This window comes from Azospirillum sp. A26 (assembly GCF_042604635.1).
GTDB lineage: Bacteria > Pseudomonadota > Alphaproteobacteria > Azospirillales > Azospirillaceae > Azospirillum > Azospirillum palustre.
Genome location: NZ_CP170474.1, coordinates 953358 through 1010095, shown reverse-complemented (window position 1 = coordinate 1010095; position 56738 = coordinate 953358). Strand labels below are relative to the sequence as shown.

The 56738-nt window shown below is 67.6% G+C and carries 50 protein-coding genes (1 of these 50 only partly in view); 23 read left to right on the top strand and 27 right to left on the bottom strand.

Annotated elements, in window-relative coordinates; all coding sequences use genetic code 11:
- Positions 1 to 524: 524 nt before the first annotated feature.
- Genes ABNQ39_RS28175 through ABNQ39_RS28160 form a run of 4 tightly spaced genes read left to right on the top strand, consistent with a single transcriptional unit; the run spans position 525 to position 3578 of the window.
- A complete protein-coding gene (locus ABNQ39_RS28175) occupies positions 525 to 917 on the top strand; it encodes a c-type cytochrome (RefSeq protein ID WP_376964751.1) in 393 nt (130 codons plus the stop codon).
- A gap of 33 nt (positions 918 to 950) precedes the next feature.
- Positions 951 to 1346 (top strand): VOC family protein, encoded by a 396-nt coding sequence (locus ABNQ39_RS28170; protein WP_222528308.1) that lies wholly within the window; start codon positions 951 to 953, stop codon positions 1344 to 1346.
- Positions 1347 to 1397: 51 nt separating this feature from the next.
- The gene (locus ABNQ39_RS28165; RefSeq protein WP_376964749.1) at positions 1398 to 1952 is read left to right on the top strand and encodes a twin-arginine translocation signal domain-containing protein; all 555 of its coding nucleotides are present in this window, start codon (positions 1398 to 1400) and stop codon (positions 1950 to 1952) included.
- 54 nt (positions 1953 to 2006) lie between these two features.
- Positions 2007 to 3578, top strand: coding sequence for a GMC family oxidoreductase (locus ABNQ39_RS28160; protein ID WP_376964747.1), 1572 nt, complete (start codon positions 2007 to 2009; stop codon positions 3576 to 3578).
- Between the two features lie 63 nt (positions 3579 to 3641).
- Here ABNQ39_RS28160 and ABNQ39_RS28155 read toward each other — a convergent pair whose 3' ends face one another.
- On the bottom strand, positions 3642 to 4277 hold the full coding sequence (locus ABNQ39_RS28155) for an SH3 domain-containing protein (RefSeq protein ID WP_376964745.1): 636 nt from the start codon (positions 4275 to 4277) through the stop codon (positions 3642 to 3644).
- Between the two features lie 241 nt (positions 4278 to 4518).
- On the opposite strand from ABNQ39_RS28155, the gene ABNQ39_RS28150 reads away from it, so the two are divergent.
- Entirely contained in the window at positions 4519 to 5451 is a 933-nt protein-coding gene (locus ABNQ39_RS28150) for a PDR/VanB family oxidoreductase (RefSeq protein WP_376964743.1), read from the top strand.
- A 34-nt stretch (positions 5452 to 5485) separates the two neighbouring features.
- Positions 5486 to 5911 (top strand): PAS domain-containing protein, encoded by a 426-nt coding sequence (locus ABNQ39_RS28145; RefSeq protein WP_376964741.1) that lies wholly within the window; start codon positions 5486 to 5488, stop codon positions 5909 to 5911.
- A gap of 22 nt (positions 5912 to 5933) precedes the next feature.
- Here the strand turns inward: ABNQ39_RS28145 and ABNQ39_RS28140 are convergent, their stop codons facing one another.
- Positions 5934 to 7451 (bottom strand): AMP-binding protein, encoded by a 1518-nt coding sequence (locus tag ABNQ39_RS28140; RefSeq protein WP_376964739.1) that lies wholly within the window; start codon positions 7449 to 7451, stop codon positions 5934 to 5936.
- 25 nt (positions 7452 to 7476) lie between these two features.
- A complete protein-coding gene (locus ABNQ39_RS28135) occupies positions 7477 to 8334 on the bottom strand; it encodes a helix-turn-helix transcriptional regulator (RefSeq protein WP_376964737.1) in 858 nt (285 codons plus the stop codon).
- A 103-nt stretch (positions 8335 to 8437) separates the two neighbouring features.
- Here ABNQ39_RS28135 and ABNQ39_RS28130 point away from each other — a divergent pair, with 103 nt between their 5' ends.
- On the top strand, positions 8438 to 9325 hold the full coding sequence (locus ABNQ39_RS28130) for an SDR family oxidoreductase (protein WP_376964735.1): 888 nt from the start codon (positions 8438 to 8440) through the stop codon (positions 9323 to 9325).
- 16 nt (positions 9326 to 9341) lie between these two features.
- On the opposite strand, the gene ABNQ39_RS28125 is transcribed toward ABNQ39_RS28130, so the two are convergent.
- Positions 9342 to 10118: an AraC family transcriptional regulator gene (locus ABNQ39_RS28125; RefSeq protein WP_376964733.1), complete on the bottom strand. Its 777-nt coding sequence runs from the start codon at positions 10116 to 10118 to the stop codon at positions 9342 to 9344.
- 154 nt (positions 10119 to 10272) lie between these two features.
- Here ABNQ39_RS28125 and ABNQ39_RS28120 point away from each other — a divergent pair, with 154 nt between their 5' ends.
- Positions 10273 to 11469, top strand: a complete 1197-nt coding sequence (locus ABNQ39_RS28120; protein ID WP_376964731.1) for an MFS transporter — start codon at positions 10273 to 10275, stop codon at positions 11467 to 11469.
- 64 nt (positions 11470 to 11533) lie between these two features.
- On the opposite strand, the gene ABNQ39_RS28115 is transcribed toward ABNQ39_RS28120, so the two are convergent.
- On the bottom strand, positions 11534 to 12424 hold the full coding sequence (locus ABNQ39_RS28115; RefSeq protein ID WP_376964729.1) for an aldo/keto reductase family oxidoreductase: 891 nt from the start codon (positions 12422 to 12424) through the stop codon (positions 11534 to 11536).
- A gap of 92 nt (positions 12425 to 12516) precedes the next feature.
- On the opposite strand from ABNQ39_RS28115, the gene ABNQ39_RS28110 reads away from it, so the two are divergent.
- A complete protein-coding gene (locus ABNQ39_RS28110) occupies positions 12517 to 13422 on the top strand; it encodes a LysR substrate-binding domain-containing protein (RefSeq protein ID WP_376964727.1) in 906 nt (301 codons plus the stop codon).
- Between the two features lie 7 nt (positions 13423 to 13429).
- Here the strand turns inward: ABNQ39_RS28110 and ABNQ39_RS28105 are convergent, their stop codons facing one another.
- From ABNQ39_RS28105 to ABNQ39_RS28080, 6 genes are all read right to left on the bottom strand, one after another.
- Complete coding sequence (locus ABNQ39_RS28105; protein WP_376964725.1) at positions 13430 to 15061, bottom strand: response regulator; 1632 nt, start codon at positions 15059 to 15061, stop codon at positions 13430 to 13432.
- Between the two features lie 9 nt (positions 15062 to 15070).
- Positions 15071 to 16564: an ATPase domain-containing protein gene (locus ABNQ39_RS28100; RefSeq protein WP_376964723.1), complete on the bottom strand. Its 1494-nt coding sequence runs from the start codon at positions 16562 to 16564 to the stop codon at positions 15071 to 15073.
- 92 nt (positions 16565 to 16656) lie between these two features.
- Positions 16657 to 19290, bottom strand: a complete 2634-nt coding sequence (locus ABNQ39_RS28095) for a hybrid sensor histidine kinase/response regulator (RefSeq protein WP_376964721.1) — start codon at positions 19288 to 19290, stop codon at positions 16657 to 16659.
- 138 nt (positions 19291 to 19428) lie between these two features.
- Entirely contained in the window at positions 19429 to 19803 is a 375-nt protein-coding gene (locus tag ABNQ39_RS28090) for a response regulator transcription factor (protein ID WP_161958098.1), read from the bottom strand.
- 157 nt (positions 19804 to 19960) lie between these two features.
- Positions 19961 to 20608 (bottom strand): response regulator transcription factor, encoded by a 648-nt coding sequence (locus ABNQ39_RS28085; protein ID WP_376964719.1) that lies wholly within the window; start codon positions 20606 to 20608, stop codon positions 19961 to 19963.
- Between the two features lie 5 nt (positions 20609 to 20613).
- A complete protein-coding gene (locus ABNQ39_RS28080) occupies positions 20614 to 22188 on the bottom strand; it encodes a sensor histidine kinase (RefSeq protein WP_376964717.1) in 1575 nt (524 codons plus the stop codon).
- A 283-nt stretch (positions 22189 to 22471) separates the two neighbouring features.
- Between ABNQ39_RS28080 and ABNQ39_RS28075 the strand changes: the two genes are divergently transcribed.
- The 3 genes from ABNQ39_RS28075 to ABNQ39_RS28065 all read left to right on the top strand — a co-directional run bounded on the left by ABNQ39_RS28075 (position 22472) and on the right by ABNQ39_RS28065 (position 25961).
- On the top strand, positions 22472 to 23842 hold the full coding sequence (locus ABNQ39_RS28075) for an FAD-containing oxidoreductase (protein ID WP_376964715.1): 1371 nt from the start codon (positions 22472 to 22474) through the stop codon (positions 23840 to 23842).
- Between the two features lie 177 nt (positions 23843 to 24019).
- Entirely contained in the window at positions 24020 to 24622 is a 603-nt protein-coding gene (locus ABNQ39_RS28070; RefSeq protein WP_376964713.1) for a TetR/AcrR family transcriptional regulator, read from the top strand.
- 85 nt (positions 24623 to 24707) lie between these two features.
- Positions 24708 to 25961, top strand: a complete 1254-nt coding sequence (locus ABNQ39_RS28065; RefSeq protein ID WP_376964711.1) for a YbfB/YjiJ family MFS transporter — start codon at positions 24708 to 24710, stop codon at positions 25959 to 25961.
- On the opposite strand, the gene ABNQ39_RS28060 is transcribed toward ABNQ39_RS28065, so the two are convergent.
- On the bottom strand, positions 25910 to 26860 hold the full coding sequence (locus tag ABNQ39_RS28060; RefSeq protein WP_376964709.1) for a LysR family transcriptional regulator: 951 nt from the start codon (positions 26858 to 26860) through the stop codon (positions 25910 to 25912). The genes ABNQ39_RS28065 and ABNQ39_RS28060 overlap by 52 nt on opposite strands.
- A gap of 90 nt (positions 26861 to 26950) precedes the next feature.
- Between ABNQ39_RS28060 and ABNQ39_RS28055 the strand changes: the two genes are divergently transcribed.
- Positions 26951 to 27970: an NADP-dependent oxidoreductase gene (locus tag ABNQ39_RS28055; protein ID WP_376964707.1), complete on the top strand. Its 1020-nt coding sequence runs from the start codon at positions 26951 to 26953 to the stop codon at positions 27968 to 27970.
- A gap of 176 nt (positions 27971 to 28146) precedes the next feature.
- Positions 28147 to 28587, top strand: a complete 441-nt coding sequence (locus ABNQ39_RS28050; RefSeq protein ID WP_376964705.1) for a GNAT family N-acetyltransferase — start codon at positions 28147 to 28149, stop codon at positions 28585 to 28587.
- 13 nt (positions 28588 to 28600) lie between these two features.
- Here ABNQ39_RS28050 and otnI read toward each other — a convergent pair whose 3' ends face one another.
- The gene (otnI, locus tag ABNQ39_RS28045; RefSeq protein WP_428846419.1) at positions 28601 to 29434 is read right to left on the bottom strand and encodes a 2-oxo-tetronate isomerase; all 834 of its coding nucleotides are present in this window, start codon (positions 29432 to 29434) and stop codon (positions 28601 to 28603) included.
- A gap of 44 nt (positions 29435 to 29478) precedes the next feature.
- A complete protein-coding gene (locus tag ABNQ39_RS28040; RefSeq protein WP_376964703.1) occupies positions 29479 to 31521 on the bottom strand; it encodes a HAMP domain-containing methyl-accepting chemotaxis protein in 2043 nt (680 codons plus the stop codon).
- 582 nt (positions 31522 to 32103) lie between these two features.
- Between ABNQ39_RS28040 and ABNQ39_RS28035 the strand changes: the two genes are divergently transcribed.
- The 5 genes from ABNQ39_RS28035 to ABNQ39_RS28015 all read left to right on the top strand — a co-directional run bounded on the left by ABNQ39_RS28035 (position 32104) and on the right by ABNQ39_RS28015 (position 39134).
- Positions 32104 to 32793 (top strand): MOSC domain-containing protein, encoded by a 690-nt coding sequence (locus ABNQ39_RS28035; RefSeq protein WP_376964701.1) that lies wholly within the window; start codon positions 32104 to 32106, stop codon positions 32791 to 32793.
- Positions 32794 to 33016: 223 nt separating this feature from the next.
- Positions 33017 to 34432, top strand: a complete 1416-nt coding sequence (gene aspA, locus ABNQ39_RS28030) for an aspartate ammonia-lyase (RefSeq protein ID WP_376964699.1) — start codon at positions 33017 to 33019, stop codon at positions 34430 to 34432.
- Between the two features lie 131 nt (positions 34433 to 34563).
- Positions 34564 to 35841 (top strand): dicarboxylate/amino acid:cation symporter, encoded by a 1278-nt coding sequence (locus ABNQ39_RS28025; RefSeq protein WP_376964697.1) that lies wholly within the window; start codon positions 34564 to 34566, stop codon positions 35839 to 35841.
- A 114-nt stretch (positions 35842 to 35955) separates the two neighbouring features.
- Positions 35956 to 37806 carry a sensor histidine kinase gene (locus tag ABNQ39_RS28020; RefSeq protein ID WP_376964695.1) on the top strand — a complete coding sequence of 617 codons (1851 nt, stop codon included), beginning with the start codon at positions 35956 to 35958 and terminating at the stop codon, positions 37804 to 37806.
- Positions 37779 to 39134, top strand: coding sequence for a sigma-54-dependent transcriptional regulator (locus ABNQ39_RS28015; protein WP_376964693.1), 1356 nt, complete (start codon positions 37779 to 37781; stop codon positions 39132 to 39134). Before ABNQ39_RS28020 ends, ABNQ39_RS28015 begins: the two co-directional genes overlap by 28 nt.
- Positions 39135 to 39154: 20 nt before the next feature.
- Here the strand turns inward: ABNQ39_RS28015 and ABNQ39_RS28010 are convergent, their stop codons facing one another.
- From ABNQ39_RS28010 to ABNQ39_RS27995, 4 genes are all read right to left on the bottom strand, one after another.
- On the bottom strand, positions 39155 to 39748 hold the full coding sequence (locus tag ABNQ39_RS28010) for a zeta toxin family protein (protein WP_376964691.1): 594 nt from the start codon (positions 39746 to 39748) through the stop codon (positions 39155 to 39157).
- Positions 39745 to 39987, bottom strand: a complete 243-nt coding sequence (locus ABNQ39_RS28005; protein ID WP_376964689.1) for a hypothetical protein — start codon at positions 39985 to 39987, stop codon at positions 39745 to 39747. Before ABNQ39_RS28005 ends, ABNQ39_RS28010 begins: the two co-directional genes overlap by 4 nt.
- Before the next feature lie 118 nt (positions 39988 to 40105).
- Positions 40106 to 41029, bottom strand: coding sequence for a hypothetical protein (locus tag ABNQ39_RS28000; RefSeq protein ID WP_376964687.1), 924 nt, complete (start codon positions 41027 to 41029; stop codon positions 40106 to 40108).
- 367 nt (positions 41030 to 41396) lie between these two features.
- Positions 41397 to 42719 (bottom strand): amidase, encoded by a 1323-nt coding sequence (locus ABNQ39_RS27995; RefSeq protein WP_376964685.1) that lies wholly within the window; start codon positions 42717 to 42719, stop codon positions 41397 to 41399.
- A gap of 327 nt (positions 42720 to 43046) precedes the next feature.
- Here ABNQ39_RS27995 and ABNQ39_RS27990 point away from each other — a divergent pair, with 327 nt between their 5' ends.
- Positions 43047 to 44594 (top strand): FAD/NAD(P)-binding protein, encoded by a 1548-nt coding sequence (locus ABNQ39_RS27990; RefSeq protein ID WP_376964683.1) that lies wholly within the window; start codon positions 43047 to 43049, stop codon positions 44592 to 44594.
- A 17-nt stretch (positions 44595 to 44611) separates the two neighbouring features.
- Here the strand turns inward: ABNQ39_RS27990 and ABNQ39_RS27985 are convergent, their stop codons facing one another.
- The 5 genes from ABNQ39_RS27985 to ABNQ39_RS27965 form a co-directional block, all read right to left on the bottom strand.
- Positions 44612 to 45316, bottom strand: coding sequence for an aspartate/glutamate racemase family protein (locus ABNQ39_RS27985; RefSeq protein WP_376964681.1), 705 nt, complete (start codon positions 45314 to 45316; stop codon positions 44612 to 44614).
- Between the two features lie 14 nt (positions 45317 to 45330).
- Positions 45331 to 46158 (bottom strand): ABC transporter permease, encoded by an 828-nt coding sequence (locus ABNQ39_RS27980; protein ID WP_376964679.1) that lies wholly within the window; start codon positions 46156 to 46158, stop codon positions 45331 to 45333.
- Between the two features lie 3 nt (positions 46159 to 46161).
- The gene (locus ABNQ39_RS27975) at positions 46162 to 47079 is read right to left on the bottom strand and encodes an ABC transporter permease (protein WP_376964676.1); all 918 of its coding nucleotides are present in this window, start codon (positions 47077 to 47079) and stop codon (positions 46162 to 46164) included.
- Between the two features lie 185 nt (positions 47080 to 47264).
- Positions 47265 to 48569 carry an ABC transporter substrate-binding protein gene (locus ABNQ39_RS27970; RefSeq protein WP_376964674.1) on the bottom strand — a complete coding sequence of 435 codons (1305 nt, stop codon included), beginning with the start codon at positions 48567 to 48569 and terminating at the stop codon, positions 47265 to 47267.
- A gap of 57 nt (positions 48570 to 48626) precedes the next feature.
- On the bottom strand, positions 48627 to 49631 hold the full coding sequence (locus ABNQ39_RS27965) for an ABC transporter ATP-binding protein (RefSeq protein ID WP_376964672.1): 1005 nt from the start codon (positions 49629 to 49631) through the stop codon (positions 48627 to 48629).
- A 291-nt stretch (positions 49632 to 49922) separates the two neighbouring features.
- Between ABNQ39_RS27965 and ABNQ39_RS27960 the strand changes: the two genes are divergently transcribed.
- A complete protein-coding gene (locus ABNQ39_RS27960) occupies positions 49923 to 50678 on the top strand; it encodes a GntR family transcriptional regulator (RefSeq protein ID WP_376964670.1) in 756 nt (251 codons plus the stop codon).
- Positions 50679 to 50761: 83 nt separating this feature from the next.
- On the opposite strand, the gene nagE is transcribed toward ABNQ39_RS27960, so the two are convergent.
- Complete coding sequence (nagE, locus tag ABNQ39_RS27955; RefSeq protein ID WP_376964668.1) at positions 50762 to 52237, bottom strand: N-acetylglucosamine-specific PTS transporter subunit IIBC; 1476 nt, start codon at positions 52235 to 52237, stop codon at positions 50762 to 50764.
- Between the two features lie 59 nt (positions 52238 to 52296).
- The gene (locus ABNQ39_RS27950; RefSeq protein ID WP_376964666.1) at positions 52297 to 53205 is read right to left on the bottom strand and encodes an N-acetylmuramic acid 6-phosphate etherase; all 909 of its coding nucleotides are present in this window, start codon (positions 53203 to 53205) and stop codon (positions 52297 to 52299) included.
- A 220-nt stretch (positions 53206 to 53425) separates the two neighbouring features.
- On the opposite strand from ABNQ39_RS27950, the gene ABNQ39_RS27945 reads away from it, so the two are divergent.
- Both ABNQ39_RS27945 and ABNQ39_RS27940 read left to right on the top strand, forming a co-directional pair.
- Positions 53426 to 54184, top strand: coding sequence for a GntR family transcriptional regulator (locus ABNQ39_RS27945; protein ID WP_376964664.1), 759 nt, complete (start codon positions 53426 to 53428; stop codon positions 54182 to 54184).
- A 50-nt stretch (positions 54185 to 54234) separates the two neighbouring features.
- Positions 54235 to 54903, top strand: a complete 669-nt coding sequence (locus ABNQ39_RS27940) for an HAD-IA family hydrolase (RefSeq protein ID WP_376964662.1) — start codon at positions 54235 to 54237, stop codon at positions 54901 to 54903.
- A 22-nt stretch (positions 54904 to 54925) separates the two neighbouring features.
- Here the strand turns inward: ABNQ39_RS27940 and nagA are convergent, their stop codons facing one another.
- Together nagA and ABNQ39_RS27930 are read right to left on the bottom strand one after the other, a co-directional pair.
- Complete coding sequence (nagA, locus tag ABNQ39_RS27935) at positions 54926 to 56086, bottom strand: N-acetylglucosamine-6-phosphate deacetylase (protein WP_376964660.1); 1161 nt, start codon at positions 56084 to 56086, stop codon at positions 54926 to 54928.
- Positions 56086 to 56738, bottom strand: partial view of an SIS domain-containing protein gene (locus tag ABNQ39_RS27930; RefSeq protein ID WP_376964658.1) — the 3' portion only. The gene runs 421 nt beyond the window's last position; 653 of the gene's 1074 nt are visible here — the last part of the coding sequence; the start codon falls outside the window, past its right edge; it ends in the stop codon at positions 56086 to 56088. Before ABNQ39_RS27930 ends, nagA begins: the two co-directional genes overlap by 1 nt.

Sequence of the window (56738 nt, the reverse complement as noted above, 5' to 3'; positions counted from 1 at the left end):
CGTCTCTCCCCATGATTTTGATGATGTTGATCCGGGCCTGAAGGATCGCGTCGGCCGCTTATGCCGGATGACGGGACACCGGCAGGTTCAAGGGCGGGATCATCGGCCGGACCGGGGCCGCACAGCAGCGCGGCGAAGATGGTCCGCAGCTTCAGGCTTTTTGCGACCGCCGAAGCGGGGCGGCTGCAACGCCCACCCCACAAAGCAATCGACGTGCCAGAACGCCGGAGGCAGCCGGACAAGTGATTTTAAAGAAGGTTCGCATAACGCATTGTCCCATCATGGGACGATCTGTCGCACCGGGGTTGTCCCATAATGAAACAGTTGGGACAGCGATCTCCCGCAACGCCTCACAAAACCCGCCTTTCCCCTTAAGGAGAGCGGTTTCGCGTCGCATGGCACGCCCCTTGCTCCATCCACATCGACGGTGCCGCACCGGCTGGTCCGAAGTCGCGGCGCCCAAAGGTTTCGGCCGAGATTTCGGACCAAGAATTCGGGAGGATTTTCAAACGATGAGGCATGCGATGCACGCGAGGATGTCGCCGCACCGCTGGGTGATGTTGCTGCTCCTTCTCTCCATTCCCTTTTCGCCCTTCACGAAAAAATCCGCGGCGGCGGATGGCGAGACGCTGTTCCGCCAGCAATGCGGGACCTGCCATTCGGTGAAGAAGGACGACGGGCCGCGCGCCGGACCGCCGCTGTACGGCGTCATCGGCCGCAAGGCCGGCACGGCTGACGGCTTCGAGTATTCGGACGCGCTGCGCAGCGCCGGCTTCGCCTGGGACGCCGGCCACCTGGAGAACTGGCTGGCCAACTCCAACCAGTTCGTTCCCGGCAGCTACATGAATTACCGGCAGGACGACGACAGCGTCCGCAAGAGCATCGTCCAGTTCCTGGAAGCCAATGCCAAACGCTAACGCCCTCCCCCCAACGACCTCATGGGAAGCAGCATGGCCAAGATCATCCACATGATGGTGCGCGTCCTCGACGAACAGCGGTCGCTGGACTTCTACGCCAAGGCTTTCGGGCTGGAACCGGCCGAGCGGCTGGGCTTCGACGGTTTCACGCTGATCTACCTGCGCAACGCCGAAAACGACATGGAGTTGGAGCTGACCGTCAACCATGACCGGACGGCGCCCTACACCCATGGCGATGGCTACGGCCACATGGCGGTGGCGGTGGACGATCTGGACGGCGAGCACGCCCGGCTGTCGGCCCTGGGCTTCCCGGTGACGCCGGTGAAGGAGTTCGCCCCCGGCGGCACGCTGCTGGCCCGCTTCTTCTTCGTCACCGATCCGGACGGCTACAAGACCGAGGTCCTGCAACGCCACGGCCGCTACCGATAAGTCCAAACCTCGACCCAACAACAACCGAACCATGGGAAGGAGACGTCGATCATGCGCGTTCTCGACAAACGGACACGGTTCAACCGGCGGAATTTTCTGAAGACCTCCGCCGCGTCGGTTGCGGCGGCCGGTGCGGTTTCCGGCGGGATGGTGTCGATCACGGCGATGCCGGCCTGGGCCGAAGGGCTGACCGCCATCAAGCCCGACGCGGCCAAGACCCTGCTGACGATGGTGCGCGACCTCTATCCGCACGACCGGCTGGGCGACGCCTATTACGAGAAGGCGCTGGCCTCGATGGACCAGGAGGCGGCGAAGGACGCCACCCTGGCGGGCCAGCTCAACGAGGGTGCGAAGGCACTCGACGACGCCGCGCGCAAGCTGCGCAACACTCCCTACACCGCGATCAAGGCGGAGGCGGACCGCGTCGCGGTGCTGAAATCCATCGAGACCACGCCCTTCTTTCGCAAGGTCCGCGGCGACATGGTGGTCGCCCTCTACAACCAGCCGGAGGTGTGGGCGAAGCTCGGCTACGAAGGGGCGTCGGCCGAATATGGCGGCTACATCCACCGCGGCTTCGACGATCTGGACTGGATCAAGGACGCCTGACGGCGCCGTCCGTCTGCCGCACTGAACGCCCGAAAAAATGGGGAGGATCGAGACATGGTTGCGAAATTCGCGATGGATGACGACAACGTCGTGGTGGTGATCGGATCGGGGGCCGGCGGCGGCACCCTGGCGAACGAGCTGGCCCAGAAGGGCGTCAAGGTCGTCTGCCTGGAAGCCGGCGGGCGTCACGAAATCCAGGATTTCGTGAACGACGAGTGGAAGAGCTTCTCGCAGATCTCCTGGCTGGACAAGCGCACGACCTCGGGAAGCTGGCGGGTGGCGAAGGACTTCCCCAATCTGCCGGCCTGGATCGTCAAGGCGGTCGGCGGCTCCACCGTCCATTGGGCCGGCGCCTCGCTCCGCTTTCAGGAGCATGAGTTCAAGACGCGCACGACCTACGGCGCGGTGGAGGGCGCCAACCTGCTCGACTGGCCGGTGACGCTGGCGGAGATGGAGCCCTATTACGACAAGGCCGAGTTCAAGATGGGGACGACCGGCACCAACGGCATCCCGCGCCTGCCCGGCAACAACAATTACAAGGTGCTGGCGGCCGGCGCCAAGAAGCTGGGCTACAGCGAGTTCCACACCGGCAATATGTCGATCAACAGCAAGCCGCGCGACGGCCGCGGCGCCTGCCAGCAGATCGGCTTCTGTTTCCAGGGCTGCAAGTCGGGGGCGAAATGGTCGACCCTCTACACCGAGATCCCCAAGGGCGAGGCCACCGGCAATCTGGAAGTCCGGCCGAACTCACAGGTCCTGAAGATCGAGCATGACGCGAAGGGCAAGGTCAACGCCGTGCTCTATGCCGACGCCACCGGGGCCATGCACCGGCAGAAGGCCCGCATCGTCGCGGTCGCCGGCAACTCGATCGAAAGCCCGCGCCTGCTGCTGAACTCAGCATCGGCGATGTTTCCGGACGGGCTGGCGAACTCGTCCGGTCAGGTCGGGCGCAACTACATGCGGCACATGACCGGGTCGGTCTATGGGATGTTCGACCGGCCGGTGCACATGTACCGCGGCACCACCATGGCCGGGATCATCCGCGACGAATCCCGCTTCGACCCGCGGCGCGGCTTCGTCGGCGGCTACGAGATGGAAACGCTGTCGCTCGGCGTGCCCTTCATGGCGGCCTTCCTCGACCCCGGCGCCTGGGGCCGCGACTTCAGCTCGGCGCTGGACGCCTACGACCACATCGCCGGCATGTGGCTGGTCGGCGAGGACATGGCGCGCGAGACCAACCGCGTCACCCTGCACGCGACGGAGAAGGACAAGTTCGGCCTGCCCATCCCGAACGTCAATTTCGACGACCATCCCAACGACATCGCCATGCGCACCCACGCCTATGGCCGCGGGTCGGCCGTCTATGACGCGGTGGGCGCGGTCAGGACCATCCACACCCCGCCCTACCCGTCCACCCACAATCTCGGCACCAACCGGATGAGCGCCAACGCCCGCGACGGCGTCGTCAACAAGTGGGGACAGGCGCATGACGTAAAGAACCTGTTCGTGTCGGACGGCAGCCAGTTCACCAGCGGCGCGTCGGAGAATCCGACCCTGACCATCGTCGCGCTGGCGATCCGGCAGGCCGACTACATCGCCGACCAGATGAGCAAACGGGAAATCTGACGATCCGCGAGGACCGCAAGCCTCCCGGCGTGAACGCGCCGGAGGCTTGCGGTTTTTCCCCTGTCAGCGTGCCGGGTTGAAAACCGGTCCGCTAAGTTCCGGCCCCTTCGCAGCGTCGGCGATGGTGATGACGGCCGGCCCCTGCGCGCCCAGCGTGACCGTCACCGGCTTGCCGTTGTTGTAGTTCTTCCACATCTGGTAGAGCGCCAGCGCAGCGAACATCTTGGCGTCGCGGCCGGTGTTGTACAGCCATTCCTGGGTCGGAATGACCCTCAGCGTGCCGTTGGCGCCCTGCTCCACCTTGTCGGCGAAGCGGTAGCCGAGCTGCTCGCCGATGCCGGCGACCAGACCGTCGAAGCCCGGCGAAAGCTTGCCGAAGCCGGCCGGCGCCGGCGCGCTTTCGCCGCTGCCCAGCGTGCTGGCGCTCTGCCGCTTGACGAGGTCGGAGAACAGCCAGCCCTCCTCCCCGGTGCGCAGGACGCGGACGCCCATCCAGCTGCCCTCTCGCCGCAGTTCGACCACGTCCTCGCCGCGTATGATCGTGGAACGGACCGCCGCGTCGTCGGACGGACCGGCACGCAGATTGACCTTCTCACCCGTCACCGCATGGATGTCGCCCGATGCCGCCAGCGCCGGCACCGACGCGGTTCCCGCCAACCCAAGCGCTGCAACCAGGACCATGATCGTCGACCGTGACATGACAGTTCCTCCCGTTGGGGGTGCCCGCGCACCGTTTCGCGAACAACGCACGGCGGCCGCCGGATGATCCGCCGAACCGGAATTCCACATTTCCACTTGACCTGAAGTTAGCTTGAGGTTTTAGGCTGCCTGCATTGGATCTGGCATACCAGACCCGCCGATGACACTCGCAGGCAGGATGATGAGCAGTACGCAGCCTGAAACGCCGCAGCCCTCAGCCAAGGCACCATGGACGTTGCGCGTGCACCGCCTGGACCGGATCACACCGCAGGTCCGGCTGGTCGAACTGCGCGATCCGGACGGGCGGGGGCTGCCGCCGGCCGAGCCCGGCGCCCATATCAACCTCCATCTGCCGGACGGGGCGGTGCGCTCCTATTCGCTGTGCGGCGATCCGGCGGACCGCAAGGCCTATCGCATCGCCGTCCTGAACGTGCCGGGCGGGCGGGGATCGGGCTTCGTCCATGGCGAACTGGCGCTTGGCGCCGACCTGACCATCTCCCCACCCCGCAACAATTTCCGCTTCGACGACGCGGCGCGCTACCTGTTCATCGCCGGCGGCATCGGCATCACGCCGCTGTTGCCGATGATCCGCAGGGCAGCGGAGCGGGGCGCCGACTGGGTCCTGCATTATTGCGTGCGCAACGCCACTGCTGCGCCTTTTCTCGACGACCTCCGCGCCCTGCTCCATGGCCGCCCCCATGGCCGCATCGACCTGCATGCCGCCGATGACGGCCGACGGCTGGCGGTCGACGCGTTGCTGGCATCCACCCCCGTCGATGTCCCGGTCTATTGCTGCGGTCCACAGCGGCTGATGGAGGCGGTGGCAGCCGCCGCCCGGCCGGACCAGGATGTCCGCTTCGAGTGGTTCACCCCGCGTCCGGAGCTGGTCCGCCGGGACGCCGCAGACGACAGCTTCGAGGTGGTCTGCGCGCGGTCGGGCGTCACCGTCACGGTTCCGGCGGGAACCAGCATTCTGGACGCGCTCTACGCCGCGGGCGTCGAAGTCGACTCGTCCTGCGAACAGGGCATCTGCGGCACCTGCGAGACGACGGTGCTGGAGGGGGAGCCCGACCACCGCGACAGCGTCCTGTCCGACGCGGAGCGCGCTGCCGGCAAGACGATGATGCTGTGCGTCTCGCGGGCGCGCAGCGCAAGATTGGTCTTGGATGTCTGACACTTCATCACGAAACGATCATTGGGAGGAATAGATGACCGAGGAAGATCTGCGCCAACTTGGGGTGGCGCTTTTAAACAGCCCGGCGGAGGCCATCGTCTATTCCGACCGGGAGGGTCTCATCCGGTTCTGGAATGCGGGGGCGGAACGCCTGTTCGGCTTCACCGCCGAAGAGGCGCTGGGCCAGTCGCTGGACATCATCATCCCCGAACGGCAGCGCCAGCGCCATTGGGAAGGCTATGACGAGGTGATGAAAACGGGGGTGAGCCGCTATGGCAGCGGCGACCTGCTGTCGGTTCCGGCATTGCGCAAGGACGGCAGCCGCATCTCGGTGGAGTTCACCATCGTGCCCCTGAAGGACGCGGACGGCGCCATGCTCGGGATGGCCTCCGTCATGCGCGACGTGTCCGCCCGCTTCGAGGAGTTGAAGACCCTGCGCCGTCAACTAGCCGGACGCTGATACCTCCCTTTCCCGTCTGGCCCTACCCGTCGGCCAGACGGGCGCGCAACTCACGCTTCACCACCTTGCCATAGTTATTCTTCGGCAGGTCCTCGACGAACAGGTAACGCTTGGGCCGCTTGAATCGGGCGATGCTGGCGTTGCAATGCGCGTCGAGGTCGCCGGGAGAGATTTCGCGTCCCGGTTCGGCGACGATGAAGGCGACGACGATCTCGCCCCATTCCGGATCGGGCTGCCCGGTGACACAGACCTCGGCGACGTCGGGGTGGCGCAGCAGCACCTCCTCCACCTCGCGCGGATAGATGTTGCTGCCGCCGCTGATGATGACGTCCTTCGACCGGTCGCGCAGCGTCAGGTAGCCTTGCCCGTCGAAGGACCCCATGTCGCCGGTGAACAACCAGCCGTCGCGCAGCGCTTCGGCCGTCGCCTTGGCATTGTTCCAGTATCCGGCCATCACCACGTCGCCGCGGCAGACGATCTCCCCCACCTCGCCGGTGGGCAGCGGCCGGTCGTCGGCATCCACCACCGCCACCTCGACGCCGCTGCGGGCGAAACCGACCGACCCCAGCACCGCATCGTCGTCGCTTGCATGGTCGCGGCGCCGCAGAGACGCGATGGTCATCGGCGCCTCGCCCTGGCCGTAGATCTGGGCAAAGACCGGCCCGAAAACCGCCAACGAGCGGCGCAGTTCCTCCACATACATCGGACCGCCGCCATAGACGATGGAGCGCAGATGGGCCGGCCGCCGGCCGCCGCGTTCCGCCTCCAGCCGCAGCCTCTGCACCATCGTCGGGGCCAGGAAGGCGCCGCAGCCGGGGTGACGGTCGCAGAGGTCGAGGAACTCCGCCGGCTCGAACGCGGAGGAGGCCGGGACCACCTGCCGGGCACCGCGGGCGACATAGGCCGCCATGTAGAGGCCGGAGCCGTGCGACATCGGCGCCGCGTGCAACAGGCTGCACTCCTCGTCCACCGCCTCGACATCGGCCAGATGGGCGATGGTCATCGCCAACAGATTGCGGTGGGACAGCATCGCGCCCTTCGACTGCCCGGTGGTGCCGCTGGTGTAGAACAGCCAGCCCAGCGCCTGCGGATCGGGATCGATCGGCCCGGCCAATTCGTCCCCCGCCGTCAGCGCCGCATAGCCCTCCCCGCCGATGACGATCCGGCGGCAGGACGCCGCTGGCGACCCGTCCAGCGCCTGTTCCAGCCTGGCGGCCAGTTTGGGCGAGAGGAAGACGGCGGACGCTCCGGAATCCTCCAGGATCTGCACCAATTCGCGCGGATGCAGCTTGGCGTTCACCGGCGTCGCCGCCATGCCGGCGGCCCAGATGGCGAAGAACAGCTCGACATATTCGGGCACATTTTCCGTCGCGATGGCGATGCGGTCGCCCGGCCGTCCAGACGCGCGCAGGCCGGCGGCGATCCGCAGCGCGCGGGAGCGAAGCTCGGCAAAGCTGTGAAGCTGCTCGGTGCCGCGGAACACCGCTCCGCGGCCAGGGAAACGGGCCGCCGCCTGATCGAGAAGGGAGAAGAGATTCACCGGCGCTGTTCCTTCCTGCCACCGCTCATCCGCCAGGTGCCACCGAGGTCTTTCGACCGGCCAGGGCGCGGATGCGTTCTTTAACCTGTTCGTCCAGCGGATTGTAGACCAGAAGACCGAGATCGGGGCGTCCATCGACGGCGAAGGCCGAATATTCCATCTCGACGCTGCCGAGGTCCGGGTGCTGGAGCCGTTTGAACCCCTCGCTCGGCGCGTACACGTCATTCTCGTTCCAGAACCGGGCGAAGTCGGCGCTCGTCCGGCACAGTTCGTCGACAAGATCGGCGATCTCCTTCACCGCTCCGGCCCGCGCCGCATCGACGCGGAAGGCGCCGACGAGGTGCCGCGCCATGCCCTCCCAATCCGTCTGCTTGGCCCGGATCGCCGGATTGCCGAACACCAGCCGCAGGATGTTCCGCTGGTCGGGCGGCAGCGTGCCGTAATCGGTCAGCACCACGGCGGCGGCGCGATTCCAGGCCAGCACGTCCCAGGTCGCGGTCTTGATGAAGGCCGGACAGGCATCGAAGGACTCCAGCAGCCGTTGCAGACGCGGGCTGACGCCCTGCGCCGGCCTGTAGCGCATCTCCGGCGGCCGGCCGAGCGCCAGGATGAACAGATGCTCCCGCTCCAGATCGGTCAGCATCAGGCTGCCGGCGATCCGGTCCAACACGTCGGCCGACGGCGCCCCGCCCCGTCCCTGCTCCAGCCACGTGTACCAAGTCGGGCTGATGTTGGCGCGCTGCGCCACCTCCTCCCGGCGCAGGCCCGGCGTGCGGCGGCGTCCCGCGAACCCGAAGGCCGCCGGGTCCAGCCGCGTCCGGCGGTCGCGCAGGAAGGCGGCGAGCGTGCCGGCTGGACCGGTCTGTCTAGTATCGGTCTGCATTGGCTGATCCTGGTAGCCGCTATACTAGGAAAACGTCACTACTTTAACAGGATATCACGGCGGGACAGAGTGGGGGCGACGGAATTGGAAAGGTGATAGTCCCATGCGTATTTTCCTCACCGGCGCCACCGGCTTCATCGGCCGGGCCGTGCTGTCCGAACTGCTCCAGGCTGGCCACCAAGTCATCGGCATGACCCGCTCCGAGAACGGCGCCCACGCGCTGGAGTCCGCTGGTGCCGAGCCGCATCTCGGCACGCTGGAGGATTTGGCGAGCATCCGCAGCGGTGCCGAAAAGGCCGATGCGGTGATCCACACCGCCTTCGACCATGACTTTTCGCGCTTCGTCGAGAATTGCGCAAAGGACGGCCGGGTGATCGGTGCCTTGGGCGCGGTGCTGAAAGGCTCGGACCGGCCGCTGCTGATCACTTCCGGCGTCGGCATGGGGGGTGCCGGCCATGGCCGGCTTGCCCGCGAAGATGTCTTCGACGACGGTCACCCCAACCCGCGCATCGCGTCGGAACGAGCAGGCAACGAGCTGTTGGACGCCGGCGTCACCGTCGCGGTGATGCGGTTGCCGCAGGTCCACAACACGGAGAAGCAGGGGCTGATCGCCCCGCTGATCGAAATCTTCCGCGCGAAGGGCGTCGCCGCCTACATCGGCGAGGGACAGAACCGTTGGTCCGCCGGCCATCTCGGCGATGTCGCACGCCTCTACCGTCTGGCCATCGAGAAGGCGGAGGCCGGCGCCCGCTACCATGCGGTTGGGGAGGAAGGCGTCGGGACCCGCGAGATCGTCGAAACGCTGGCCCGCGGCCTGAAGATTCCGGCGGTCTCCATCCCGCAGGACAAGGCGGCCGAGCATTTCGGCTGGATGGCGATGTTCGCGGGCATCGACATGGCGGCGTCCAGCGCCCTGACCCAGCAGACACTCGGCTGGCATCCCGAAGGCCCCGGCCTCGTCGCCGACCTGGAGGCGATGCGCTACGCCTGACCGGGCCGGCCGGAGGTCATTCGGCACCCTTCAGATAAGCGCGCGGCGAGGAACCGAGCACGCGCTTGAACATCGCGGTGAAGGCGGCGGGGTTGTCATAGCCAAGGTCGATGGCGACGGCGGTGACGGCTTCGCCCGCCACCAGCCGCGGCAGGGCGGCGGCAAGGCAGGCCTGCTGGCGCCATTCCAGAAAGCTCAGTCCGGTCTCGCGCCGGAACAGCCGTGTGAAGGCGCGCCGGCTGACGCCCAGCTCGTCGCACCAGTGCTCGATGGTCTCATGCACCGCCGGCTGCCGCAGAAAGCGCCGGCAGCGCTCGGCCAACGCCGGACTGGTCGGGAACGGCACGCTCAGCGGCTGAGCCGGCAGATGCAGCATCTCGTAGCGGACCAGCGCCATCACCGCGCCGTCGTGGCTGTCCGGATCATAGTCCGCCGGCACATCCACGGCGCGGGCGATCAGGCTGCGGATGAAGGGCGACAGCCCGACGACCTGACAGCGGTCCGGCATTCCGCCGGTCAGGTCCGGGTCCAGAAAAAGGCTGTGGGTGGTCACCGCCCCGAGCATGCGCACCTCATGCATGACGCCGGGCGGGATCCACAGGCCGAAATCGGGCGGCACCACCCAGCGGCCCTGCGGCGTCGACATGATCAGCACCCCGGTGATGCCGGAAATCAGCTGCCCCCGCCGGTGCCAGTGCAGCGGCAGCGTGCCGCCGTCTGGATAATCGTGGGTGGTGGCGAGCAAGGGCCGCTCGACGGCATCGATTTCATCGACACGGACATTCCTGACCATGGCCCGGACTCGTAGAAAACTGGCCTGACCGCGGTGGCGGGCCTTCTCAGTCGACCGTAAGCTTACGATGCAGTCAACGCAACAGTGCCGGGCCAACCGGGCCGCCGATACGCGGCCCGGACGCCCCAAGGCAGAGAGAAGAGGGCATGCCCCCGTGACCGACACCACCATGAGCCGGCCCAGCGCCAGCTCGACGGCCTTTTCCATCCTGGCCGCGATCAGCGCCTGCCACCTGCTCAACGACATGATCCAGTCGCTGCTGCCGGCGGTCTACCCGATCCTGAAGGACGAGTTCGGGCTCAGCTTCGCCCAGCTCGGCCTGCTGACCTTCGTCTATCAGCTGACCGCATCGCTTCTTCAGCCTCTGGTCGGACTTTTCACCGACCGCAAGCCGATGCCCTACTCGCTGGTCTTCGGCATGGGCTCCACCCTGTTCGGTCTTCTCACCCTGGCCTGGGCGCCCGGTTTCCCGGCGCTGCTGGCCGGCGGGATGCTGCTGGGCTTCGGCTCGTCCATCTTCCATCCGGAAGCGTCGCGCATCGCCCGTCAGGCGTCCGGCGGCGCCCATGGGCTGGCCCAGTCGCTGTTCCAGGTCGGCGGCAATCTCGGTTCCGCGCTCGGCCCGCTGCTGGCGGCCTTCATCATCCTGCCGCGCGGGCAGGGCAGCCTCAGCTGGTTCGCCTTCGTCGCTCTGGCCGGCATGGTGGTGATGGTGCGGCTGGGAAGCTGGCAGCGCCGGAACGCCAAGCCGCGCAAGGCCGGCGGCCCGGCGGCTGCGCGCCATGCCGATCTGCCGGCGGGTCAAGTCACCCGCGCCGTCGCCATCCTGATCGCGCTGATCGTGTCGAAATACGTCTATCTCGCCAGCATCACCAGCTACTACATCTTCTACCTGATCGACCGCTTCGGCCTGTCCACCGGCGACGCGCAGCTCTGCCTGTTCGTCTTCCTGGCGGCCGTCGCGGCCGGTACGGTGATCGGCGGCCCGGTGGGCGACCGCATCGGCCGCAAGACGGTGATCTGGGTCTCGATCCTCGGCATCCTGCCCTTCACCCTGGCCCTGCCCTATGTCGGTCTGACGACGACGGTGATCCTCAGCGCCGTGATCGGGCTGGCCCTGGCATCGGCCTTCCCGGCCATCGTGGTCTATGCACAGGAACTGCTGCCCGGCCGGGTCGGCATGGTGTCGGGCCTGTTCTTCGGACTGGCCTTCGGCGTCGCCGGCATCGGCGCGGCGGGGCTGGGCATCGTGGCGGACTGGAAAGGCATCGGCTTCGTCTACACCGCCTGCTCCTTCCTGCCGCTTCTCGGCTTGCTGACAATCTTCCTGCCGAATGTGGAACGCCGGTAACCGGTACCGGGACGCGGCACCGGCACGAGGGGGAGCGCAAGCTCCCCTTTGTCCATCCCGACCCTCAGGCGTCTTTCCCCAGCTTGTCCAACGCCTCCAGCGCATCGGCGGGCAGAACCAGATCCGCCGCCAACAGATTTTCCTGCAGATGCTTGACCGACGAGGTTCCCGGGATCGGCAGGATGTTGGGCGACCGGTTTAACAGCCAGGCGAGCGCCACCTGCATCGGCGTCGCCCCGAGCCGGCTGGCGACATCGGACAGCAGGCCGGACTGGATCGGCGAGAAGCCGCCGAGCGGGAAGAAGGGCACATAGGCGATCCCCTTGGCGGCGAGATCGTCGATCAGCGCATCGTCCGCCCGATGCACCAGATTGTAGTGGTTCTGCACGCAGACGATCTCGCAGACGCGGCGGCCTTCCTCGACCTGCCGCGCCGTGGCATTGCTGAGCCCGATATAGCGGATAAGCCCCTGCTGCCGGAGTTCGGCAAGGACGCTGAGTTCCCGCTCGACCGGCCCTTCCGCCGGGGCGTGTCCATGGTCGCCCCACAGACGCATGTTGACGACGTCGAGCACGTCGAGTCCAAGATTACGCAGATTGTCATGCACCGCCTGCCGCAACTCTTCCGGCGAGGATGCCTGAAGCCAGGAGGCGTCCGCGCCGCGCCGGGCGCCGACCTTGGTCACGATCAGCAGATCGTCCGGATAGGGCGCCAGCGCCTCGCGGATCAGCTGGTTGGTGACATGCGGACCGTAGAAGTCGCTGGTGTCGATGTGATTGACGCCGGCCTCGACGGCATGGCGCAGCACGGCGATGGCCGCATCGCGGTCCTTCGGCGGACCGAAGACACCGGGACCGGCCAACTGCATGGCGCCATAGCCGAGCCGGCGGACTGTCTTGCCGCCGAGGGTGAAGCTGCCGGATTTATCGATTTTGGTCTGGGCGGGGTTTGACACGATGATCTCCTTGATGGCTTGACCACTCTAGCCATCGCCCGCCTGTCCGATTAGTCTGCACAATCAGGACAGCCCGTGCGGAATTCCGAACAATGCAGCATGATTTGGGGGATCTGAACGCCTTCGTCGCGGTGGCCCGCGCCCGTGGTTTCCGCGAAGCGGCGAAGGCAGGCAACGTCAGCGCCTCATCCCTCAGCGAAGCCGTGCGGCGGCTGGAAGGACAGCTCGGCGTCAGGTTGTTCAACCGAACCACCCGCAGCGTGGTCCCGACGGAAGCCGGCGAACGCCTGCTGGCCCGGCTGGAGCCCGCCCTGCGCGAGGTCGATGCCGCCCTCGATGTGGTGAACGGCTTCCGCGACCGGGTGGCGGGCACTCTCAGGCTCAATGTGCCGGTCAGCGCGGCAAGGCTGGTCCTGCCATCGATCCTGCCGGCCTTCCACGCCGCCTATCCCGATATCCGGGTGGAGGTGATGGGCGAGGACAGCTTCGTCGATGTCCTCGCCGCCGGATGCGACGCCGGCATCCGCTACGACGACCGGCTGGAACAGGACATGATCGCCGTTCCCATCGGTCCCCGCCGCCAGCGCTTCGCGACCGCGGCCTCCCCCGCCTACCTCGATGCACACGGCCGGCCGGAGCATCCCCGCGACCTGATGGCCCACAGCTGCGTGCGCGGACGTTTCGCCAGCGGTGCGATGCCGCTCTGGGAATTCGAACGCGACGGCGAAGCGATCCGCCTCGACCCGACCGGACCGCTGGTCGCCGGACCGGGCGGCATCATGGACCTCGCCATCGATGCGGCGGTTGCGGGCGTCGGGGTCTTTCAACTGTTCGAGCAGTGGCTACGCCCGCATCTGGACAGCGGCGCGCTTGAACCCGTCCTGGAATCCTGGTGGCCGTCCTTTTCCGGACCGTTCCTCTATTACCCCGGCCGGCGTTTGGTGCCGGCCCCGCTCCGGGCCTTCCTGGATTTCATCAGGACCGCCCCCATCGCCTGACAAGCCGTCACTCCGCCAGCATGGCCGCCAGCTGCTCGGCGATCTGGTTCGGCGAGAAGGGCTTGCGCAGCAGGCGCACGGCCTCGCCCAGATCAGGCGTGTCCGCATAGCCGGTGACGATCAGCGCCGGCAATCCGGGGCGCAGGGTCCGCACAGTGCGCACCACCTCGGCCCCGTTCATGCCGGGCATGGCAAAGTCGGTGACCAGGGCGTCGATCTCCGCACCCTCTTGCAGCAGGGCCAGGGCAGTTTCCCCGCTGTCCGCCTCGATAACGTGATGGCCCTGGCTTTCCAGCAGCGCCATCGTCCCCATCCGCACGATGGCGTCGTCCTCCACCAGCAGGACGGTGCGGCCTTCGCCGCGCTCGACTTCGGCAGCCGTCCGTGCCGGCCAGTCGGCGACGGCTCGCACGCTCGGCAAATAGAGGGTGATCGCGGTTCCGCCGCCGAGGCTGCTGTCGATGTGGACGCCGCCGCCGGACTGGGTCGCCATGCCCTGGACCATCGACAGCCCCAGCCCCGACCCCTTGTCGAGCGGCTTGGTGGTGAAGAAGGGTTCGAACACATGCGGCAACACCGACGGGTCGATGCCGGTGCCGGTATCCGCCACCCGGATCGCCACATAGGTCCCGGGCCGCAATTCCGCCGGCCCGGCCACGGAACTGCCCGTTTCTCCATCGCCGATTTCAGCAACGGAAGCGGTCAGCGACAGCCGCCCGCCGCCTGGCATGGCATCGCGGGCGTTGATCGCAAGATTCAGGATGGCGGATTCGAGCTGTGCCCGGTCGATCAGCGCCGCCGGAAGTCCGGGCGGCACCTCGATCGTGACGCTGATCTGCCCGCCCAGGGAGCGCTCCAGCAGGGAACTCATGCCGGTGAGCAGGTCGCCGAGATCGGTCGGCTCCGGCATCAACGTCTGGCGCCGTGCGAAGGACAGCAGCGACTGGGTCAGCCGCGCACCGCGCTCGATGGAGCGGTTGGCCGCCTCGAAGAGCTCGCGCGGGGTGCCGTCGGGCACGGTGGGGGCCAGAACGGCAAGGCAGCTGACGATGCCCTGGAGCAGATTGTTGAAGTCATGCGCCACGCCGCCGGTCAACTGCCCCAGCGCCTCCATCTTCTGCGCCTGATGCAGCTGCTCCTCCGCCCGCCGGCGGTCGGCCATTTCGGCTTGCAGGGCCTGCGTCCGCTCGGCGACACGCTCCTCCAACCGGCTCGACGCCTGGGTGATCTCCTGAAGATGGCTGCGGGTCCGGTACTGGCGTTCCCTGCTGCGCAGCGCCGCCTGGGCCGCACTTTGCAACGCCTCGCGGTGCAGCGGCCGGTCCAGCAGCGTGACATTGCCGAGCGACTGGAAGAACGCCTGCCTGCCCCGCCCGGCCTGCCGGCTGCGCCGCGACGTCAGGATCACGATGGGCAGGTCCGACCAGCGCGGCTGCGCCTCCAGCCATGCGGTCAGCGGGTCGATGTCGGTCAGCACACCTTCGGAAAGCATCAACGCCCCGACATCGTCGCCAAGGCTGCGGCAAAGCTCGGGCAAATCGGTACAGGGCTGCGTCGCCAGACCGATTTCCGCCAGGACCGAACCGATCACTTCGGCATCCCGCCCTTCAGGGGCCAGGACAAGGATGGACCCGCGCATCGGCATCGATCACCCGGTCTCGGACGAGGTGCGGAGCAGAGGTTCCGCCGAACCGTCATATTCCGGCACGCCCGTCAGCACGCCACGGAAATCCATCAGCTGCGGCCCGACCTGCATCCCATCCGGGAACAGCCGGAATTCGCGGATCGACAGTTCATGGACACCGGTGCGCTTCTTCACCACCGAAATTGCCTTGCGCACCTCTCCCCCGGCCTCGAAGAAGCGCAGCAGGACAACGGTGTCGCTCATGAAGGACAGATCGATGGGGTTCTGCACGTCGCCGATGATGCCCTGCTGGGCCAGGATCAGGATGGTCACCACGCCCTTGTTGTTCAGGTACGTCAGCAGCTCATGCATCTGAAGCGAGAGCGCCTTCTCTTCCGGCATGGTGCTGAGATAGGAGTTCAGGCTGTCGATCACCACGATGCCGGCGTTGCGGTCCTCAACCTCGCGACGCACCTGCCAAACGAACTGGCCGGGCGACAAGCGCGACGGATTGGCCCGGTGCCAGCCGACACGGTTCTTTTCCACTGCCTCTTCGATGTCGATGCCGAGTGCGATGCTGCGCAGTTGCAGCGTCTTGAAAGTCTCGTCGAACGAAAAATATGCCGCATGCTCGCCACGCTTGACCGCGGCGGTGACGTACTGGAGCGCAATCGAGGATTTGCCGACCCCCGATGGCCCCACCAGCATCGTCGTGGTGCCGTGCGTCAGTCCGCCGCCCATCAATTCGTCCAGGGTGGGCAGGCCGCTTTCCATCCCGGTCTGTTCGAAATCGCTTTTGTGCTCTTCGGCGATCAGGCTGGGGAAGACCAGGACATTGGTCTTCGTAATGGCGAAATCATGCCAGCCGCTCTGGTACTCCGCCGCCCGCATCTTGGCGATGCGCAGCCGCCGCCGCGCGGCACCATAGGTGCGCTCGATCTGCTCCAGCACGATCACGCTGTGAGCGAGGCTGTGCAGATCGCTGGCGCCGTCCTGATGGGTCAGGTCGTCGAGGATCAGGGTGGTGCAGCGGCGCCCTTGCAGAAACTGCTTCAGGGCCAGGATCTGACGGCGGTAGCCGAGCTGGTCCTGGGCAAGCAGCCGCAGTTCCGACACCGTGTCGATCACCAGCACTTCCGGATTTTCCTGCTCGATCCGCTCGATGATCAGACGCACGGTCTCGCCAAGCTCCACCTCCGACGGGTAGAGGACGCTCTGCTGGCGATCCAGCTGCGCCTCGATGGGCACGATGTCGAAGACCGCAAAGCCGTCGAGCGACCAGCCATGACTGGTGGCGGTCGCTTCCAGCTCCTTGGCGCTCTCCGACAGGGTGATGTACAGCCCCTTCCTGCCGTCGTCGCGCGTCTGGATCAGAAGCTGCAAGGCAATGGTGGTCTTGCCGGTGCCGGGGGCGCCCTCCAGAAGATGTATTCGACCGCGCGGCAGCCCGCCGCGCAAAACCAAATCGAATTCGGGAATTCCGGTCTGAAGTTTCTCGGTCGGGATGGGCGTGGGCACCAACTGCTCCTTAAGGTCCATGTCTTCAGACAAACACGGTGCAGCGGAAATGTTCCGCCGGAGCTTGGGCGCGGCTTAAAAATTGGTGTGGGTCACAGGGTGGCCGAAGGCGGTTCGGCGGTATCGGCGACCGGGATGCGGACGTCCCCTTCCGCCGCCGCCAGACGGCGGCCGAGTGCCGCGGCGAGGCTGCGGGGAGTGACCGGCTTGTGCAGCAGGTCGAAGCCATGGGTGAGCGCGTCGTTCTGCGGCTCCGTGCCGATTTCCCCGGTGACGATCAGGCCGGGGATGTCCGCATCGTGCATGTCCCAGATGCGGAGGATCGCCTCCGTTCCGATGCGCTTGTCCCGCAGGCGGTAATCGACGACGAGGATGTCCGGCCGGCGGCCGTCCAGCGTCAAGCGCTCCACCGCGATGTCGGTCGAATCCGCAGTGATCACATCGAATTTCCATGCGTGCAGCAGGCTTTCCATCCCGGCCAGCACGATGGGGTCGTCGTCCACCACCACCGCCAGCCGCCGCCCCTCCCGCTCCGGCGGTGCCGGTGCCATTTCCACAGGGACCGTCTCCCCGGATAACGGGGCAGGGGCAGAAGCTTCTGCCGCCAGCGGCACCGCGATGCTGAACAGCGAGCCCTGGCCGGGATCCGAACTTACGGTGACGGGATGGTCCAGCAGGTCGGACAGGCGGCGGACGATGGCGAGCCCAAGGCCCAGGCCCTGGTTGCGGTCGCGTTCAGGGTTTTCGACCTGATAGAGTTCCTCGAACACCCGGTCGATCTGGTCGGCCGGGATGCCGCGGCCGGTGTCGTGGACACCGATCAGCAGATGGTCGGCCGCCACATTGCAGTCGACCGAAATGCCGCCGCTGTCGGTGTAGCGGATGGCGTTCTCCACCAGATTGCGCAGCATGCGGCCGAGCAGGACCCGATCGCTGCGGATGGCGGCATGGCAGGGCTGAACCCGCCAGTCCAGGCCCTTTTCCTGTGCGACCGGGGCATAGGCGTCGTCCAGGCTCCTCAACAGGTCCGAGATACGGAACTCCTCGAACTGCGGCGCCACGATGCCGGCGTCGAGCCGGGAGATGTCGAGCAGGCCGTCCAGCAGCCCTTTGAGGATTTCGAGCCCGTGCTGGAGGCGCCCGAGTGCATCGAGACCGGGGCCGTCGCCCAGATGCGGGCGGAGCACCTCGGCGAACAGCAGGATCGACTGCATCGGCTGGCGCAGATCGTGGCTGGCGGCGGCAAGGAAGCGGCTTTTGGACCGTCCGGCCTCCTCCGCCGCGTCGCGGGCGCGATGGATGTCGTGGATGTCGACGGCCCCGCCGAACCACGCGACGATGCGTCCGCCATGGTGGATCGGGTGGGTCCGGCTGAGGTGCCATCTGTAGGCTCCGTCGGCCCGGCGCAGGCGCAGTTCGTACGCATGCGCCGCACCGGCGGCGATGGCCGCTCTCCGAACCGCCTGGATGCGCTCGACGTCCTCCGGATGCAGATCCCCCATCCGGTTCTCTTCGTTCGTCATTCGGCCGGTGTAGGCCCGGAACGCGGCATTGACATATTCCAGCGTGCCATCGGGCCGGTTCACCCACATCATGTGCGGGGCGTTCTCCACCAGCGCACGCGAGCGCTCCTCGCTGGCCCGCAGCGCGGTGGACGCTTCCTCCTTGGCCTGCATCTGCCGGCCGAGATCCTCGACCAGCCCATCGAAGGCCAGCCCCAGCCGGCTCATCTCCGGCCCGTCCACCGCACCAACGTGAGCGGAGCGGTCGCCGGCACGCCAGCGCTCGGTCGCCGAGATCAGTGCCGCGACCGGCCGATAGATGTGCCGCCTGGCGATCAGGAACGCCGCCAGCAGGCCGAGCAGCAGCGTAGCGGCAATCCACACCAGCGACCGCGTCAGCGCGGCGTCGATGCCGCTCATCGCCGCGTCATGGTCGATGCCGACCGCGACGAAGATGTGCCGGACCCCGGCCGACAGCGGAACATAGGCGAACACCCGCTCCACCCCGTCGATCCCCATCAACTGGGCGGTCCCGACCGCATCGGCATCAAGCAGAGGACGGAAGCGCGGCGGCAGCGCAGTGCCGACGGCCCCCGGCCTCGCAGGGGCATGGGCCAGTACGATGCCGTTGCCGTCGGCGATCATCAGCGCGGCATTGTCGGGAAGCGGGTGTTCGGAGAGGTAGCGTTCAAGCCAGCCAAGATCGATCAGCGCCGTGACCACGCCGATGGTCCGGCCGTCCTCACCGGTGCGGCGGATCGGCAGGCCGAACGGCATCGCCGGCTTGCCGCTGTGCCGCTGCCGGATGAACTCGCCGACGGTAAAGCCGCCGCTTTCCAGGGCGGAGCGGACATGCATCCGGTCGGCAATGGCCCGCCCGCGCAGAAGCGGGTCGGTGGAACAGAGAATGACCCCGTCCTCGCCGGTCAGGTTGATCGTCAGGTAATCCGGGATCCGCATGGCCGTGCGCGTCAGAAGCGCCTGGCATCCCGTCGCGTCGAGGGTCTGCGCCGACGTGGTTTCCGCCAGCAGTTCCAGCATCTGCCGCACGCCTTCGACCAGCCGCTGCTGCTCGCCGCCCAGCAGGCTGAGCAGTTGCTGCGCATGCTCGTGGATCTCATCGGAGCGCTGGCGGCGCAGGTCGATCTGGTTCCAGACCTCCAGCGCGCAGATCGGCACCAGGGCCAGCGTCACGAGCAGCAGCAGGCGGGTCAGGAAGCTCATGGCGTCCTCGTTCCGATTGCGGCCCACGTCCTGAGCCCGACCACAATTCTGTGGGATGCGACCGCCATGCCCCGTCTCCCGACCGGCCCTGCTGCATACATAACCGTTCGGGAGGCCGAATGCTGCCGCTCTCTGGCGTTACCCTGCGGCGATGGCGCGGTTCAGGGAGGCGATCAGGACATGGGCGTCGACCGGCTTGCCGAGCACGTCGCAGGCACCGCCGCCCAGCGCGCGCAGCCGGGTGGTCTCGTCGGCATAGGAGGTCATGAACAGGATCGGCGGATGCCCGCCGCCCTCTTTGTTCAGCCGCTCCTGCAACTCCAGCCCGGACAGGCCGGGCATGCGCACGTCCAGGATGATGCAGGCAATCCCCGTCCGGTCGGCCAGCGCTAGGAAATCCTCGGCGGAGACGAAGGGCCGGCAGCGGAAACCGACCGACCGCAGCAGGTCGTCCAGCGCCTCGCGGATCGCCTCGTCGTCATCGACCACCGCTATCAGGGGTGCGTTGGACACGTCGTGATGCCTTGATCGGATCGGGAACTGAATGAAAACGCCAGTCACTGGCGTCACACGCATCCTATCCGGATGGGGCAGGTAGCAGATACCACACCTAGGTCTAGAGGCGGACAGCCGGGCCGGACGCAGGACCGGCGCGCCCGAACCGTAGCCGTCACTCCTCGTGGTCGAGCACCTCCACCTTGCGGACGAGGTCGGCGACGGAGCGCACCTGCATCTTCCGCATCACCTTGCCGCGGTGGAGCTTGACCGTCACCTCGCTGATGCCGAGGTCGCCGGCGATCTGCTTGTTCAGCCGGCCCTTGACCACCTCCGCCATCACCTCGCGCTCGCGCGGGGTCAGCGTCGCCGCCAGCGATTCCACCGTCATCGTGGCGGCCCGCTGGCTCCGCCGTGACCGGTCGCGGGCAAGCGCGGCATCGACCGCGTCCAGCATGTCCTGGTCGCGGAAGGGCTTGATGAGGAAATCGGTCGCGCCGGCCTTCATCGCCCGGACCGACATCGGCACGTCGGCGAAGCCGGTCATGAAGACGATGGGCAGCGCGATGCCCAGGCTGTCCAGCCTCGTCTGGAACTCCAGCCCGCCCAGTCCAGGAAGCCGCACGTCGAGGATCAGGCAGCCCGGCCGGTCGGGGACCGCCGCCGCCAGCAGCTCCGCGGTGCTGCCGAAGGCCCGGCTTTCGATGCCGACCGATTGCAGAAGGTCGACCACCGCCTCCCGCATGCCGGCATCGTCATCGACGATCAGAACCAGCGGATCGTCCTTGGCTGACCCGGTCGGCGGGGCGGTATTCTGGGCCATGGCGGTCAGTCCTCTCGTGCCGCGGCCAGCCGTTCGGCCGGCGCTTCGGTGGACGGCGTGGGTGCCGCCGGTATGGTGAACTCGAACACCGCCCCGCCGTCCGCATGGTTGTGGGCGGTCAGCGTGCCGCCGCAGGACTCGATGGTGGACCGGCAGATGGCGAGGCCCATCCCCATCCCGTCGGGCCGGGTGGTGAAGAAGGGGTCGAACAGGCGGGCATGGCTGGCCTCGTCGATGCCCCTGCCGCGGTCGCGCACGGCAACCCTGACCTGTGCCCCGCCGTCCAGGCTGCCGATGGCGACGGTCAGTTCGCGCCGGGGGCTGTCCGCCTCCGCCATGGCGTGCAGACCGTTGGTCACGAGGTTGACCAGCACCTGCTGCAAGCCGACCCGGCTGCCCAGCACCGGCGGGACGGAGGCGAAGTCGGTGACCAGAACGGCCCCGGCCCCCGACAGTTCGCGCTCCAGCAGCAGCGCCACCTCGATCACCAGTTGGGACAGGTCGATGGTCTCGTCGCAGTGGGTGTCCTTGACCAGCATGCCGCGTGTCCGCTGCACGATGTCGGCGGCGCGCCGCCCGTCGCGGACGATGCGGTCGGCCGCCTTCGCGGCGGTTTCGATGTCGGGCCGGTCGCGGCGCAGCCAGCGCAGGCAGGCCTGCGCATTCAGCACGATGGCACCAAGCGGCTGGTTCAGCTCATGGGCGATGGAGGCGGACAGCGCGCCAAGCGTGGCGGCGCGCGCGGCGCGCGCAAGCTCTGCCTGGGCCGCCAGCAGCGCCTCCTGCGTGCGTTCGCGCTGGGTGATATCGACGACGCCGACCACCACCTGATCGAAGCCGACGCCGTCGTCGGGAAAGCTGATGCCCAGCAGCACCGTCAGGGTGCGCCCGTCCGCCGCGATCAGCTGCGCCCGCCCTTCGAAGCGGTCACGCTTCTCCCAAAGCGCTAGCAGGACCTGAAGCATCGCCGGATCCTCGGCCGGCAGATAGCGGTCGAGCGGCCCCAGCACCGCCGGCCGGCCGGCCGCCCCCAGCAGTTCCACGGTGGCGTCGTTGACGTTGGTGGTGCGGATCAGCGCGCCCATCCCGCGCGCCCAGCCGGGATCGGCCTGCGCATGGGCGGCAAGGTCCGTCACCCCGCGTGCCCGCAGGGCGTCGAGCGCCGCCGTCACCGCGGTGAAGTCCTGCTCCCAAAGGGAAATCCGCGCCTGTTCGAACATTCCGCGGTGGCGTTTCTCGCTGCGCGCCAGCGCAGCGTTGGCCCGCAACAGCAGCGCGCGCGACTCATGGTCCCGCACCAGCAGCGCGCCGGTGATCAGGATGGCCGCCAGCGACACGCCGCAGCGCAGGACCGAAGACAGGTCCATGTCCTGCCAGTGCGACAGGAAGAAGGACAGCACCGCCAGCAGCGCGCAGCCGGCGGCCACCCGCAGGATGCCCCGCCGCGACAGGGCAGTGGCGGCCAGCAGGAGCACCAGCACATAGAGGACGGCGATGGCGCTTTCGATGTCGGTGAAGGTGTCGACGAAGAACACCGCCAGGGCCAGCGGAATCGACAGAAGACCGAGACGGCGCTCCATCGGCTACCCGCTGGCCGGCGAACCGCCCCATGCCGCGTCGCCCTTCGCACCGCCGTCCGCGCCGCCCATACGCCAGTCTCCAACCCCTCGCCATGCCGTTCCGGCTCCCGGAGATTGCCTGCGGGCACCGTCCGGTTCTTGAACGATCTGACGATCACTTGAACGATAGGGATCATCCGCCGCCAGTCATACCTTGGTTTGCTTGGAAGACGCCCGGCACCGGCGTTACCATCCTGCCCCACGCCATTTCCCCGAAGAACGCAACCGGCCGCAGGAGCCTGCCATGGTCGACGCCATCATCATCGGAGCCGGCCAGGCCGGACCGCCGCTCGCCGAACGTCTGACCGCCGCCGGCATGAGCGTGGCGGTGGTCGAGCGCAAGCTGTTCGGCGGCACCTGCGTCAACACCGGCTGCACCCCGACCAAGACGCTGATCGCCAGCGCCCGCGTCGCCCAGATGGCCCGGCGCGCCGCCGAATTCGGTGTGGTGCTGGACGGGCCGGTGCGCATCGACATGGCGCGGGTCAAGGCGCGCAAGGACGAGGTTTCCGGCCGCTCGCGCCAGAATGTCGAACGCTGGCTGCGCGGCATGCCCAACTGCCGTGTGTTGCAGGGCCATGCCCGCTTCGAATCGCCGGGCAGCGTGCGCGTCGGCGATGAGCTGCTGACCGCCGAGCGCATCTTCCTCAATGTCGGCGCCCGTGCCACGATCCCGGATATGCCGGGGGTGCGCGACGTCGACCTGCTGACCAGCGGCACGATCCTGGACCTCGACCATGTGCCCCGTCATCTGGTGGTGGTCGGCGGCAGCTACATCGGCCTCGAGTTCGCCCAGATGTACCGCCGCTTCGGTGCCAAGGTGACGGTGGTGGAGAAGGGGGAGCGGTTGATCGGCCGCGAGGACCCCGACGTGTCCGACGCGATCAGGGAGTTGCTGGAGAAGGAGGGGGTGACCGTCCGGCTGTCGGCCAACTGCATCCGCTTCGCCCGCCATGCCGACGGGGTGGAGGTGGGGGTGAACTGCACGTCCGGCACCCCATCGGTGGTGGGAAGCCATGTGCTGCTGGCCGTCGGCCGCACGCCCAACACCGACGATCTCTGCCTCGACCGTGCCGGCGTGGTGACGGATTCCCGCGGCTTCGTCACGGTGGACGACAAACTGCGCACCAATGTGCCGGGCATCTGGGCGATGGGCGACTGCAACGGGCGGGGCGCCTTCACCCACACCGCCTACAATGATTTCGAGATCGTCGCGGCCAACCTGCTGGACGACGATCCGCGCAGCGTTGACGACCGCATCCAGGCCTATGCGCTCTACACCGATCCGCCGCTGGCGCGCGTCGGCATGACCGACGAGGCGGTCCGCCGCTCCGGCCGGCGGGCGCTGGTCGGCCAGCGGGCGATGACCCGTGTCGGCCGTGCGGTGGAAAAGGGCGAGGCCCAGGGCTTCATGCGCATCGTCGTCGATGCCGACAGCCAGGAGATCCTCGGCGCCGCCATCCTCGGCCCCGGCGGTGACGAGGCGATCCACGGCGTGCTCGACATGATGTACGCCAAGGCGCCCTACCCCACCCTGCAACGCGCCGTCCACATCCACCCCACCGTCGCCGAACTGCTGCCGACCCTGTTGGGCGAGCTGAAGCCGCTGGAGTAGGAAGAGCCGAAAGCGGTTTTGTTCGAAGCAGGCAAGGGGCACGCACCGGAGACGGTGGCGGCACGGCTGGGCGCAGAGCAGAGCAGCGTTTGCGCACCACAGAAACTCCTTGACCCCGGACCATGCCACGTCGATTTTAGATCACACGATCTAAAACGGGTTCGGGAGGGGGGAGCGATGGCTCGGCCGCGGAAATTCGACGAGACGGCGGTGCTGGATGCGGCGGTGGACCGCTTCTGGACCCAGGGCTTTGAGGCGACCTCCACCCGCGAACTGGCGGAGAGCATGCAGATGACTCTTGCCAGCATGCACAACGCCTTCGGTGACAAGCGGGCGCTGTTCCGCCGCTCGCTGGAGCATTACCTGGACGGTTCCCTGCGCGCCCGCATCGCCCGTCACGAGGCGGCACCCTCCCCGGCCGCGGCCATCGCCGGCTTCCTGCGGGAAAGCATCGAGCGCTCGCTCGGCGACGGCTGCCGGCGCGGCTGCCTGCTGGTCAATTCGGCGCTGGAGGTCACGCCGGCCGATCCTGAGATGCGCGACTACCTGAACACCGAACTGGCGACCATCGAGGATTTCTTCCGCCGCTGCATCGTCAAGGGACGGCAGGGCGGCGAGATCCCCGCCGGCATCGATGCCGACGACGCGGCCCGCCTGCTCTTCTCCTGCCTGTTGGGCATCCGGGTGCTGGCCCGCGTCCGCCCCGAACGCAGCCTGCTGGAGGGGGCGGCCCGCGCCGCCCTCGCCAGCCTCGGCCTGCCGCCGATGCCGGACAGCTGATCCTACCCTCCGACCTCCATTCCCAAGATTTCCCGATCAACCGGGCGGGCCGCAGCCGCGGCGCCGTCAACAGGGACGCACGCCCATGAGCACGACCTCCGTTGGTGCGAAGGATCACCTCGACAGTTCCGCCTGGATGGCGACGTTCGCCGGCATGGCGGGCAGCCTCGTCGCCATCGGCTTGGCACGCTTCGCCTACTCCCCGCTGGTCCCGTCGCTGATCGAGGCTCACTGGTTCTCCGCCGGTGACGCCGTGACGCTGGGGGCGGCGAATTTCGCCGGCTATCTGGCGGGCGCCTTGCTCGGCCGGCCGCTGGCCGGGCTGCTGCCGAACCGGGCGCTGTTGCGACTGCTGATGCTGGCGACATCCCTCGCCTTCATCGCCTGCGCCTATCCGTTGTCGCTGGCCTGGTTCTTCGGCTGGCGCTTCGTCTCCGGCCTTGCCGGCGGCGCCATCATGGTCCTCGTCGCGACCAGCATCCTGCCCCACATCCCCGCCTCGCGGCGCGGCTTCGTCAGCGGCATGATCTTCCTCGGCATCGGGCTTGGCATCGCCGCGTCGGGCACCGCCGTGCCGGCGCTGATGCGGCTCGGCCTGCACGAGACGTGGCTTGGGCTTGGCGGGCTGTCGCTGCTGCTGACCACCCTGTCCTGGTTCGGCTGGCCGGCCTCGGCCCCGCCGCAGGGCATTGCCGCCCCGGCGGTCGAGCATGCCCCGAAGCATGAGGGAGGGATCCTGCGCACCCTCTACGGCGAGTATGCGCTGAACGCCCTCGGGCTGGTGCCGGTGATGCTGCTGCTGGTCGATTACGTCGCCCGCGGGCTGGGCCATGGCGCGGACACCGGCGCCTTCTATTGGGTCCTCTATGGCGTGGCGTCGGTGGCCGGGCCGGTCGCCGTCGGATCGCTGGCCGACCGGGTCGGTTATGCAGCGGCCTACCGCGTCGCCCTGCTGCTCCAGGCGGTGTCCGTCGCCGCCCTGGCGGTCAGCGGCAGTCCGCTGGTGGTCGGCGCTGCCACGGTGATCATCGGCGCCCTGACGCCGGGCGTGGTTCCCCTGGTGCTGGGCCGCATCCACGAGCTGCTGCCGCACAGCCAGACCGAACAGCGCGCGGCCTGGAGCCGGGCCACCACCGCCTTCGCCCTGTTCCAGGCGCTGGGCGGCTACGGATACTCCTATCTCTTCGCCCACAGCGGGCAGAGCTATGCCGCCGTCTTCCTGTGCGGCGCCGTCGCCCTGACGGTTGCGCTCGGCGCCGACATCCTGGTCAACGCCCGCCGCCGTCATCACTCTGAAAAGCGGGCCGGAAAGCGGGCCACCGCCGTCATCCGCTCCTGAAACTCCGTCTGCAACAGGGCCAGGAAGGCGCGCACCGCCGGGTTGGTCCTGCGGCTTTCCGGCCAGAGAGCTGTGATATTGTGCCGCTCGACGGCGAAGTCGGACAGCACCGGGACCAGTTCGCCGCGCGCCACATAGGGGGCGGCGATGAAGGTGGCGGCGATGCCGATGCCGCCGCCGGCCGCCAGCGCGGCGACCAGCGCGTCGCTTACATCGACGACGATGCCGGAGGGTGGCACGACCTCGACCAGACGCTCGCCGATCCGGAAGGGCCAGCGCAGCGTCTGCCCCGTGCTCTGGAAGCGCAGGCTGACGGTGTCGTGCCCATCCAGCCCGTCCGGGTGCACCGGCGTGCCACGGGCCGCCAGATAGGCGGGCGAGGCGAAGCAGCAGAGCCGATGCGGTGCCAGCCGGCGCGACAGCAGCCGTGAATCCGCAAGCTCGCCGATCCGCACCGCAACGTCGATCCCCTCTTCGATCAGGTCGACCATCCGGTCGTTCAGGCGCAGATCGACCGACACCTTCGGGTGGAGCCGCCGGAACGCCGGCAGCGCCGGTGCGATGACATGGACGCCGATCGGCAGCGATGCCGCGACCCGCAGCGTGCCCGAAGGCTCCGAGCGGGCCGCCATCGCCGCCTGCTCGATCTCCTCCGCGTCGCGCAGCAGCCTCAGCGCCCGCTCATGCAGGTCCCTCCCCTCCGCCGTCAGCGTCAGCGAACGCGTCGTCCGGGTGAACAACGACACGCCGAGCCGCTGTTCCAGCCGCTGCACGCTCTTGCTGACGGCCGAAGGCGAGACCGACAGCGCATGGGCGGCGGCGGTGAAGCTGCCCAATGTCCCAGCGCGCGCGAAAGCGATCAGGCCGGTCAGGCTCTCCAGGACGATTTGTTCCTTCATGGCATGAGTGAAGCGATATCGAGGCCGATTATCAATCCCAAAACCGTCTGCCATATGGTCATCCGGTCCTGAACACCTGGAAAGGAGACCATGATGAGCGAAACGATGAAAGCGGTCCGGCTGCACGCCTTCGGCGGTCCGGAGGTTCTGGTTTACGAAGACGCGCCGAAGCCGGTGCCGAAGCCGGGCGAGGTCCTGATCCGCGTCCATGCGGTCGGCATCAATCCTCCCGACTGGTATCTGCGCGACGGCTATCGGATGCTTCCGCCCGAATGGCAGCCGAAGGTCTCCTTCCCCGTCATCGTCGGGACGGACGTTTCCGGCGTTGTCGAGGCCGTCGCCGACGATGTGCGCACGCCGGCGCCCGGCGACGAGGTCTATGCGATGATCCGGTTTCCCGCCGGCCTCGCCGGGGACAGCCGGGCCTATGCGGAGTATGTCACCGCACCGGCGACGGATGTCGGCCGCAAGCCGGCCGGCATCGGCCATGTGCAGGCTGCCGCGGCCCCGATGTCGCTGCTGACCGCATGGCAGTTCCTGATCGATCTGGGCCATGACGAACCGAACCCGCTCCAGCCGCACCAGCACCGGCCGGTGCCGCTCGACGGCAGGACCGTGTTGGTCAACGGGGCCGCCGGCGGTGTCGGGCATCTGGCGCTTCAGCTTGCGAAATGGCGGGGCGCACGCGTCATCGCCGTCGCCTCCACCCGGCATGCAGCGCTTCTGCGCGACCTCGGCGCCGACGAGGTCATCGATTACACCAAGGTCAAGGCCGAGGAGATGGTGCGCGGGGTCGACCTCGTCGTCGATGCGGTCGGCGGTCCATCCTCCGCCCGGTTCCTGAAGACGCTGAAGCGCGGCGGCGCCCTGTTTCCGATCTTCCCGCTGGGCCTCGACGCCGCGGCCGAGGCAGCGGAGCGGGGCGTCACGGTTTCGGCGACACAGGTCCGCTCCAACGGCGCGCAACTGACGGAAATCGCCGGGCTTCTCGACAACGGCACCCTCCGCGTCGTCATCGACAGCGTCTTCCCCCTTGCAGACGCCCGCCTTGCCCACGAGCGCGCCGCGAAGGGCCATGTTCAGGGCAAGATCGTGCTCACCGCCGTCTGACCGGGCGGTCCCACCCGGCATTGCCCGAGCAACCACACTCACTGATTGCGAGCAAATCCGGCAACGGCCAAACCGATGGAAGCCGAAGCTCAAGCCCAGGCTTGCAACCCGCTTCACTCACGCACCATTCTGTGACCGCAGCAAATATGAGAATGCGGACACCGAGAGGACGCGACGTGCAGTCAGAGATTGTTGAGATTCCCGAAGGGCAGACCAAAACGGCCGTGCCGGCCCTGCAGGTGCTGTGGCCGAAATACGATGCGGCGGAGATGACCCGCATCATCGACACGGAGCTGCGGCCGAACGGCTACCGCCTCGTCGGCATCATTCCTGAACCGGGCGGCCCGGTGGCCTGTGTCGTGGGCTTCCGCCTGCAACAGTCGCTGTGGCTGGGGAAGTCCCTCTACATCGTCGACATGGCGACGCTGCCGGACTATCGCGGCCGCGGCTATGCCGCCCTCATCCTCGACTGGGTGAAGGCGGAGGCCGAACGGCTGGACTGCAAGGCGCTGCATCTCGACTCGGCCGTCGGTCCGGAGCGCAGCAGCGCCCATCGCGTCTATATGGGCAAGCGCTACCAGATCGCCTGCCACCACTTCGTGCACAAGCTGGGCTAGCCTTGCGGGACCGTCACCGGGCCGCTGCGCGATACGGGGCGAACCAGCCGAGCCCGTCCAGCGTGGCGGCGCGCGGCCGGTATTCGCAGCCGACGAAACCGCCATAGCCGAGCCGCTCCAACTCGGCAAACAGGAAGGGCCAGTTCAGCTCCTCGCCGTCCGGTTCGTTGCGCGACGGGACGGAGGCGATCTGCACATGCCCAACCAGCGGCATCAGCCGGCGCAGCGCCGTGGTCACGTCGCCATGCAGGATCTGCCGATGGTAGAGGTCGAACTGGAGCCGGACGTTGGGCAGCGCGGCCTCGGCGATCAGCCGTTCGGCAAGGCCGAAATCGTTCAGGAAATAACCGGGCATGTCGCGCCCGTTGATCGGCTCCAGCAGCAGCTCGATCCCGCGGTCCGCCAGCGCCTCTCCGGCATGGCGGACGGCCCGCCGGTAGGCGTCGAGCGCAACCGAATCGGCGGATTTGGCCAGCCCGGCCATCATGTGGAGACGCCGGCAGCCTGTTGCCCCGGCATACTCCAGCGCCGTGGCGACCGCAGCACGGAACTCGTCGAACCGGTCCGGCAGGGCGGCCAGCCCGCGCTCGCCGGCCGCCCAGTCGCCGGGCGGCATGTTGAACAGCGCCTGGGTCAGGCCGTTGCGCTCCAGCCGCTGCGCCACCGCGTCCGGCGCATGCTCGTAGGGAAAGAGATATTCGACTGCCCGGAACCCGGCATCGGCGGCGGCGGCGAAGCGGTCGAGGAACGGCCACTCCGTGAACATCATCGTCAGGTTCGCGGCGAAGGCGGGCATGGCGGCGGTGAACTCCCAAAAGGCTGCTGACGTGTCCGGATCCTGCATCATACCCCAGCCTCCGGGCAACCGCCGGCTTTCTGCGGAAGGCCCGGTCAGGCCGCCCGGATGTCCGCCAGGAAGCTCTCAAGGTTCGCCCGCAGCATTTCCGACTGGTACGCCAGATCCTCCGCTGCGCTCAGCACCTGGGAGGCGGCGGCCCCGGTGTGCCCCGTCGCTTCCATCACCTGCTGGATGTTGCGGGCAACCTCCTCCGTCCCGGCCGCGGCTTCGGTGACACTCCGGGTGATCTCCCCGGTCGCGGCATTCTGCTCCTCCACCGCGGAGGCAATGGCGGCGGTGATCTCGTTCATCTGGCGGATCATGCCGGAATTCACCCGGATCGCCTCGACCACCCCACCGGTGGCGGCCTGAATGGCGCCGATCTGCGCGGTGATCTCGTCGGTGGCACGGGCGGTCTGTTGGGCAAGGCTCTTCACCTCGGCGGCGACGACCGCAAAACCCTTGCCATGCTCGCCGGCGCGAGCCGCCTCGATGGTGGCGTTCAGGGCCAGCAGGTTGGTCTGCCCGGCGATGGCGGAGATCAGGGCAACCACGTCGCTGATTTTCCGGGCGGAATCGGCCAGCCCCTGCACGGTCGCGTCGGTGTGCGCGGACTGGGAGACGGCATCGTTGGCAATCGACGAAGACCGGGTGACCTGCCGCGCGATCTCCTGTAGCGACGCCACCATTTCCTCGGCGGCGGTGGCGACCGTCTGCACATTGGCGGAGGTCTGCTCCGCCGCACCGGCCGATGCGGTCGACTGCCGGTTGGTCTGCTCGGCCGTCTCGTTCATCTGATGCGCGGTGCTGTCCAGTTCGGTGGAGGCGGAGGACACCGTGCGCAGGATGCCGGCGACGGTCCCCTCGAACTCGGCGACCAGCCGGTCCACCGTCGCCGTCCGGGCCTCCTTGCGCTGCTGCTCGGCCTTCTGTTCCGCCTCCAGCCGGCGGGCCGTGACCGCATTCTCCTTGAACACCGTCACCGCTGCGGCCATGGCGCCGATCTCGTCCTTCTGTCCGGCGCCGGGGACGGCGATGTCCAGATTGCCGCCGGCCAGTTCCCGCATCGTGCCGGTCATGGCGGTCACCGGCCAGGTGATCGCCCGGCTGATCAAGCCGGCGCAGATCAGGCCGGCCAAAAGCCCACTGGCCGAGAACAGGACAACCAGCATCTCCGTGTTGGCGATATCGTCCAGGGTGGATTGGCGAATGCGATCCGTCTCCGCCAGGGCATTCCGGCTGATCGCCTCCGCCTCTTCGGTGACGGCCGTGCCGGCTTGCGTCATCTCACCGTTGATCAGCTCATTGACGGTGTTGCTCAGTTCCTTCGCCCGCACAAAGCCGGCTTGGTAGCGCAAGACCATAGCCTGGAGATTCTTCACCTTCGTTGCATACGGACGGTCGGCGACTGCGCCAGCCAGCTGTTGGAGGAGCCGGGCGAGTGCGGCGAAAGCCTCGTCGGCCTTCCTGGCGGACTCGTCGTCGTGCCGGGCCAGCATCTTGTTGGCGGACAGCCGCCCTATCATCAATGTTTCGATGCTTTCCCAGGCATGGGCGACGGCAACACCGTCGCCGGCCTTTGCAGCTTCATCGCGGATATGCCCCAATTCGACGCGGGCATCCAGTCCCAGCGGATCCAGGGTTTCCGTCACCAACCCCATCAGTTCGTGCTGCATCGGCGCAACACGCTGGAAGCCGTCCATATACTGACCAAGGTGGTTCCTGGCGAGATTCAGCCTGGATTTCAGGTCAGGATCGCGGACGAGGCCATAGGCCGTCTCGAAACTCGCGCGCAGCTTCTCCATGGCTTGGCGGGCCATCGCTTCGCGGCTGGCATTGCCGCTCAATGCGAATTCACGCACGGCACCACGCATGGCCAACACTTCCATCTCGATGTTGGAAGCCACGTCCATGACCGAGACGCCGTGATCGTAAGTTTCGAACTGATGGGAGATGTTGCTGAAAGACAAATAGCTTCGTCCCGCCAGTCCAACCATGATCAGCAGCACGACACCGAAGCCGATTGCGATCTTCCGTCCGATCCTGATGTTTGCAAGCATCCCGCCCGCAGGGGCCGCACCTGTGAACCCGGTCATCTCATTCCCCCACGCACCTGTAGTCGTCACATAAGCTGGCCTGCACCAAATATGCCACTTTGGTGCCGCAAAACCGGCACTAAAGTCCTGTTATTTAAAACGAGGCGATTCTCAGTCACGAACGTTGTCGGACGATGTGCTTCGGTACTGCCCCTGTGCTGAAATTCGTTCCCGTCAGGAGCGATACAGAATAAATACGACTTCCCTAGGCAGAGAAAATAGGTATTTTTCTATATTAAACATAAAAATATTTTAATGCTTTCGTATTTCTCAGAATTATCTTAATATAAATGGCTTATCTCGCATCGATTGACGAAATTATTTATGACTTTTAATTCCATAATATATTAAGGGTGACAATTTTAGCCTCACAACGATATCTCCCCACTGGATTCCTGCCTCGCAGATTGCAAGAAATGTCCTTCGGACTGCGGCTCAATTCGCAGGATGGAATGACTTGGCACCCCCGCATTGCTGGCCTGCCGCTGCGATGGGTTGGCGGATACCGGGCGAACAGCGATAAGGGAGGCCGCGCAAAAAAAGCCTCAGCCAAGCGGCAATCACGAAAGCGGAGAAGGGCCGATGACCAAGTCCACCATGCTGAACGCAGTCCTGACCGGCAAGGCGGTCCCGTTCGGCCGGCCGGACACGCTCAGCGCCATCGGCAAGCATCCGGTCGATGCCGCCATCGCCGTCGGTCCGGCCGGCCTCGAAGGCGACGAACAGGCCGACCGTCGCAACCATGGCGGGCCGGACAAGGCAATCCACCATTATCCCTTCGATCATTACGCGGCATGGCGCGGCGACCTGCCAGCCTCCTGCCCGCTGCTGGAATCCGTCGGTGCCTTCGGCGAGAACCTCTCCACGCTCGGCCTGACGGAGGAGACGGTCTGCGTCGGCGATATCTTCCGCATCGGCACGGCGACGGTGCAGGTCAGCCAGGGGCGCCAACCCTGCTGGAAGCTGAACCATCGCTTCGGCGTGAAAGATATGGCGCGGCGGGTACAATCCACCGGCCGGACCGGCTGGTATTATCGCGTGCTGGAGCCGGGCATAGTCGCCGCCGGCGACGGGATCGCTCTGGTCGAGCGTCCGTTGACCGACTGGCCGCTGGCCCGCATCCTGCGCGCCTTCTACCACGACACTGGCGACCTCCCGACGCTCGCCGGCATCGCGGAGCTGGAGCCGCTCGCCACCGGCTGGCGCACTCTGGCCCGGCGCCGGGTGGAGAGCGGCAGGGTGGAGGACTGGTCCGGCCGCCTCGGCGAGTAATCCGACGCGGGCAGCCCGCCCGGCCCGTTCGGATTTCCGAACGCCCGAGCGCGGGCCGCGTTCGGAAATCCGAACATCAGCGGTTCTGACCAGCAATCCTATCCAAAAAGATCAATGGCTTAGGCCGCGACGTCCTGTCAGCCCGCGCTGGCATGGCGGTTGCTCCTGATTGGTTGCGTCCCGCGCAGACGGGACGGTCTCAATCAAGGGAGCGAAACGTACGATGCCTGCCACAACGCGCACCGAACACGACCTGCTGGGCGACCGCGAAGTCCCGGCCGATGCCTATTACGGCGTCCACACCCTGCGCGCTGTCGAGAATTTCCCGATCACCGGCACGCCGATTTCCCACTACCCCGATCTGGTCCGCGCGCTCGCCGAGATCAAGATGGCAGCATCCCGCGCCAACCATGAACTCGGCCTGCTGAACGCCGAGCGGGCCGACGCCATCGCCGCCGCCTGCCGCGAGATCCGCGCCGGCAAGCTGCACGACCAGTTCGTCGTCGATGTGATCCAGGGCGGCGCCGGCACCTCGACCAACATGAACGCCAACGAGGTGATCGCCAATCTGGCGCTGGAGATCCTGGGCCACAGCCGGGGCGACTACGCCCACCTGCACCCCAACGAACATGTGAATATGAGCCAGTCGACCAACGACGTCTATCCGACGGCGCTGAAGCTGGCGACCTACACCGGCATCTTCCGGCTGGTGGAGGCGATGGGCCATCTGCGCGCCGCTTTCCAGCGCAAGGCCGACGAGTTCCGCGACATCCTGAAGATGGGCCGCACCCAGCTGCAGGACGCCGTCCCGATGACGCTGGGCCAGGAATTCTCGACCTACGCCGTCATGCTGGCCGAGGATGAGGAGCGGCTGAAGGAGGCCGCCCTGCTGATCCGCGAGATCAACCTGGGCGCCACCGCCATCGGCACCGGCATCAACGCCCATCCCCAATACGCCGCCCTGGTCTGCCGCCGTCTGGCCGAGATCAGCGGCGTGCCCGTGCTCACCGCCCCCAATCTGATCGAGGCGACGCAGGATTGCGGCAGCTTCGTCCAGCTGTCGGGCGTGCTGAAGCGGGTGGCGGTGAAGCTGTCCAAGACCTGCAACGACCTTCGCCTGCTGTCCAGCGGCCCGCGCGCCGGCTTCGGCGAGATCAACCTGCCGGCGCGTCAGGCCGGCTCGTCGATCATGCCGGGCAAGGTCAACCCGGTGATCCCGGAGGTGGTCAACCAGATCGCCTTCGAGGTGATCGGCAACGACATGACCGTCACCTTCGCCGCCGAGGCCGGTCAGCTCCAGCTGAACGCCTTCGAGCCGATCATCGCGCACAGCCTGTTCAAGAGCATCACCCACCTGCGCCAGGGCTGCCTGGTGCTGGCCGACCGCTGCGTCAACGGCATCACCGCCAACCGCGACCATCTGGAAGCGGGCGTGCGCAACTCCATCGGCATCGTCACCGCGCTGAACCCCTACATCGGCTACGCCAACGCCACCGAGGTGGCCGCCGAGGCCCACCGCACCGGCAAGGGTGTCGCCGAACTGGTGGAGGCGCGCGGCCTGATGACCGCCGCCGCCCTGGCCGAGGTGCTGCGGCCGGAGGTGCTGACCCAGCCGCGGCTGCTTGCCACCGCCGGCTGACCCGTTCCGCCACCCGGCCCCGTTTCCGGCTCCTTTCCAGATATTGGGGAAGAGCCAGGGGGCCGGCTCCCATCGACCGCAACCCGGCCGACGCTGACAGGCGGGCGGGACCAAGGTGAGGTAACAGGACCATGAACAAACAGACGACGCTGATCATCGTCGCCATGCTGCTGGGCATCGTCACCGGCTATGTCTGCAACAGCCTGTTCGACGCTGCCACCGCCAAGGAGATCGCGGGCTATTTCGCGATGGTGACGGACATCTTCCTGCGCCTGATCAAGATGATCATCGCCCCCCTGATCTTCGCCACCCTGGTCGCGGGCATGGCCGGCATGGGCGACGCCCGCACCGTCGGCCGCATCGGCGGCAAGGCGGTGGGCTGGTTCCTGATGGCGTCCTTCGTGTCGCTGTTCATCGGGCTGATCTTCGCCAACCTGCTGCATCCGGGCGCCAATGTCGGCGTGCCGCTGCCCGACGTGGCGGCCAGCGCCGGCCTGAAGACCTCCGCCCTGAACCTCAAGGATTTCCTGACCCACGTCTTCCCGCGCAACTTCTTCGAGGCGATGGCGAACAACGAGATCCTGCAGATCCTGATCTTCTCGGTCTTCGTCGGCCTCGCCATCGGCCAGTTGCGCGACACCAAGGCCGGCCTGCTCGCCCGCTCGATCGAAGAGGTCGTGCCGGTGATGCTGAAGGTCACCGACTATGTGATGCGCTTCGCCCCCATCGGCGTCTTCGCCGCCGTCGCCAACGTGGTGACCACCCAGGGGCTGGGCGTGCTGCTGGTCTACGGCAAGTTCATGGGCAGCTTCTACGTGGCGCTGGCTGTGCTGTGGGCGGTGCTGGTCTTCGCCGGCTTCGTCGTGCTGAAGGGTGAGGTGTTCCGCGTGGTCAAGGCGATGCGCCAGCCGATGCTGCTGGGCTTCTCCACCGCGTCGAGCGAATCCGCCTATCCGCGGGTCATGGAAGAGCTGAAAGCGCTCGGCGTGCGCGAGCGGGTGATCGGCTTCGTGCTGCCGCTCGGCTACTCCTTCAACCTCGACGGCTCGATGATCTACACGGCCTTCGCGTCGCTGTTCATCGCCCAGGCCTATGGCATCCCGCTGACGCTGGAACAGCAGATCGTCATGCTGCTGGTGCTGATGGTGTCGAGCAAGGGCATCGCCGGCGTTCCGCGCTCCTCGCTGGTGGTGGTGGCCGCGGTACTGCCGATGTTCCACCTGCCGGAGGCCGGCGTGCTGCTGATCATGGGCATCGACCACTTCCTCGACATGGGCCGCACCGCCACCAACGTGCTGGGCAACGGCATCGCCACCACGGTGGTCGCCAAGTGGGAGAACGCCATCGGTGTGGAAGAGGACGAAGAGGAGGCCGGCGCCGCCCTTCCCTCCCCGGCCGCCGCCGAGTAACGGACGGGCGCTCTGAAAAAGCGGCTCGGAAGACAGGCGGGCAATGGGACGGGGGCTTCTGCTATGATGCGGTGGCCCCTTTCCCTGCCCGCCTTTTTCATGCCCGTCTTTCTCATGCCTGCCGCCAGACGCCTCCGCACCATCGGCCTTCTCCTGCCGGCGCTCGCCGGTCTGGCCCTGCTTGCCGGCGTCATGGGCTTCCGTCTCAGCGAGGGGATGGGCCTCGCCGCGTTGCAGGAGACCGGGCACCACCGGCTCGATCTCTATGCCGAGAGCCTTGAGCGCGAGATCGACAAATACGCCTATTTCCCGGCGACGCTGGGGCTGGAGCGCGACGTCCTCGACCTCGTCGCCGGACGGGCGCCGCTGGCCTGGGGGCTGAACCGCTATCTGGAACGGCTGAACGAGCGGGCCGGCACCCTGTCGATCTATGTCCTGAACCGCCAGGGCCGGGTGCTGGCCGCCAGCAACTGGAACCGCCCCGACAGCTTCATCGGCGAGGATCTGTCCTACCGCCCCTATTTCATCGAAGCCACGGCCGGCCGCCAGGGCCGATTCTTCGGGGTCGGCACCACGCGGGGGGAGGCCGGCTACTACCTGTCCTCGCCGCTGACCGAGGATGGCGCCATCGTCGGCGTCGCCGTGGTGAAGGTCAGTCTGGAGCAGCTGGAGCAATCCTGGTCGACGGTCGAGGCGCCGGTGCTGGTCGCCGACGAGAATGGCGTGGTGATCCTGGCCTCCGTCCCCTCGTGGAAATTCACCACCCTGCGGCCGATGGACGAGCCGACCCGCCGCCATTTCGACCAGACCCTGCAATACAACGCCCGCCCGCTTTCGCCGCTGGGGCTGATGCGGCAGGAACGCGTCGCCAGCGATGCCGAACTGGTGCGCCTCTCCCGCCCAGCCGATGGACAGTTGGAGGAAACCGTCTTCCCGGTGTCCGGCGGGTTCCTGGCCCAGACGGCCCCCCTGCAAGGCACCGGCTGGACAATGACCGTGCTGTCGCCGGTCGATCAGGTGACCGGCATGGCCTGGACCCGCGCCGCCCTCGCGGCCATGGGCAGTGCCGTCCCCGGCATCCTGCTTCTGATGTGGGTGCAGCGCCGCCGCCACCTGCATGAGCTTGAACGCAAGGTGGAGGAGCGCACCCGCAACCTGCGCGCCGCCCAGGACGAGCTGGTCCATGCCGGCAAGCTGGCGGTGATCGGCCAGCTCTCCGCCGGCCTGGCGCATGAGCTGAACCAGCCGCTGGCGGCGCTCCGCACCCTGTCGGGCAACACGGTCAAGTTCCTCCAGCGCGGCAATCTGGAGGCGGCGCAAGGCAACCTGGAGCGCATCGCCCATATGGTGGACAGCATGGGGGCGCTGACCAGCCAGCTGAAGTCCTTTGCCCGCAAATCCTCCGGAGCGCCCCGCCCGGTCGCGGTACGCCGGCCCATCGACAATGCTTTGTTCCTGCTGGACCAGCGTCTGCGGCGGTCGGGTGTCGCCGTGCAGGTCGATGCATCGGAGGATGTCGCGGCACTCTGCGATCCCAACAGGCTGGAGCAGGTGCTGGTCAATCTGCTCGCCAACGGCCTGGATGCGCTGAGCGGTCGGACAGGGGGCAGGCTGACGCTGACCGCCCGGACGGAGGGCGACCGGGTGCGCATCGAGGTCGCCGACAACGGCCCCGGCCTGCCCGCCGAGGTGCTGCCCCGCCTGTTCGAGCCCTTCTTCACCACCAAGGAGGCGGTGAAGGATGGAGCCAAGGAGGGAAGCGGCGGGCTCGGCTTGGGACTTGCCATCTCGGCCGGGATCGTGCGTGACTTCGGCGGCGCCCTGACCGGGGCGAACGGTCCGGATGGCGGAGCGGTCTTCACCATCGACCTTCCCGCCGCCACGCTGTCCACCGACCCGGCCTCAATCCTTGCCGCCGTCCAGGCCGGAGAACTCAAATGTCCGACCCTGCCGTCCCAGCCTTGAATGCCCTGCCCCTGAAGGTCCTCATCGTCGAGGATGACCCCAATGTCAGCCTTGGCTGCCAGCAGGCGTTGGAATTGGAGGACATCCCGACGGAGGCGGTGGACAGCGCGGAGAAGGCCCGGCGTCTGGTGGCCGACGGCTTTCCCGGCATCGTCGTCACCGACATCCGCCTGCCGGGCATGGACGGGATGGCTCTGCTGGCCGAGCTGCTGGCAAGCGACCCGGACCTGCCGGTGGTGCTGATGACCGGCCATGGCGACGTGTCGATGGCGGTGCAGGCGATGAAGCTGGGCGCCCATGACTTCATCGAGAAACCCTTCTCTCCCGACTATCTGGTCGAGGTGGTGCGCCGCGCCCTGGACAAGCGCCGCCTGACGCTGGAGGTGCGCGACCTGCGCGCCCGCCTGCAGAACCGCGACAGCATCGAGGCGCGGCTGGTTGGCGGATCGCCGCAGATGGCGCGGGTGCGCCGGCTGATCGGCGACCTCGCCAGTTCGGCGGCCGACGTGCTGATCCATGGTGAAACCGGGTCCGGCAAGGAGCTGGCCGCCCGCTGCCTGCACGACGCCAGCCCGCGGCGCAGCGGCAACTTCGTCGCGATCAACTGCGGCGGCCTGCCGGAAAGCCTGATCGACAGCGAGATCTTCGGCCACGAGGCCGGCGCCTTCACCGGGGCCGGCAAGCGGCGCGTCGGCAAGGTGGAGCATGCCAGCGGCGGCACCCTGTTCCTCGACGAGATCGAGAGCATGCCGATGCCGGTGCAGATCAAGTTCCTGCGCGTGCTTCAGGAGCGCACGCTGGAGCGGCTGGGCTCCAACACCCCCGTCCATGTCGATTGCCGGGTGATCGCCGCGACCAAGGTGGATCTGCGCGAGCTTGCCGACCGCGGGCAGTTCCGCGCCGACCTCTATTACCGGCTGAATGTCGCCAATCTGCCGCTGCCGCCCTTGCGCGACCGGCGCGAGGACATCCCGCTGCTGTTCGAGCAGTTCACGCTCCAGGCCGCCGCCCGCCACGGCCGCCCGGTCCCGCCGCCGGACGCCGAGCGCATGCGCCGCCTGATGGCCTACGACTGGCCGGGCAACGTGCGCGAGCTGCACAATGTCGCCGACCGGTGCGTTCTGGGCATCGAACAGGGCTTTCCCCCCTTCGCAACATCCCATCCCGCCGCCAACCGCCCGTTGGCCCAGGCGGTCGAGGCCTTCGAACGCGCCCTGATCGCCGACACCCTGCGCCGCACCGACCACAGCCTCGCCCGCGCCGCGGAAGAGTTGCAGATCGCCAAGACCACACTGCACGACAAGATCAGGAAATACGGCCTATCTTAGGGCATATTCGAAGAAAAACGTTACTCCTGAGATGCTCTGAAAGCCTGTGGAACGGCTTCTGCGGCCCAGGCTGGAAGAATCGGAGCCTGCTTGATTACCCGTTCCCTTTCGAGCTTCAACAAAAGGCGACGCTGTCCGCCGGAATTGTCGAACACCCAGCTTCTGTGCGCTATCGCAACAGCCTCGGCCAAGGCTGCCATGCTACGACCATATCGGCGCAGAATGGCCTCCTTCGGAACGTCATGACCGCCGAGGAGAACGCGCGTCCGAACGCGCGCGGCGGAAATCGCGACGTTGCCAATACCGACGAAGATGAGATTGACCTTGTAGCCGGCCTCCCGGGCGCGCCGCATCAATGCCAGTTCGCTCTTGCCGGTCAGCGTCGTTTCCATGGCGAAGGTTTCGCTCCGGTTCAGGTAGCCGTCGCGAAGTTCCAAAGCGATGCGGCCGGCCCGCATGTGGGCCGAGATGCTGTTCACGTCGTTCGGATCGAGGTCGCGCGCGATGTCATCGGCATTGACGAAAGGAATTCGTCCAATGAAGAAGCGGCGTGCAATGGTCGACTTGCCTGCCCCGTTCGGACCGGCGAGCACCCAGATCTGTGGCCGGATCATTTTGCGAGCGGTGAAACCGGGCGTTCGTCACCTGTCGAGAAATCGACCAGTTCCGTCCGGCCGTCCGGATATTCCTTGATCACGCACCCCGGCAGCGTGTCTTCCCTGGTGTAATAGACCGGCACACCGGCGCGAAGCACACGGCGCATTTCCGCCCCGTCATCCTGCTCCAATTGGGATTCGAACAGACGCTCCTGTTCCGGGGTCATCCTGTCCAGCATGCCGGGTGTCAGGTCCATCGCTCGGTATCCACCGCAGTTCCTCAATCACAATGAAGAGTAGGACTCTGCGTTGGGATGACAAAGCAGATTGTGGGAGAGCCGCGCCCTCCCATCGGCCGGGAGGGCGCGGGACCGGTCAGACGGCGGTGTCGAGAGGAACGCCATCGCTGCCATGGCCATGAGTCTCGCCATGGATCTGGGCATGGCCGGGGTCGAGGTGCAGCGACTGGACGGTGTCGACGAACCCGTCGACCGCCGCCACCACGTCGGCATTGCCGGTGACCGCGCTGTCGCCGGAGGCATAGTGGTTCAGGAAATGCTGCCACATGGCACTGCCACCGTCGGCAGCGGCCTGACCGGTACCGGCATCGGTCGAGCCGGCGGTGCCCGAGCCGTCATGCTGTGCGATCAGGCGATCGTGCCAATGCGGTGCGTCGCCGGTGCCGCTCTTGGCGTCGTCGGTCGCCGTGGTGATGGAGGTGCTCCCGGTGGACGTACCTGTGTCCGTCCTCGCATCGGCCGTCCCGGTGTGGCCGGTGGCATCGGTCAGGTGTTCCTGGTGCAGCACGCCGCGAACCTGCTGCAACACGCCCTGGACCGTGGCGGTGCTTTCACCGGTGGCGTCGGCCAGGATTTTCACCAGCGGATCGGCCGGCGGCTGATGCGTGGTCGTGTCAGAAGTCTTGCCGATGGCGGCCTTGTCCGTCGCGGAGCTATCGCTCGTCGCGGTATCGGTTGCCGTGCTGTCGGTCGTCGCCGTATCCGTCGCCGTGCTGCCGCTCTTGGCGTCGGCGATGGCCTTTTCGACCGCGACATAGGCGGCCTTCAATTCGGCGACGGCGCTGTCCGACAGCGTCGGAGCGCTGTGCCCGACAGTGGTGTCGGCCGTCGTGTTCCCATTCGTGCCGTTGGTGGCGGCATCGCCCTGGACGTGCTGGTGCTGAAGCTGGTGGTCCCGGAACTCGGCGACTGCGCTGTCGGTGGTCGTGACGGCTGAGGTCGGCGCAGTGGCCTTGGACGTCACGGACTTGAGCGTATCAGTGGCGAAGTTGGTAGCCATAGGAAGTCTCCAAGCATTTCAGCCGATCGTCATCCGGCATTCTCGCGCCAATATTCCCGGCGCCTCCGGATGGCATCCGACCATCACGCATGATGATCGTCGGCTCTCGTCTGCAGTCGTCATCCGACCGCCGGCAGACAATAAGTGCGAGTTTTCCGCAAATTGAACCGGATTCTGTCTGTCGCCACTCTTTGACACCGCTTGTGACGATGAGCGGTCATTCGGGAGTCAGGAATCGGTTATTTATAAACATTCACACCTACTCTTTGAAAATGGCATACGTCCACATGGGTGATACGCATGGGGCCGCGATTCCTGCGCTGAAAATTCACGGCCCCATCATGGTCACAGCACTCCTGGCGCAGACTTACCCCAGCAGCGCCGCTTCGATCCCGGCCGCGATGCCCAGCAGACTGCGGTCGCTGCCGCGCCGGCCCATCGCCATCAGGCCGACCGGCAACCCATCGGCCGGAACCGGCAGGGAAATGGCCGGCAGGTCGAACAGGTTGGCGACACGGGTGTTTCGCAGCAGGGCCAGATTGACGCGGTGGAAGGCCGCATCGTCCAGCACGTCGGCGATGGTGGGCGCCGTCATCGGCACCGTCGGCAGCAGCAGGACGGGATGGCGGGTCAGCCGCTCATCCATCAGGCGGATCAGCGCGGCCCGGCGGTTCTGCATGCGGACATAATCGGCGGCGGGCGCCTTGCCACCGGCCTCGATCCGCGCGCGGGTCTTCGGGTCGATGCCGTCGAGCGCCGTGATGCCGAGATCGGCGAGGGTCGCCGCCAGCTCGATGGCGGTGAAGACGCCGATGCGGTCCAGTTCCGCCAGCGCGTCCAGTTCCGCCTCGATGGACCCGTCGACGACCTGCGCCCCGGCCGCCCGCAGCCGGTCGAGCGCCGCCTCGAAGGCGGCGGCGACGGCAGGCTCGATCCCGTCGAACAGCCGTCCGCGCGCCACCAGGAAGGATTGCCCGGCTAGGGACAACGGCGCCAGCGGCGCCAAATCGCCATCGGAAAGGATGCTGTCCAGCAAAGCGGCATCCGCGACAGTGGCGGCAATCGGCCCGATGACATCCAGCGTCGGCGACAGCGGAAAGGCCCCGTCCGACAACAGGCGCCCGGCGGACGGCTTGAAGCCGACCGCACCCGACAGCGCCGCCGGAATGCGCAGCGACCCGCCGGTGTCGCTGCCCAGCGCGATCTCCGCCATGCCATCGACCACCGAGATCGCCGCCCCGGACGAGGAGCCGCCCGGCACCCGCGAGCGGTCCTGCGGATTTCCGGGATTGCCGTAATGGGGATTGATGCCGACCGCGGAGAAGGCGAATTCGGTCATGTGGGTCCGGCCGACGATAACCGCCCCGGCGGCGCGCAGCCGGGCCACCGCCCTGGCATCGCGCCCGGCTGCCGGACGGCCGCGCAGGATGGCGGAGCCGGCCACTGTGGCATCGCCCGCCACGTCGAACAGCGCCTTCACTGAAACGATCCGCCCGTCGAGCGGCCCCAGTTGGCGACCCGCCGCCGCCCGGCGGTCGCTGGCAGCCGCAGCGGAGCGCGCCTCCTCCGCATAGATCTCGGTGAACACCATGGCACCCTGCCGTTCCGGATCGGCAATCCGGGAGAGCGCCGCTTCCAGCCGGTCGCAAGCGGAAGCGTGGGGGGCGGGCTGGACGGGCGGCATCGACATCGGGCGTGCTCCTGATCGGTCTTGCAGCAAAGCTGCGCGGTGGCGGCGGTGCCCGAACGCATGTGCCATATCGGCGCGGACTTGGCGACAGCGATGATGCGGGGCAGCATGCGTAAAAAACTGGCAAATCCCTACTTTTGGAATAGTGTTTGCCGTTCGGCCGATGGCGCGTGTACCCGGCGCTGTGATATTCAGGGCAGAACGAAGCGGACCGAGCAGACACACGGCCGACGCGAGTCCCCTCTTTCAGCGATAGCCTGACGGGTTCGGGGAACAGACGCCAACGGCCGGCCTTTTCCGGAATGACTCACGGAAGGACGGACTTCGATGCCTGCAACGCCTCACTTCCATCGCCCTGGCGTCACACCCCCCGATGCTGTCCACCAGCCCCGCCAGATCGCCATCGTCGGTGCCGGCTTCACCGGCAGCCTGCTGGCCGCCCACCTGCTGCGCGGCGCCCAGGCGCCGCTGGTGGTGCATCTGATCGAATACGGGCACCGGCCGGGCACCGGCGTCGCCTATTCCACACCGAACGGCACGCATGTGCTGAACGTCCGCGCCTACAACATGAGCGCCTATCCCGACGATCCGCGCCATTTCCTGCGCTGGCTGTGGAGCCGCGCGGACGGTCCGACACCGGACGAGCCGATGCCGCCCAGCGGCCATGCCTTCGCCTCCCGCGCGCTCTACGGCGCCTATATCCAGGACGTTCTGGCGGAGGCCCAGGCGGAGGCGCCCGCTCATGCCCGGCTGAACCTGATCCGGGCCGAAGCGGTGGATGTCCGCACCGAGACCCCGTCGGGCAGCCGGCCGGCGGTGCATGTGCGGCTCGGCGACGGCCGGGTGGTCAGCGCCGACAGCGCCGCCCTCTGCATCGGCAATTTCCCGCCCTCGCCGCCTTGTCTGGCGTCCCCGACCGCGGACGAGGCCTTCGCATCGGACCGCTTCATCGGCGACCCGTGGGATGCCGCCGCCATCGGCACCATCGACCGGGACGCTCCCGTCGCCATCCTCGGCACCGGGCTGACCATGGTGGACACGGTGCTGTCGCTGCTCGACCAGGGGCATCGCGGGCCGGTCACCGCGGTGTCGCGCCGTGGCCTGCTGCCGCTGCGCCATGAGGAGACGCGGCCCTACACCTCCTTCCTGCATCCGGACGTGCTGCCCAGCACGGTCCTCGACGTGCTGATCGCGCTCAAGGCCGATGCCCGGCGGGCGACCGCCGCCGGCTATGACTGGCGGTCGGCCTTCGACGCGTTGCGGCCGCACCATCACCGCATCTGGGCGCATCTGCCGATGGAGGAGCGCCGCCGCTTCCTGCGCCACGCCCGTCCCTTCTGGGAGGTGCATCGCCACCGCATGGCCCCGCAGGTCGCCGACCGCATCGCCGCCGCCCGCGACAGTGGCCAGTTGAGCATCCTGCCCGGCCGCCTGAAGGACGCCGCCCTGACCGCGCACGGCCTGGAACTGACCGTCGCCGAGCGCGGCGGCGGGGCGGAGCGGCGGCTGACGGCCGGCGCGCTGATCAACGCCACCGGCACCAACTGCGACTACACCCGCATCCGCCACCCGCTGGTGCGCTCGCTGCTCGACCGCGGCCTCGCCCGTCCGGACGAGTTGCGGCTGGGGCTGGACGTGACGGAGGGCGGAGCGGTGATCGCCGCGGATGGCACGCCGTCGCCGCGCCTGCTGGCGTTCGGGCCGGTCGCCAAGGCGCCCTTCTGGGAAATGACGGCGGTGCCGGAACTGCGCAGCCAATGCGCCGAAGCCGCCCGCCGCATCCTGAGCGGCGGACTGGCGGGCGGAGCGATGTCAACCCAGGCGGGGTTGCCCGGCATCGGCACGCCGGACTTCCCGGAACCGCTGCCGTTGTAAAAAGGACGGCGGAGGGGTCAGCGCGCCTTGGGCAACGGCGGCGCATAGCCGCCGACCTTGCTGGTCCGCAGCCCCAGGGCGGCCAGCCCCTCCACCAGCTTGACGGCGGCGGTGACCCCGTCCACCACCGGCAGGCCCATCTCCTCGCTCAAGGACCGGGCAAGGTCAGCCATGCCGGCACAGCCCAGCACGATGGTCTCGGCGCCATCCTGCTCCACCGCCCGGCGGATTTCCGCCCGCACGCGCTCGACCGCACCGGACGCCGGATCCTCCAGCGCCAGCACCGGCACGCCGGCCGCACGGATGGTGCAGCGCCCGGCCATGCCGTAACGCTGGGCCAGCCGCTCCAACGCCGGGATGGAACGGGCCAGCGTCGTCACGACACTGAACCGGCCGCCCAGCAGCCCGGCGGTCTGCATCGCCGCCTCGCAGATGCCGACCACCGGTGCAGTGGCGAGGCTGCGCGCGGCGTCCAGCCCGACATCGTCGAAGCAGGCGATCACCGTACCGGCGAGGACGCCGTCGCGCTGCTGCCGCTCGATTTCGGCCAGCATGCCGGGAACCGCCAGCGCCTCGTCGTAATAGCCCTCGATGCTGGCCGGTCCGCCCGGCGGGTTGGTGGCGACGATCTCGGTGCCGAGAGCCGCGACGATACGGGCGGCGGCACCGATCCGCGCGGTCATCGAGGCGGTGCTGTTCGGGTTGACGACCAGAATGCGCATAGTATCGGTAATCCTCAGGCGCCGGTTCGGCGCAGGCGATTGCGGCGCAGCAGGATCAAGCCCAGGAAGAACAGGCCGATCACGGTGAAGGAGAAGACCGTCGTCAGCGACCCCAGCGCATAGAGCACCGGCGTGGTGACGTTGGTGGTCATGCCGTAGATTTCCAGCGGCAGCGTGTTGAAACTGCCGGCGGTCATCAGCGTGCGGGCGAACTCGTCATAGGACAGGGTGAAGCCGAACAGCCCGACGCCGATCAGGCTGGGCAGCAGGATCGGCAGCACCACGTGGCGCACCGTCTGCCACGGCGTGGCGCCCAGGTCGCGCGCCGCCTCCTCATAGGCCGGGTTGAAGCGGTTGAAGATGGCGAAGACGATCAGCAGCCCGAAGGGCAGCGTCCAGGTCAGGTGCGCGCCCAGCGCCGAGCTGTACCAGGACGGCTCCAGCCCCAGGATGTTGAAGAACAGGCCGATGCCCAGGCTGACCAGGATCGACGGCACGATCAGGCTGGCGATGGCAAGATAGAAAATCGCCCCGCTGCCGCGGAACCGGCGGCGGAAGGCGAAGCCGGCCAGCACCGAGAACAGCACGGTCAGCACCATCACCATCAGTCCCAACGCGATGGAGCGGCGGAAGGAGCCGCCGAAATCGCCCACCGCCTGCTGTTCGAACAGGTTGCGGAACCAGTGCAGCGAGACGCCGTTCATCGGGAAGGTCAGTCCGCCTTCCGGCCCCTGGAAGGACAGGATCAGGATGGTTGCGGTCGGGCCGTAGAGGAACAGCACGAACAGCGCGAAGAAGGCCCCCAGCAGGTAGAAGGACAGGCCGCGGCGGGAGGTGTTCATCTCTCACAGCTCCTTGCGGATGTCGACGATGCGCAGCATCGCCACCACCATGATCAGGACGACGGCCAGCAGCACCACGGCGTTGGCGGCGGCCGCCGGGTATTGCAGCAGCGAGATCTCGTTGGCGATCATCAGCCCGATGGAGGCGCTCTGCCCGCCGCTCATCAGCCGCACGGTGATGAAGTCGCCCATCACCAGCGTGACGACGAAGATGGAGCCGATGGCGATGCCGGGCTTGGTCAGCGGCAGGATGACGTTCCACAAGGTCTGCGCCGCGCTGGCGCCGCCGTCGCGCGCCGCCTCGATCAGGGCGCGGTCGATGCGCATCATCGAATTGAAGATCGGCACCACCATGAACAGCGCATAGAGATGGACGAAGGCCAGCACGACCGAGAAGTCGGAGAACAGCAGGAACTCCAGCGGCTGGTCGATGATCCCGGCGGAGATCAGGCCGGAATTCAGCAGCCCGTTGCGTCCGAGGAATGGGATCCACGAGATCATGCGGATGATGTTGGAGGTCCAGAACGGGATGGTGCAGACCAGGAACAGCACCATCTGCCAGGTGGTGGAGCGCACATGGAAGGCCAGGAAGTACGCCACCGTGAAGCCGATCCCCAGCGTGATCGCCCAGGTGAGCGCGGCATATTTCAGCGTGTTCAGATAGGTCTTCCAGGTGACCGGCGAGGTCAGCAGCTCGGTGTAGTTGGTCAGCACGAAGTCCGGGTAGAAGCGGACGCTGTCGTAGTCCCAGAAGCTGACGACGACGATGGTCAGAATCGGCACAAGCAGGAACACCAGCAGCGCGACGGTCAGCGGAGCCGCCTGGAGATAAGGCGCCACGCGCGGCAACAGGCGGCGACGGCGCACCCTGCCGGCGGCGGCCGTGACGGACGGTCGGGACGTTTCGGCGGTCAGGGTCATCGGCGGGGTCCTGCGGTGCGTGGTGTCGACGATTATCCCCCTCTCCCCCCCGGGGAGAGGGTCGGGGTGAGGGGGATGCACAGGGTGTGTTCAATAGGGAGCGGAGAGTGTGCGACGCTTGAAGATCCTCGCCGCGCGTCCCCCTCTCCCCCGGGGGGAGAGGGGATTGCTCACGGCTGCGATCGTTACGCCGCGATGAACTCATTCCACTTGCGGACCATGTAGCGGTCCTCGTCCATCACCGCGTTCCAGCAGGCGACGCGGCCCATGCGGTCCTGGAACGAGCCGCCGTCACGCACCGCGCCGGCCTTTTCCATCACCTTGCCTTCGGGGCTGAGGATATCGGCCTTGGCAGGCTGGCCCTCCATCCAGAAGGCCCATTCTTCCGGCGACATGTGCTGCTTGGCGGTGTCGAGCACGGCCGAATAATAGCCCTGGCGGTTCAGATAGGCGCCGACCCAACCCGACAGGTACCAGTTGATGTATTCATAGGCCGCGTCCAGCTCCAGCCCGCTCAGATGCTTGGCGATGCCGAGACCGCCGCCCCAGGCGCGATAACCCTCCTTCAGCGGCTGGTAGACGCACTGGATGCCCTTGGCGCGCACGGCGGCGACGGCCGGCGACCACATCGACTGGATGATGACCTCGCCCGACGACATCAGGTTGACGCTCTCGTCGAAGGTCTTCCAGAAGGCGCGGAACTGACCGGCCTTCTTGGCGTCGGTCATGATCTTGAGGGTCTTGTCGATCTCCTCCTTGGTCATGTTGCCCTTGTCGCCATATTTGACCTCGCCCATCGCCTCGCAGACCATGGCGGCGTCCATGATGCCGATCGACGGGATGTTCAGCAGCGACGCCTTGCCCTTGAAGGCGGGATCGAGCAGATCCTTCCAGCTGGAGATCGGACGGCCGACCAGATCGGGGCGGATGCCCAGCGTGTCGGCGTTGTAGATGGTCGGGATCAGCGTCATCCACTCGGTCGGCGCCTTGGCGAACTTGGTGCTGTCCTTGCCCTCGACGAAGCCGACGGTGTGGGGGGCGGTGCCCTGGGCGATGGCGCTGTCGGGCGTCAGCTTGCCGGTGATGAAGATCGGGACGATCTTGTCGAAGTTCTTGATCTTCTTCACGTCCATCGGCTGCATGACGCCGGCCGGGAACACCTTCTTGCCGATCCAGTATTCGATGTCGGCGATGTCGTAGGACTTCGGCTGGGTCACCGCACGCTGCGTCACCGCATCGGAATCCAGCGCCGTCATCTGCAGGGTGAAGCCCAGATCCTCCTTCACCTTGTCGGCGACGGCGTTCAGGTTCGACACGCCGGTGCCGAACTGGCGCAACGTCACGTTCTTGATGTTCTGCGCCCAGATGGTCGGAAAGCCGGTGATGGCGCCCGAGCCGACGGCGGCACCCGCCACGGCGGCGGTGCCCTTCAGCAGGGTGCGGCGGCTGACGCCGGTGGAGAGCTTCGAAGGAGTACGGGTGTCGGTCATCGCTGAGCCTCCAGTCTGTTCGTCGTGTTGTTTTTTGATGAGCGGTTTTTGAAAAGGTCAGGCCACCAGCGGGTGGATGTCACGGCGGCTCCAGCCGGCACGCACGCGGTCGCCCACGCCCACGGGGGCATCGAAATAGCGGGCCTCATCCAGCACGACGGCGAACTCGTCGGCACCGGCAACGTCGAGGCTGAGATGGACCGAGGCGCCGTGATACTCCAGCGAGCGCACCGTGCCCTCCACCTGGATTTCGCTCGGCATATCGGCCCCGCCGAGTTGGATGCGGTCGGTCCGGACGGCGCAGCGGCCGGCGTCGCCCACGACCCCGCCTTCGATCACGTTGTGGCCGCCGATGAAGCGGGCGACGAAGGCGGTGCGCGGCTGGTTGAACAGTTCGCGCGGTGGCCCGGCCTGCTCGATCCGCCCCTGGTTCATCACCACGGCAAGGTCGGCCAGCGCCATCGCCTCGGTCTGGCTGTGGGTGACATGGATGAAGGTGATGCCGATGTCACGGTGCAGGCGCTTCAGCTCCTCCCGCATGCGCACCCGCAGGAAGGGGTCGAGCGCCGACAGCGGTTCGTCCAGCAGTAGCACGCCCGGCCGGGTGATCAGCGCACGGGCCAGCGCCACGCGCTGCTGCTGCCCACCCGACAGCTGCGACGGCAGGCGGCCGGCATATTTGCCCATGTCGACCAGATCGAGCATCCCGGCCGCCCGGCGCCGCCGCTCCTCCTTCGCAACGCCCTTCATCTTCAGGCTGAAGGCGACATTGTCGGTGCAGTCGAGATGGGGGAACAGGGCGTAGCTCTGGAACATCATCGCGGTGCCGCGCTTGGCCGGAGGGTCGTCATTGACCACCGTGTCGCCGATCAGCAGGTCGCCGTCGGTGATGTCCTCGTGCCCGGCGATCATCCGCAGGGTGGAGGTCTTGCCGCAGCCGCTCGGCCCCAGCAGGCAGCAATAGGACCCGGCGGCGATCCGCAGATCGATGCCGTCCACCGCCACGGTCGTTCCATAGGCCTTGCGCAGCTTCACCAGCTCGACCGTCGAACCTGCCGTCATCGAAGGGCCTCCAGAATTGTGCACAATCTGCGCGGTCGTTTGTGACCGTTCCGCCTTTTGCATCCCGCGTGCCAACGGTCAAATGGCGGAAACCCGCCGATCCCATGGCCGTCTTCTGCGTAAAGGCGCGGCATTTGTGCAGCAGTTCGGCGCAGTGGCGCGGTTTTAGGCACTTCTGATCAGGGCGAATACCGGCATCCCGCTCAAGCGATTGCGGTTCCCTCGCTGGCCCGCTTTGTGCACAATTTGCGGTACGTTTCCCGCACTCCGGTAAAAGCACATTCCCCGCCCATGACCACCGCCGCCCCCGCCAAGCCAGCCCGCCGCACTCCTCTCGCCCGCACCGGTGGGCCGCGCGGCAACGCGGAATCCCGCATCGTCCGCAGCATCGGGGAGGCCATCGCCGACCGCCGCCTGCCGCCCGGCACCAAGCTGACGGAGGAAAGCCTGGCCGAAGCCTTCGGCGTCAGCCGCGAGCGGGTGCGCAAGGTGCTGCTTCTGCTGGCACAGCGGCGGGTGGTGACGCTGATCCCCAACCGTGGCGCCTTCGTCGCCAAGCCGTCGCCGAAAGAGGCACGCGAGGTGTTCGAAGCGCGCCGGGTGATCGAGCGTGCGATCATGGAACGGCTGGAGCGGCTGCCCCGCCCGCTGTCCGACGACATGCTGGAGAAGCTGCGCGGCCATGGCGCGCTGGAGGACGCGGCGGAACGCGCCGCCGACCGCAAGGCGATGATCCGCCTGTCCGGCCAGTTCCACCTGCTGCTGGCCGAGTTCGCCGGCAACGCGACGCTGGCCGGCATCCTGACCGACCTGATCGACCGTTCCAGCCTTGCCATCGCGGCATTCGAGCGGCGCTCGTCGCACACCTGTTCCGCCGACGATCACCGCCGCCTGATTGCCGCCCTGATCGGCAACCGCCCCGGCGAGGCGACCGCCCTGATGATCGAGCATCTCGACGAGGTCGAACGCCAGCTGGATCTTGAGGCGAAGACCGACACCCGCATCGACCTGAAGGCGATCTTCGCCGACGAGCCGGAACCCGCCTGACGGTACACAGGCCTCAAAAGACGGAAAGCCCCGGTTCCGCGAGGAACCGGGGCTTTCCAATGGTGGGACCGGGGTGCCTTCGATCAGACCCGCAAGCCCGCCGACGCGTTCAACGAGTCCTGGATCTCGCCCGCCAGCTGGTCGGCAATCGGACCGACGATCACCTGGACCGAATTGGCCGACGGCTTCACCACACCGCGGGCGCCGATGCGCTTCAACTCCACCTCGTTCACCCGGCTGGCATCGGCGACGTTCAGGCGCAGGCGGGTGGTGCACGCTTCCACCGAGCGCAGGTTGCCGGCCCCGCCCAGTGCGGCAACATAAGCGCCGGCACGGTCGCTGACCGCCGGGGCCGATGCGGCCGACACAATGGCGGGCCGGACACCGGCAGCGGTTGGCGCCTGACCGGCGGGAATGGCGATGTCGTCGCGGCCCAGCGTCTTCAGGTCGAAGCGCTGGATGACGAAGCGGAACAGCCCGTAATAGATGGCGAAGTAAGCGGCGCCCACCGGCAGCAGCAGGATCGGGTTGGTCGCCTTGCCATAGTTCAGCACATAGTCGAACAGCCCCGCCGAGAAGCCGAAGCCCAGCTTCACGTTCAGCACGTCCATCAGCACCATCGACAGGCCGGTCAGCACGGCATGGACAGCGAACAGCACCGGCGCCAGGAAGATGAAGGCGAACTCCACCGGCTCCGTCACGCCAGTCAGGAAGGCGGTCAGCGCCATCGACAGCAGCACGCCGCCGACCGCCGCCCGGTTCTCCGGCTTGGCGGTGTGGTACATGGCGAGGCAGGCGGCGGGCAGGCCGAACATCATCACCGGGAAGAAGCCGGCCATGAAGGCGCCGGCCGTCGGGTCGCCCTTGAAGAAGCGGTTCAGGTCGCCGGTGACGCCCTGGTAATCGCCCAGCAGGAACCAAGCGATGTTGTTGATGATGTGGTGCAGCCCGGTGATGATCAGGATGCGGTTGAGCACGCCGTAGAGGAACAGACCGAACTCGCCCAGCCCCAGCACGCCGGTGGTCAGCGCGGTCAGTCCGGAATCGACGACGGGCCAGCCATAACCGAAGACCAGCGCGATCCCCAGCGCCGCCAGACCGGTGACGATGGGCACGAAGCGCCGCCCGCCGAAGAAGGCGAGATAGTCCGGCAGCTTGATGTCCTTATATTTGTTATAGAGCTGTCCGGCGATGATGCCGATCAGGATGCCGACCGGGATGCTGATGCGGCTCGACATCTTCGCCACCAGTTCCGGCGCGACGCCGCTCAGCACCACCGCACCCTTCACCGCCACAAAATAGCCGACGGCGCCGGCCAGCCCGGCGGCGCCGTGGTTCTCGCGGGCAAAGCCGATGGCGATGCCGACGGCGAACAGGACGCCCAGGTTGGAGAAGACGGCGTCGCCCGCCGCGGCGATGAAGGCGATGTTCAGCAGGTCGGGCTGGCCGATGCGCAGCAGCAGCCCGGCAATGGGCAGCACGGCGATCGGCAGCATCAGCGCCCGCCCAAGCCTCTGGACGCCCGAAAAACGGTCGCCCGACAAACGATCAGCAGACATTCGGACGTCTCCCAGTGCAACGGGCTCCGGCCTCAAGGGGGCCGGGCCTCGCATGTTGGTCATTCTTGCGTTTTGGAGCCCGACCGCGCCTGTTCCATGGCGCGGCGCAGGTTGCCGCCGGTCTCGACCAGCAGCCGGTCGATCTCGGGCGCTTCCAGCCCGGCCAGCCCCAGCACGGCGCGGCGCACGTCACCGTGCCGCTCCAGCGCCGTCCCGGCCGCATCCTCATCCACGCCGGCGATGCGGGCGACCATGGCGGTGCAGCGGCGGCGGAGCTTGGCATTCTCCGGCCGGACATTGATCATCAAATTGTCGTAGACATTGCCGAGCGCGGTCATGACGCCGGTCGAGAACAGGTTCAGCACCACCTTCTGCGCGGTGCCGGCGCCGAGCCGGGTCGATCCGGCGATCACCTCGGCCCCCGTCACGGTCAGCACCGGATGCTCCACCGCGTCCAGCAGGGGGGAGCGCGCGCTGCTGGCGATGCCCATGGTCAGGGCCCCCGCCTCCCTTGCTGCGCGCAGGACACCGACGGTGTAGGCGCTGGCGCCGCTGGCGGACAGGCCGACCACCACGTCGTCGGCGCAAACGCCCGCCCGTCCGGCATCGGCCCGCCCTGCCCCCTCGTCATCCTCCGCCGCGCCGGCCAGCCCGCGCGACAGGTCGAGCCCGCCGGCGATCAGCAGCACCAGCCGCTCCGCCGGCCAGTCGAAGGTCGGCCCCAGATCCAGCCCGTCGAGGGCCGCGACCATCGCCGACGACCCGGCCCCGGCATAGACCAGCCGCCCATTTCTCGCAGCGAGACGATCCGCGGCCGCCTCCACGGCAGCGGCGACCAGCGGCAAGGCGGGAGCGCAGGCGGCGAGTGCGCGCGTCTGCCCCTCCCAAAGGGCCGTCATCAGTTCGGCGGCCGGCCACACATCCAGCCGGCTGTACCGGTTCGCCGCATCTTCCGTGCCGCCCGCCATCGTTCCGGCTCCGCTGTCGCCCCGGCGTCAGGTCAGGGGCTGGTGTTGTCTGGTTGGTGGTATTAGATTGGACTGTATGCGCAGAATACCAAAATCCGGACATTCCGCAATCTGAAACTGGTTGTAATTGTGCTTGCCCCTCTGCATCCCGTCCGGCGCCTGTTGCCCAAAGGCCTTTCAGTGGTATCATGCCGGTTCCGGAGCACTGGAGTGGTTGCCGATGTCCACTGCCGCCGCCGCGGCCCCGTTCGACCCGACCGCCCTGTCGGATGCCCTGCCCCTGCCGCTGTACTTGCAATTGGCGCGGCATCTGCGGACGCTGATCGTCGAGGGCAGGCTGACCGACCAGGACGCCCTTCCCGGCGAGCGGGAGCTGGCGGAGACCTTCGGCGTGTCGCGCGTCACCGTGCGCAAGGCCCTGCGCGAACTGATCGCGGAGGGGCTGCTGCACCAGCGCCAGGGTGCCGGCACCTTCATCAACCGCAGCCCCCATGTGGAACAGCGGCTGTCCGCCCTGACCAGCTTCACCGAGGACATCGGCGGGCGCGGGCTGAAGCCGGATTCGCGCTGGCTCAGCCGCTCGGTCGCCACCGCGACGCCGGAGGAGGCGATGGCGCTGGGCCTGCGTCCGGGGGCGGAGGTGGTGCGGCTGCACCGGCTGCGTCTGGCCGACGGCACCCCGCTCGCCATCGAACTCAGCGCCCTGCCGACCAGTTTTCTGCCCGATCCCGATCTGGTGCAGGGTTCCCTGTACGAGACCCTGCGCGGGCGCGGCCATGCACCTTTCCGCGCGCTGCAACGCTTGTCTGCCATTCGCCTGCCGGCGGATCAGGCCACGCTTCTGGGGGTTCCCGACGGCGCCCCCGCCCTCTACATTGAGCGCCGCACCTTCCTGGAAAACGGAACCCCTCTGGAGTTCGTCCGTTCCCACTACCGCGGCGACGCCTATGACTTCGTCGTGGAGCTGTCGCTGGTCTGATCCCCCCGGACCATTCCGTCCCACACCGACGATTCCAACGAGAGCGAGCGATGAAGCCTGCCCTTGATACCCCCTTCCGCGTCCGCGCCATCCTGTTCGACATGGACGGCACTCTGATCGACACCAAGGGTCCGGTTGAGCGCTCCTGGCGCGCCTGGGCCGCCCGGCACGATCTCGATCCCGAGGCGATCCTTGCAGTCTGTCATGGCGTCCGCAGCATCGAGACCGTCCGCCGCTTCGCCCCCGCCGGTGCCGACATCGACGAGGAGGTGCGTCTGGTGGAGGAGTGCTACACCGGCGACACCGAAGGGGTGCGCGCCGTCCCCGGCGCGCTGGAGCTTCTGCAATCGCTGCCGCGCCACCGATGGGCGGTGGTCACCTCCGCCCCGCACGACATGGCGCGGAAGCGCATCGCCCAGGCCGGCCTGCCGCTGCCCGACCTGTTGATCGGCGCCGACAATGTCAGCCAGGGCAAGCCCCACCCCGAAGGTTACCGCACCGCCGCCGAGAGGCTCGGCTTCGACCCGCGCGACACCGTGGTGTTCGAGGATGCCCCGGCGGGACTGGCGGCCGGCAACGCGGCAGGCGCCTGGGTGATCGGATTGACCACGACGCTGGCGGCGCATGAGCTGGACGGCAACCTGTCCCTGCCCGACCTGACCGCACTGCGGGTGCGCGTGGACGAGGATGGTCTGGAGATCGTGGCGGTGGGCGTGTGATCTATGTGAAGTCAGCCCCCACCTAAGCCCCCCGCCACTCCCCCTCGACCCAAGTCCCGCGCACCGTCAGGTCCGGCCGCAGCAGCACCAGATCGGCCCGCCAGCCAGGCGCGATCCTGCCCCGCTCGCCGTCCATTCCCAGGAACTCAGCCGGATAGAGCGACGCCATCCGCAGTGATTCCTCCAGTGGCAGGCCGATCAGCGTCCCGGCATTGCGCACCGCCGTCGTCATGTCGAGATCGGCCCCCGCCAGAGTGCCGTCGGCCAGCACCAACCGCCCGTCGCGCCGGTAGATCGTCCGCCCGTTCAGCTCGAAGCGATCCGCGTCGGTGCCGGTCGGCGGCATGGCGTCGGTCACCAGCATCATCCGGCCGCGCGGCCGGGCGGCCAGCGCGGCGCGCATCATCAGCGGATGAACGTGATGCCCGTCGGCGATCAGCCCGCACCAGGGCCGTCCGTCGCCCAGCGCCGCCCCGGCCGGGCCGGGCTGGCGGTTGGCGATGCTGGGCATGGCGTTGTAGAGGTGCGTCACCCCGCGCACGCCGAGATCGAAGGCCTCCACCACCCGCTCGGCGCTCGCCATCGTGTGGCCGACCGACAGGATCACCCCCGCCGCCATCAGCCGGGACAGCGCCGCATCCTCCACGCATTCCGGCGCCAGGGTCAGCAGCACCCGGCCACCCGGCATCCGTGCCGGCAGCCCGCCGATGAAGGCGAGATCGCCCTCGTCCGGTGCGCGGACGAAGCGCGGGTCATGGGCGCCGACCCGCTGCGGGCTGATGAAGGGGCCCTCGAAATGGATCCCGAGCACACCGCTGCCCGGTTTGGCCACTGCCGTCACCGCCGCCTCGGCGGCGGCACGGTGGCAGTCGGGAGTATCGGTGATGATGGTCGGCAACAGCCCGGTGGTGCCGAAGCGCCGGTGCGCCGCGGCGATGGCCAGTGTCGCGTCCGCCGTCGGCTGCTCGTTGAACAGCACGCCGCCGCCGCCGTTGACCTGGATGTCGAGGAAACCGGGCGCCAGCAGGCCGCCGGCCTCCAGCGCCACCGTCCGCTCGACCTCCGGCGGGGTGCGGCCGGGCGCCACGATGTCGAGGATGCGGCCATCGGCGACCAGCAGGCTGCGGCCGTCGAGGATGGTCTCGCCCGTGAAAATCCGGGCACCGGTCAGGAGCTGTCGCATCAGACGGTCTTCGTCACTTTGGCAAGGTTGGGCGGGCTGTCGGGGTCGATGCCGCGGGCCAGCGCCAGTTCATAGACCGCGCCATAGAAGCTCTGCAATGCCGCCAGCGGCGCCGCCTCCGGCGCGATCCCCGGCAGGCTGGGCAGCAGCGTGGTTCCCGCCAGCCCCGCTTCGGTGGTGGCGACGCTCGCCCCCAAACCGACGATGCGCTCAACCACCGCGCGGGTGTGGGGCTCCGCCGCATCGGGCTGGGTCAGGGCCAGCACCGGGAAACTGGGGCCGACCAGAGCCAGCGGACCATGGACCACCTCCGCCGCGCTGAAGGCCTCGGCATGCAGGCGGCAGGTTTCCTTGAATTTCAGCGCCATCTCCAGCGCCGCGCCAAAGCCGACTCCGCGCCCCAGCACATAGAGGTTCTGCGCGGTGGCGAGCGGCATCAGCGCCGGCTTCCAGTCCAGCCCCTTCGCCGCCTCCAGCGTGTCGGGCAGGGCCGCCAGCGTCGCCTTCAACGCCGGATCGTCCTGCCAGTGCGCCACCAGCTGCAGATAGGCGGCCAGCGAGGCGATGCAGGATTTCGTCGCGGCGACGCTGCGTTCCGGCCCGGCCGCCAGCGGCAGGAAATGGTCGCACATTTCCGCCAGCGACGAGTCCT

Bases quoted from the DNA above. Each gene is read 5' to 3' on its own strand.
- ABNQ39_RS28155 (WP_376964745.1), bottom strand. From the start codon at position 4,277: ATGTCACGGTCGACGATCATGGTCCTGGTTGCAGCGCTTGGGTTGGCG.
- ABNQ39_RS28175 (WP_376964751.1), top strand. From the start codon at position 525: ATGCACGCGAGGATGTCGCCGCACCGCTGGGTGATGTTGCTGCTCCTT.
- ABNQ39_RS27945 (WP_376964664.1), top strand. From the start codon at position 53,426: ATGTCCACTGCCGCCGCCGCGGCCCCGTTCGACCCGACCGCCCTGTCG.
- otnI (WP_428846419.1), bottom strand. From the start codon at position 29,434: ATGATGCAGGATCCGGACACGTCAGCAGCCTTTTGGGAGTTCACCGCC.
- ABNQ39_RS27965 (WP_376964672.1), bottom strand. From the start codon at position 49,631: ATGACGGCAGGTTCGACGGTCGAGCTGGTGAAGCTGCGCAAGGCCTAT.
- ABNQ39_RS28085 (WP_376964719.1), bottom strand. From the start codon at position 20,608: ATGGCCCAGAATACCGCCCCGCCGACCGGGTCAGCCAAGGACGATCCG.
- ABNQ39_RS27985 (WP_376964681.1), bottom strand. From the start codon at position 45,316: ATGCGCATTCTGGTCGTCAACCCGAACAGCACCGCCTCGATGACCGCG.
- ABNQ39_RS28065 (WP_376964711.1), top strand. From the start codon at position 24,708: ATGAGCACGACCTCCGTTGGTGCGAAGGATCACCTCGACAGTTCCGCC.
- ABNQ39_RS28160 (WP_376964747.1), top strand. From the start codon at position 2,007: ATGGTTGCGAAATTCGCGATGGATGACGACAACGTCGTGGTGGTGATC.
- ABNQ39_RS28075 (WP_376964715.1), top strand. From the start codon at position 22,472: ATGGTCGACGCCATCATCATCGGAGCCGGCCAGGCCGGACCGCCGCTC.
- ABNQ39_RS27960 (WP_376964670.1), top strand. From the start codon at position 49,923: ATGACCACCGCCGCCCCCGCCAAGCCAGCCCGCCGCACTCCTCTCGCC.
- ABNQ39_RS28020 (WP_376964695.1), top strand. From the start codon at position 35,956: ATGCCTGCCGCCAGACGCCTCCGCACCATCGGCCTTCTCCTGCCGGCG.
- ABNQ39_RS28015 (WP_376964693.1), top strand. From the start codon at position 37,779: ATGTCCGACCCTGCCGTCCCAGCCTTGAATGCCCTGCCCCTGAAGGTC.
- ABNQ39_RS28025 (WP_376964697.1), top strand. From the start codon at position 34,564: ATGAACAAACAGACGACGCTGATCATCGTCGCCATGCTGCTGGGCATC.
- ABNQ39_RS27950 (WP_376964666.1), bottom strand. From the start codon at position 53,205: ATGGCGGGCGGCACGGAAGATGCGGCGAACCGGTACAGCCGGCTGGAT.
- ABNQ39_RS27990 (WP_376964683.1), top strand. From the start codon at position 43,047: ATGCCTGCAACGCCTCACTTCCATCGCCCTGGCGTCACACCCCCCGAT.
- ABNQ39_RS28165 (WP_376964749.1), top strand. From the start codon at position 1,398: ATGCGCGTTCTCGACAAACGGACACGGTTCAACCGGCGGAATTTTCTG.
- ABNQ39_RS28055 (WP_376964707.1), top strand. From the start codon at position 26,951: ATGATGAGCGAAACGATGAAAGCGGTCCGGCTGCACGCCTTCGGCGGT.
- ABNQ39_RS27980 (WP_376964679.1), bottom strand. From the start codon at position 46,158: ATGAACACCTCCCGCCGCGGCCTGTCCTTCTACCTGCTGGGGGCCTTC.
- ABNQ39_RS27970 (WP_376964674.1), bottom strand. From the start codon at position 48,569: ATGACCGACACCCGTACTCCTTCGAAGCTCTCCACCGGCGTCAGCCGC.
- ABNQ39_RS28170 (WP_222528308.1), top strand. From the start codon at position 951: ATGGCCAAGATCATCCACATGATGGTGCGCGTCCTCGACGAACAGCGG.
- ABNQ39_RS27940 (WP_376964662.1), top strand. From the start codon at position 54,235: ATGAAGCCTGCCCTTGATACCCCCTTCCGCGTCCGCGCCATCCTGTTC.
- ABNQ39_RS28060 (WP_376964709.1), bottom strand. From the start codon at position 26,860: ATGAAGGAACAAATCGTCCTGGAGAGCCTGACCGGCCTGATCGCTTTC.
- aspA (WP_376964699.1), top strand. From the start codon at position 33,017: ATGCCTGCCACAACGCGCACCGAACACGACCTGCTGGGCGACCGCGAA.
- ABNQ39_RS27995 (WP_376964685.1), bottom strand. From the start codon at position 42,719: ATGTCGATGCCGCCCGTCCAGCCCGCCCCCCACGCTTCCGCTTGCGAC.
- ABNQ39_RS28145 (WP_376964741.1), top strand. From the start codon at position 5,486: ATGACCGAGGAAGATCTGCGCCAACTTGGGGTGGCGCTTTTAAACAGC.
- ABNQ39_RS28070 (WP_376964713.1), top strand. From the start codon at position 24,020: ATGGCTCGGCCGCGGAAATTCGACGAGACGGCGGTGCTGGATGCGGCG.
- nagE (WP_376964668.1), bottom strand. From the start codon at position 52,237: ATGTCTGCTGATCGTTTGTCGGGCGACCGTTTTTCGGGCGTCCAGAGG.
- ABNQ39_RS28110 (WP_376964727.1), top strand. From the start codon at position 12,517: ATGCAGCATGATTTGGGGGATCTGAACGCCTTCGTCGCGGTGGCCCGC.
- ABNQ39_RS28000 (WP_376964687.1), bottom strand. From the start codon at position 41,029: ATGGCTACCAACTTCGCCACTGATACGCTCAAGTCCGTGACGTCCAAG.
- ABNQ39_RS28080 (WP_376964717.1), bottom strand. From the start codon at position 22,188: ATGGAGCGCCGTCTCGGTCTTCTGTCGATTCCGCTGGCCCTGGCGGTG.
- ABNQ39_RS28130 (WP_376964735.1), top strand. From the start codon at position 8,438: ATGCGTATTTTCCTCACCGGCGCCACCGGCTTCATCGGCCGGGCCGTG.
- nagA (WP_376964660.1), bottom strand. From the start codon at position 56,086: ATGCGACAGCTCCTGACCGGTGCCCGGATTTTCACGGGCGAGACCATC.
- ABNQ39_RS28040 (WP_376964703.1), bottom strand. From the start codon at position 31,521: ATGACCGGGTTCACAGGTGCGGCCCCTGCGGGCGGGATGCTTGCAAAC.
- ABNQ39_RS28010 (WP_376964691.1), bottom strand. From the start codon at position 39,748: ATGATCCGGCCACAGATCTGGGTGCTCGCCGGTCCGAACGGGGCAGGC.
- ABNQ39_RS28095 (WP_376964721.1), bottom strand. From the start codon at position 19,290: ATGAGCTTCCTGACCCGCCTGCTGCTGCTCGTGACGCTGGCCCTGGTG.
- ABNQ39_RS27975 (WP_376964676.1), bottom strand. From the start codon at position 47,079: ATGACCCTGACCGCCGAAACGTCCCGACCGTCCGTCACGGCCGCCGCC.
- ABNQ39_RS28135 (WP_376964737.1), bottom strand. From the start codon at position 8,334: ATGCAGACCGATACTAGACAGACCGGTCCAGCCGGCACGCTCGCCGCC.
- ABNQ39_RS28125 (WP_376964733.1), bottom strand. From the start codon at position 10,118: ATGGTCAGGAATGTCCGTGTCGATGAAATCGATGCCGTCGAGCGGCCC.
- ABNQ39_RS28005 (WP_376964689.1), bottom strand. From the start codon at position 39,987: ATGGACCTGACACCCGGCATGCTGGACAGGATGACCCCGGAACAGGAG.
- ABNQ39_RS28035 (WP_376964701.1), top strand. From the start codon at position 32,104: ATGACCAAGTCCACCATGCTGAACGCAGTCCTGACCGGCAAGGCGGTC.
- ABNQ39_RS28105 (WP_376964725.1), bottom strand. From the start codon at position 15,061: ATGCGCGGGTCCATCCTTGTCCTGGCCCCTGAAGGGCGGGATGCCGAA.